Source organism: Phenylobacterium kunshanense, assembly GCF_003254525.1.
GTDB classification, from domain to species: domain Bacteria; phylum Pseudomonadota; class Alphaproteobacteria; order Caulobacterales; family Caulobacteraceae; genus Phenylobacterium; species Phenylobacterium kunshanense.
The window spans coordinates 56399-112946 of the sequence record NZ_QFYS01000008.1; the positions used below are offsets into that span (position 1 = coordinate 56399).

The window sequence follows — 56548 nt, forward strand, 5'->3', positions numbered from 1 at the left end:
CCACAGGCGCGGGGGGAGTCGCAGATGATTGAGGGAGGTTTGTCGGCCCTGATTCTCGGGGTCGCAGGCCACTTGGCGCTTATCAGTGCGACGCCGCCTCAAAGGCAGCGTTGCCCCCTAACGAAACCGATGCCGGTCATCAGAGAGGGAGAATTAAACGGGTTTGGTTTTGGGGCATGCTTTGCCGCGCCCGGTGCACTCTGGGCGGTTTTCGGCAATTTTATGCCTTCTGGAAGATCCTGCGGACAGCCCAAACAGCGCTCAACTGACAGCCGCAGAACCCTTCCAGTTTGTGGGGCGCTCACGTCCGTCCGTCAGTAGCGCTTGCGGCGGGGCCTTAGGCTTGGAGTTGGCCAGGATCGATGCGATCACAACCACGCCCAGGGTGATGATGAAGGCGAGGGGGTGCGCCCCAGCCAACCCGAGCAAGCCCAGGAAGACCAGGAACGCCAGAGTGTCTCGTGGTCGCGTGATGAGGGCAACGAGCAACGCCAGCACCACGCCAACCAAGAGGGCGATCAGCACCGCCCGCAGGACCGCGAGGATGGCACCCAGGATCAGCAGATTGAGAACCATCCGGTTCATTGTTTGTTCTCGGGCGGGATCGGGCGATCGGCCACGGCGAGGCAGTTGAAGCGCAGGACAGCATTCGTGCGGGGATCGTCCGCGACGAAGACCAACATCCCAAAATCATCGGTGAGGACGTAGGCGAGCTCGAACCAGGGTCCGTGGTCCTCCATCCACTCCCACCCAGGCTGCTCGGCTTGGTCCCAGGTTATCGGGAAGCCCACCGCCTTGTGGATGACCTCGGAGGTATCGCCCGGCTGGACGACGACGAACTGAACGATGTCGCTAAGCGGGCGGTCGCGCTCCGTGTCGAGCTGCCAGACCCGAAGACCGATCAGAGCGCGGAGGTGTGGATCGAGGCCAGGATCTGTAAGCGCGGCCGTGACCGCGTCACGGTCGACGAGTGACAGCATGTTGGGTTCCTTTCAGGACAAAGAAAAAGCCCCCGCGACGGTGGTCGCAGGGGCTCGGGTTGGTTGGGTTGAGGGTGCCGCGTTGGACGCCAGTGAACGCGTCGAAAGCGTTGTTTCTGTTGGCTGTGCGGCTTCCCGAAACGGCTGGGCCAGCTACTCCACAACCCGCGTTAGCACGCGGATGTTGGAGGCACGCTGCGATAACGGTACTTCAAATAAGGTACCTGGAATTGCGCGAGCGATTCCGATCCGCAGCTCAAGGAGCCGTCAGTTGGTGAAAGCGTCCGGCCTCAGCCCTGATGAGTTGCAAGAGGCTGAGCGGGTGATCCGCCGAGTCCCGCCTGGTCTCTACACTCTCGCCGATCTCTACGGCCGCGATTGGGACAGGAAGGTGAGCCCAACCAAGTTTGGGCGGGCCTTCAAAGCGGCGGTCATCGAGAAGCGGCTAACCGGGATCACCCTTCACCCGCACAAGACTGCAGCGAACGCGATCCAGTACCTCGTTCACGAGCACTGATCGTGACGCGGAGGTAGCTAGCTCTGGCTACAGCCAGCTGCCGGGCATGTTAGTAGCTGAGCCACTGCAAACGGATCTGAGACCCTCCAAGGCCCGGGCCTGTTTGTCCGCACCTTGCCGAGGGAGCAGGGGACGCCGGGAGAACGCCAACGTCCCCGCACTAACCTATCGGGAGGATCTACTGACCATCCGCTCTGCTGCATCAAGAGCGTGTCGAGCGGCTTCAAGCGCCTGCACAAAGGCCGCCGCTTCTCGACCGCTCAGGTACGGACCAGGGGGCGGAAGGAGATCCGGCGCGGCGGGATCGACATGTCGAAACTTGTACCCCGCCGCGATCTCGCCAATACGACCGCCGTTCACGCCGAACCAGGCAGCGATATCGTGCTGGCGATCTCCCCGACGCAGCATGCCTTTGACTAGGGCCGCGTCTTCGTCATCCAACGAAATGCCACTCGAAGGGGCTCGACTCATCTCTCGCCTCCTCATACCGCAGCCGCGAGCTTGAGCAGCTCGGTTTCGAAGGCGTCGACGACCAGGTCATAGGACCCCTCGTTCTTGCCGATCTTTTGGGGATCGGCGCGGAACGCATCCATGATCACACGGTACTTCTTCACGATCGGCTGGAAGTAGCCGTCCAGGAAGTCGTTGGGATCCTTCTTCCACCGCAGCCGCCCGTCCGGCGCGCGCTCGATTAGGCTCTTCAGTCCGTAGACGAGGGGCATGATCAAACCGTCCGGGTAACTGTAGTTCACAGGGTGGCTCGTGAAGTGGGTTGTGGGCTTCGTCCGCATGTCCTTCGCGGGCTTGACCACCGTGAGGCCGCCGAACCTGCCCGTCCCGTCGTTGTAGGCGTCCGGGAAGGTGCGGTAGATCCGGTCGTAGAGCAGCGGGAGTTGCGCTGCGAGTTCGAGTGCGCTGCCGACCTGAGTGTTGTGCAGCTCGTGGCGGTACTCACCGCCTTGTTGTTTTGACACCGCCGGGCTGCCCATCAGCCGGTCGAACAGCTTCACGCACTCGCCCTTGTTCCGGTAGATGTTCTGCGGAACGGGCGCCTCAATGCGACGGCCGTCCTCGTCGTCCGGTAGATCGACAAGCGACAACGGGATCCAGGCCAGGGCGATCAGATCCCGGACCTTGATGTCGCCGCCGTCGTTCGTCTTCCATTCCACGCGGTTGGCGATGAATGGCGGGAGGAACTTGCGGAACTCCTCGTAGTAGCCCTTCTGGTTGGCCTTCGTTTCCAGCTTCAGCTCGACGTTGTTGTTACGGGCCGCACAAATGTCGAGCAGCGAGCTTGAGAACTCGTCCATCACATCGGGGTCTTCGATGTTCGACGGGACCAGGATCTCGAGCGGAACGAGGAAGTCGAGCAGTCCATCGCCCTCGTCTTCGGAAGTAGCCTTCCTGAGATCCTCGACGAGGTCGCGGTTCTTTTCCCAGGCCGCCTTGAAGTCCGGCCAGCGCGCCGGCCGCAGCTTCTCGTTGCCCGTGGCCAGCCGCAGGATCTGCGTGCCGATGGCCAGCATGTTGTGGCCGCCATCGAGGATGCCCTCGATCTTCAGGTTCTCGAACTTCAGCTCGAAACGATTGCGTTCGAGCTTCTCGTAGTTGGACGAGCCGACCAGAACGCCCTTGGTCTTGAAGGGAAAGGTGTTGGGCGTCTCGACGATGCTCTCGATGATCGCGTCGGTCACCGGCCCGGCTTTTGCCGAGCGCGGGTTCGCCTCAAGGTCAGCGGCGTCGAAAAGGTTGAGCATGTTGCGGGCTTTCACAAAGCCCACGATCCGGCGAACCGGGCCTTCCACCTGTTCGGCGACTTGGCCCTGGTCGAAACGGACGAGGATACGATCGGGGTTCATTACTGGGTCTCCTTAGAGCAAGGAGAACCGTTCCAGATTGATCCCGCTGGCCGGGCGCTTCGCCCGTCATCCGACACGTTCCGGGCCTCCGGCCCGCCTCGTCTTCGGTCGCCGCTATCCAGCAGCAGGATCTCGCCAGAACCGCTCTCGGTTCTTTTCCAGCTCCCATCCGGGAGCGCGCCGAAAATGCAGTTCTAGCCAGGAGGAGTCAACGGCCAAGCTGCCGAAGCCCTAGTCGCTCATACCTTTGAACGCGTCCGGCCAGCCGCCATGGCGGGCGATGACCTCGTCGATCTCGGCCATGACCTTGCCGGTCTCCTCCAGCGCCACGATCATGCGGCGGTAGTGGAGGATATCCTCCTCGGTCAGCAAGCGGCCGGGTTTCAGCTTGTCCTTGGAGCCGCTCTCACTGCGATCCTTCAGCCACTTTTGGGCCGGCTGGTAGCCGCCGATCCAGTGTTCCCAAGCCGCCTGAGGCACAGTGGCGAACCAGTTCTGGTCGTTCAAATAGACCCGGCCTGAGGCATCTCGGCGCACTTCCTTGTTGATGCGGCCTAGGCGCGGCTCGCCACCATTGGAGACGAAGCGCACCTTGGGGCTGACAAACAGGTCAGGCAACGCGTTGGCGTCCAGCATGTGCAGGGCGACCAGTCGCGCTCCAAGCGAAATCAGGCGTCTGAATAACTCACGGCTCTTAGGCTTCGGAATACGCGGGTAGTCTAATCTCAGCTCTGCCTCGAAACGCGACATATAGGTGGCCGAACTGATCACCGCGTATACGTAGGCGATACCATCCTCGCTCGGTATCTCCCCGAACCCTAGTGACTCACCTCTGAAGTTCGCGTCCGACACGACACTCGGCACTCGCGCCGGAAATAGCTTGGCTTCTCCACGAGCTGATTTCAGCACACGCTTGTCCGCTGCTTGCCCTGCGACGAACCCAATCCCTAGTCGTGGAGCGTCGACCCCCCGTGAAGCGAGCAAGCTTATATTTTCGCGGTCGACAACTGCGCGAGCAACAAGTTCACGTGGCCGGTGTACAATATCTTCATCGTAATAGATGAAACACGGTTCAAATATCCGATAAATGTAAGGCTTGATCCGGGCCCTACTCACGCCCTTTTGCTTAAGAGCAACACTAGAGGCCTGAGGACTCCAGAAATCAGACTTAGACACACCCAATCGCGCACATAGCGACCAGGCCTCGTCCGTCGATGACGCAAACTTGGTTAGACGACTGAACAGCTCGTCAGAATCGCTCGACAGGCAAAGCTCGTCCCTGTTGGTTTGAACGCCGGTAGTGCTCTCAACAAAGAGGTCTGGCAGCGCGATCCAACTCTCGTACGCTTCATTCTCCGCAGGCGCATCTATGAGCAAGAACTGAGGAGAACTGGGTGAAATGGCCTTGTGGCCGCTAATATTAATGGCTTCCTTCGACAGGATTTCTACTTTCTCAGAATATTTTCCAACCAGCCTGGAAAAAAGGACTTGCCTGTCCGACACTGGTTTCCAAATAAGAGAAATGGCGACTCCTGTAGTGATATCGAACACGTTCTCATCTCGTCGCGCTTCTGGATCGTAGATGCCTCGATATAGATCCAAAACGCTAATCGATGCACCATCAAGCATTGCGTGGCGCATCTCTCTTTGCGTTGAACCATCCAGGTAGCTGCGGTTAGTGATGAACCCGATAACGCCGGCACCGGCGCGCTCAACCGCATTGTTCGCCATCGCAAAGAATTTTATATAGTCATCGTAGAGATTTACTTTTACCTCGCCCCGCATATCTCCTCGGAATCCCGCAAGAAGTCTGGATATCCAGGGGTTGTCGTTTGACTTCCCAAAATTTGAGTACGGTGGATTGCCGACAATCACCGTAAACTGTGCCTCAGACTTTGCGTCGTTTGCGGCCGTCGCCTCTTGCGCCAGGGCCTCGCTCATAAAGGCCAGTTGCATGTCGAGATCTTGGGCCGGCTCGAGCGCGTTAGTTAGGAACACTCGCGCACGCGCCGGGCGAGCCCGCCCACTAGGTCCCGTCTCTGTCCCGGAGAAGTCATAGCCGGTATCGGCGAGCTTCAGGCCGATCTTCATGTGCGCCACGGCGTAGGGCGCCATCATCAGCTCGTAGCCGTAGAGGCGCGGCAGCAGGCGTTCCGCAACATAGACGTTCCAAAGGCGGCGCTTCTCGGCGGCTGTTTCGGCCTTCCAAGCATCGTCCATCATGCGCCGGTGGATCAGATCAATGACCTCGACCAGAAACGTGCCAGTTCCGGTGGCCGGATCGAGGATCTTGACGAACGGATCCTCAGCCTTCGCGCCCTCAGGAACCTTCGTCCCCGGACGGGCCGCGACGAACTGACCCCAGGTGGTGGTGTCGGCCAGGCCAAGTGGAAGGCCGAACTCCGTCCGCAATAACTCGTCCACCGAGCGGACGATGAAGGAGACCACTGGCCTGGGCGTGTAGAAGACGCCGCGCTGGACCTTCATTGCCTTGTCGTAGGCGGCGAGGAAGCCTTCGTAGAAGTGGATGACCGGGTCGTCGCCCTGCTTGTCCTTGTCGAAGTCGTCGAGCACCGCCTCCATGTTCGCGGTGTTCAAGAGGTCGATGACATCTCCCAAGCCCAACTCGTCGAAGTCGAGTCCCGCTCCCGCTCGGTCGCGCCCGCCGGCGGCCAGGAATGAGTTCAAGAGCTCGGAGAGGAATGGGTTCGTGGGGATCGCTGTCTCCAGCGCCTCCACGGTAATGGACGGCAGAGGCAGCGCCCCGTTCAGGGTCCGCGCCTTCTCCGCGCGCCAGCGCTGTACCTGATCAATGCGCTTCGACAGCAGGCCGTAGGCGATGGTCTGCGCATAGGTATCAGCGAACTTCGGGACGTCGAGGTCCTTGTTGAGTGTCGCCTTGACCGCCTCGAAGAGCTGGCCGAGCGGTTGTCCCGGTCGTTCCTTGGGCAGGATCTCCTGGATCGCCTGGCGGATCTGCTTGGCGCATTCGGCCAGGGCCTCGGCCATCTCCTTTGCTGTGCGTATCCCGTCGCGCGGCCGGTCGATGAAGGCTCCAGCCCACCGCGCCTTCCACGCTTCCTCCAACTGACGTCCATCGGGCCAACGTAGCCGTTCCAACCGCTCGGCGACGGTCGCCATATGGCGCGGCGTGTCTTGCCGATCCCAGGCAAGCACTCGAAGTGTCGGGAGCGCCGCGCTGTTCGGCTCTTGATGGAAGTGCGCCAGTGCCAGCCGACGGTCGTCGGCCTTGCCGAACGCCGAGACGAACAGGAGGTCGTTCTTGTCAAATAGGGCGCGGTCGCCGGGATTCGCTGACTCTCGCTTCCTGCGACTGACGCTCGACAGGATGCGGCGCAGCAGGGTGACGGGTAGCTCCGCCTTGTCAAAATCGACGAAGAACACGCCCCAGGGGTTCTGCTGGCCCAGGATCGGACGGAGCTGAGTGATCTCAACCTGGGCCTCCAGCTTAAGGCCAAGCTCGGCGGCGGTGTAGCTGTAGGTCAGTTGGTCGAAGCCGAGATCCTCGGGGATTTCCCATTCCAGCTCGTCACGCAGGTAGGCGACCAGGCTCGGGAAGTCGTTGATGGCTTTGAGGGAGTCGACGCTGGTCATGGCGATCAGTTCAACTCCATCCAGGCTTTGAGAATGGGCCTGGCACCCACCGGCGCCTGGGCCTGCCGCATGTAGCCGCCCTCAATGTGCTTCTCGATGGCCGCGCGTGCGGCGATCAGGCGGGCGCGATCAAGCTGGATTCTGCGGACAGTGTCCGGGGCCGATCGGATATGGGCAGCGATGGCGGGCGCGCCTTCCAGCACAGGGCCGCCATCGAGCCCGTGGAAGTACCATCGGACCTGGCGGGCCTCGTCCAGGTCCCAGGTTTCGTCACCCTCGGCCGTCCTCCCCCTGCCAGGCAAGGCGTAGCAGAAGAACACCCCTTGCGTGGTCGGCGCGGCACGCCCGCTGAAAACCCGGTTGGGCAAGTCGGCCAACCGCGCTTCGAGATCCGGATGGCCACTCAGGAGCTGGCGCAGCTCCTGGCGAAGCCGCTCCTCCGCAGTTGGTTCGGAATCGATCTCGCGGTTTAGGTCCTTCAGATCCTCGTAGTCGTCCGCTTCCGTCAGGAGGCGACGGCCCTCGATGCCGAAGAGGCGCGAGATCCGCAGAGTCTTGTGGGCCACACGATTGTAGAGACCAAGCAGCAGATCCAGCGCCTTGTTGGGCAGGAAATTCCAGTAGGCGACCTTGCCGCGCAGCTCGGCCATCGCCGGGTGATCGGCGACCATCGCCTTCTCGACCGCTTCGCTCATGCGGCGATCGACGCGCCCGATCCGCTGCATCAGGCGGACAGGGTTCCAGTGCAAGTCGTAGTTGATGAGGCGGGTGGCGTCCTGAAGGTTCAGGCCTTCGGACAAGACATCGGTCGCGATCAGGATGCGGATCTCGGACTTGCCAGCCTTGGCCAGCTCCGGAGAGGAGCCGCCGTTGTAGTAGGGAGCAAAACGGCGGATCACCCCCTCGCGGTCGCGACCCTTGTGGGACCCCGAGTCGATCTCCTCGACGCCTTCTAGGCCGGCCTGGATGAGCTCGCGCTTCAAGTAGCGCGCTGTCCCCTGGTACTCGGTGAAGATCAGAACCTTATGCTGACTGAGCACCGGGTCCTCGGTCAGCATGCGGCACAGGGCCTTGAGTTTGCCGTCCTGGCTTGCGTCGAAGCCCTTAAGCACGTCGAGGAATTTGACGAGTTGCGCGAGATCCTCGCGCGTCTGGGCGATCAGCTCCGCGATCTTGTATTTGGCGCGAGGAAGCTTCTCGACCTGATCGAGGACATCGCCGGTGATCAACGGGTCGGCATCGTCCTCGTCATCATCTTCGCCCGCATGGCGTGCGAGGCCAGCTCGCACCTGCTCGACCTCTTTGGCGTGACGATCCTGCCAGACCTTGAGGTCCGCCAACTCGGCCTCGGTTTCGGCATGCGCCGTCCAGAAGGCTAAGAGCTTGACTAGAAGGCGATGACAGGAAAGCTCGAACGCGGCCGTTGAGCTCTCCAGGCGCTTCAGGAAGCCGATGCGGATTAGGCGAACCACCTGCGCCCGCCGGCCAATTGCGAGTTCGTCCTCCTCGGACTTGTCGATCAGCCATTCGGTCGGGTCGTACAGCGCGAGTCGGAAGAGTTCGTTCTTGTGCCGGAATGACTCCTCGACCAGGTCAAGCAGGCGCTGCTGCAGAGGGGTGAGATCGTAATTCGCGACCTTCGGATTTTCCCTGACAGGGAAGATCGCCGCTCCCTTCGATTCAAGCTGCTGGCTTGCCTTCACGTAAGCGCGGCTGCGCTGAACAACGAGATGGCTTACAAGGGGATCCGCCGCGAAGGCCTCGCGCGCAAGCCCGACCTCGACGTTCTGATCAACATCGTCTTCCGGCAGCGCGTCAGGGTCTGCGCGGTTGGCGTTGCGAATGGTCTTTTCGAGCGTCCTGAAGTGGCCCCGCAGGGAATGGACCCCAAGGCTAGCGAACGCATCGCCTTGTTGAGCGAACAGCTCGATCAAGTGCATCAGGTCATACACCCCGTTGTTCACGGGGGTCGCGGTGAGCAGGTAAAGTTCTTTGCCGCGCGAAATCCGCTGGAGCACCCGGTAGCGGGACTCGCGCTTTCGACCAGTGCCGAGGAGGCCCGGGTTACGGAAATTGTGGGCTTCGTCGATGACGATGGCGTCGCATTGGGATGCAATGGCGTCGAGCGTGCCGTCCATCGCTGCGCGGTTTAGGTCGGTGTGGTTGAGCACGAGGAGATTGCTCCACTGCCCGCCTTTCGCGAGGTCGGGCAGATGCTTCTTGAGGTTCGCTTCCCACACCGACTCCCGGCCTGACTTCGGAACGATCAGCGCGACCTTCTTGCCCTCGTGCACAGCGAGACGCTCCAGCACCATCAGGCCGATGAACGTCTTGCCCAGGCCGACGCCATCGCAAAGGAAGGCGCCGTTGTACTCGCCGGCGATCTTCAGAAGCTGGCCGTAGCCCTCCCGCTGATAGCCATCGAGCATCGGCCAGATCTTCGACTGGGTACGCTCCCAATCGCCGGCCGAGATCTGACGGCGCTTGAAGTATTCGTTCAGAGACTGCGCCCAGACCTCGAAAGGTGTGAACGACTGGATATGCCGTTCGATCACCCGGAGCATATCGAGGGTGACGTCCTCGGCCTCGGCCCAGTGCTCCTCGTACCACTCCTGAAGCACGGTCACCGGACTGCCGGTGATCTGGACGTTCAGCTCGATGTTCTGGGTCAGACCAGGACGCGTGAAGTTTGAGGACCCTACTAGGGCGGCGGCGCCGATCACTTCGCTACGGGCGTGAGTGATGTAGGCCTTCGCGTGGAACTTGGCCTTCCGGTAGACGCGGAACTGGATCTTGCCGGATCGGATGGCCTCAACGATCGCCGGGACGCCGTCGAGGAAGTCGTCCTTCTCTTTTTCGGCCTCGATGCTGTCGTTCAAGCGCTCCAACCGCCCCGACAGAGCGCGCTCGAATACGGCGCGGGTCCGAACCGCAACCTCGTCGCCCATCAAGACCCGGAGGCCGTCGACCTTCTGCCACTGGCCGTCCAACCCCAGCAGCGAGCCGATCTCGAAGTAGGCGGTCGCGACGTCGATCGACTTGGCGTAGTCACACCAGTCGTGGAGGTAGCGGAGCGCCTTCCACTCATCGTCGCTGTTGTCGACGATGAACAGCTCGCCGCCTGTCCTTGAATTCTCACGCTTCGGCATTTCCCCCCGCCGTACTCCCTCGCAGCGATTCTCTAGCACGCGCTGCGACACCCAATGTCATCGCGCACGGGTTGCAAGCCAAGCCCCAGGGCGGTGAACGTATGCCCGTTAAGCTCTGTCCCGGAAGGTGCAAACGATGGCCATGCCGCAAGAGGGCTACAGCTGGGTCGACGTCGAGAGCTATGTCGCAGACCAGACGAGCGGACTGCACGGTAAGATACACATTCGGCCGGTAGCCGGCGGTGCGTTCTTAACCGACTTGCGCGTCGAGTGCTCCAAGCGAATGAGCAGCGACTACCCCGTGGGCACGCGTTTCCGGATCTGGGCGAAGCTCACCGATCGCGAAGGTGGGGGCCAGTTCCTCTACACGTCGTGGCGCTGGAGGTTCGAGGTGCTCTCACGACCAGACGCGCGCGCGGAATAAACCTCTCAGTAGCCGCTTTCCCGCTCGTGACGCTTTCGCCGCGCCTTTGCGGAAGCCACACCCAGCTTACCCCCACACGGCGACCGAGTTTACGCGCCTTCGCGCGCTTCGCCGGGAATTCCCTGGTTAGAAGGGTGTCTGGAAGGGTGGTGCCGCCTAGGTGACTCGAACACCTGACCTACGCATTACGAATGCGCCGCTCTACCGGCTGAGCTAAGGCGGCTCCTGTCCGGGGACGCGGGCTTTTACCCGCGACAGCGCGATTTGCAAAGCGTCAGGGGGTCACGCCCATCTCATCGCGCCAAAATCGCACCAGGGCGTTGGTGAAATTGGTGTGAGACCAGGTCGCCGCGGTCGATCTGGCGGCGTGCCGCATGAGCGCCGCGGCCCCGCCGCCAGCCTCGGCCATGCCGGCGGCGCGGGCGAGGGCGAACGCCGCCGCTTCGCAGTCGTCCTCGTCGACCCAGAGGCCGTTCGTCGGGTTGGTGTATTCCCGCGGCCCGATCCCCGTGAATCCGGCGATCAGGCAGCCGCTGGCCATGGCTTCCAGCGTCGTGATGCTGAACGCCTCCAGGCGCGCGAGGCTGAGGAACAGCGACGCCTCGCCCATGGCGGCGGCCACCTCGTCCTCGGTGGCCGTCTCGAGCACATGCCAGTCCCAGTCGGCGGCGCGGGGGTGGATGCGGGAGAACATCAGGCGGATGATCTGCAATTCCGCCGGCCGCTTGCGCGGCGTGCAGGCGATCACCGGGCGCTTGTCGGCAGGCCTGAACACCCGCTCGTCGGCGAAGGCCGGCACCACCGAGATCATGTCATAGGGAAAGTAGCGGGCGATGAAGTCGGCGACGCCCATGCTGCAGGCCATGAAGGTGCGGTAGTGGCGCGCCACATCCGGCTCCACGGTGGCGAGGCCGTGCCCCGCCAGGGCGTACGGATTCTGGCAGAAGATGACCTTGCGGTTCGGCAGCTCGGCGCACCGTCGCATCGTTTCCGGCGAATCCTCGGGCAACACCAGGATGTCGTCCGGGCCCAAGGGCCGGCTGGCGTCCTCGATCTCGGCCTCGTGCCGGAACCAGCGCGCGACCTCGGACGTGCCCGGCCGGCGCACCGCGGCGTCGTAGCCCAGGGCGCCCAGGGTCTCGACGTGGCGGTAGGTGATCTTTGTCCCGCCGGTGCGCGACCCGGGATAGGGCGTCAGATAGACGATCCGTCCCACGCTCAGGCGCCGCCGGGTCGTCGGGTCCGCCGCGTGCGGGCTCCGCGGGTTTCCGCGGGTTCGGGCTCCGCTTCCGGCTCCTGATAGCCCTCGTCGACCGGATAGAGCTGGGGCTCGGCCAGCATCGGGCCCGCATCGGCGTAGGCCAGCGGCAGGTCCGGCAACTCGCGCATCGTCCGCTCGCGACGCTCCAGCCGCGGGTGGATCAGCTCCCCGGTCTCGGCGAAGGTGATCGCCAGCCGCGCCCAGTCGCTGGCGTGGTAGGCGAAAGGCCGCCCCTCGGGATCCAGGTCCGACCAGTCCGGCTCCGGCGGGGCGTTCAGGCCCTTCGCCAGCCACATGCGGGCCTCGTCGACCGCGCCCGCCGCATAGGCGGCGCGCGCCATCAGGCCGGCGATGCGGGCGGTGACGGGCTCGCCCTCCAGCGCGCGCGCGGCCTCGTGCGCCGCCGCGCCGTCCCCAGCGGTCAGCGCCTGCTCCACGTACAGCACCAGGCTCTCGCGGTGCGCCGGGTTCAGACCCGCGAGCTGCGACAGGCGCTGCGCCCGCTCGCGCGGGGTCTCATCTGTGCGAAGATCCCGCCAGGCGAGCCACAGGGCGGGATGCGGCGAGGCGCGCCAGGCGTTCTCGATGATGCCCGCCGCGCGGCCGACCTTGCCGTCCTCCGCGAGAAGGCGCGCAGCCATGACCACGCCAGGTGCGAAGCCGGGCTGGAGGCGCGCCGCCTCCACCGCATGGTCCAGCGCCAGGCTCCGGGCCTTGGGTTCCGGCGCATGCTCGAGCTGCGCGGCCGACGCGGCCAGCAGGGCCGCCCGCGCGCGTTCGGCCACGATGGGCGGCACGATCTTGCGGTCCAGCGCGCTCTTCACCAGCGCCAGGCCGCCCTCCCAGTCGGCGGCGTCCAGGCGAGACTCCAGGACCGCCCGCCAGGCCCATCGCGCGGTCCGCGCCTCGCCATAGGCCTCCTGGGCGTGACGCAGCGCCGTCTCGCGCGCGCCCTGGGCGAGGGCGAGCTGCATGAGCCCCTTGTGACCGGCCAGGCGCATCTCGGGGAAGCCGAGCATCGCCGTATAGGCCGCCTGAGCCTGGGCCGTGTCGCCGGCCGCCTCCGACGCCTGGGCGGCCAGCACCCGGACCAGGCCCGGCGCATCTACGGCCAGCTCGGCGGCCTTCTTCGACAGGCGGACGGCTTCGGACCCGTCCCCGGCGGCCACGGCCAGGAATCCGCGCGCGAGGACGTCGTTCGCCTGGCGCCGTCGGGACTCGGTCCGGGCCCGCTCCGCCCGGCGCGGCGCGTCGAGGATCCAGAGGATCGTCCGCCAGAGGACCGCCGCCAGCAGGCCGAAGGTGAGCGCGATCAGCACCGCCGCGGCCGCGGTGGCGTCGGCGCGCCAGCCCAGCCATACGACCGTCGCCCGGCCGGGTTCGTCGGCCAGGGCCAGGGCGCCGACGGCCACCGCCGCCAGCAGGATGAGGACGACGCCGGCGCGGATCATGCTGAAGGTCCCCCGGCCTGAAGATCGCGGATGGCGCGGGCGCGCAGGGCCGAGACTTCCCGGTCAATCTGGGCGCGGCGTTCGGCGCCGAGGCGCCACGGCGCCAGCGCTTCCTGGGCCTTGGGCGGCAAGCCCTCCAGGGCCTTTAGGGCGTCGATCACCTCGCCCTCCTCCAAGGCGCGTTCGGCGCGGGCGATCAGGGCGTCGGGGCCCGCGCCTGCCGTCTCGTCCACCCGCCGGATCGTCACGGCCTTGCTCATGGCGTAGGCCAGACGCTGCCCCACGTCGGCGCCCTCGGGAGGCTTGCGCGCCTTGCGCACGGCGAGCGCGGCATAGTCGGGGAAGCTGGCGGCGAGCGCCGTCCGGCTCGGCGCGCCGGTCTCGGCGAGCCGCGTCAGCGCCTCGAGCTCGGGCAGCTCCGGCGCGGTGGCGCGCAGAGCGGCGAGTTCCCGCGGGAACGGCCGCGAGCTGCGGGTGGCGTCGACAAGCTCGGCCAGGGCGAGGGCGGCCGCCGCGGCCTCGCTGGTGCGGGCGCCCTGGCTCTCCAGCACCGCGATCCGGGCCTTCAGGCGCGCCACCTCGTCTTCCGCGGCGGCGGCCGCCGCCGTCTGTGGCGCAGCCTGGGTGGCGGGGGGCGGCGCCGATGGGATCGGCGCTGTCGCAGCAGGGGCCTCGTCCACCGGCCTGCGAATCTCGCCCACGAACCTAGGAACGAACAGGGCCACGCCCACGCCAGCGAGCACGCACAGGATGGCGAAGGCCGTCATCGCCCATCCGCCCAGCGCCGCGCGCGGACGGTAGTGGGCCGGATCCTTCGGCAGGTCGGGCTGGGGCGCACTCGTGGACATCTAGGGCCGCCGGTCGATCAGGTTGAGCAACGCCGCTTCCAGTGGAAAGGGCGGAAAGGCCTTGGCCGCCAGCTTCGTCCGGGCGAGCGGCTGCATCACCGCCTTCGAAAGGCCAAGGGCCCGCAATTCGGGCGCAGGATGCTCCTTCAACAGCTTCGCCAGCACCTGCGCGGCGCGCGGCGAATGCAGGAGCACGGCGTCGCTGGACGCCAGGGAAGCCGTGTCGAGGCCCTCGACCGGGGCGGTTTCGTAGAGGATGAGGCGCCGTGCCTCGACGCCCTGCTTTTCGAGAGCCCCGGCCAGGTCTCCGGCCGGCTCGGCCGCCCCAGGGTGCAGCACGGCGCCGCGCAGTTCGGTGCGCCGCGCCGCGATTCCCTCGGCCAAGGCCTCCACATCCCCGTCCGCCGACAGCACCGACTTGAACCCGGCGGCCCGCGCCGCCTGCGCCGTCGCCGCGCCCACGGCGAACACCTTCAGCCCCCGCTCGCCGGTGGCGTCGGCAAAGGCGCGCACGCCATTGGCCGAGGTGAAGGCCAGCGCGGCGACGCCGGAAAGGTCGACATCGACGTCCGGCAGCACCCGGACGGCCAGAAGCGGCGCCACCACGGCGTCGTGTCCCAGGGCGCGTACGCGCTGGGCGGTGGCGTCCGCGCCCGGCTGGGCGCGGGTGATCCAGATTCTCTGCCTGCGACCCGCCATCCGGCGAAATCCTGCGCCCACGCTGTTGTTCCTAGAGACGCGACGATGGGCTTCGTCGCGGCCTTGATCAACGCCTCTCGTCGCGAGCTTGACCGCAACTAGAGGATGATGGCGTCGCCGGCCTCTTCCTGCACCGCGCGGCCCAGCGACAGGCCGAGGTCGCGGGCCGAGGCCAGCGGATCGGCCAGCTGCGACAGCTCGGATTCGCCGACGTGGCGGAACCGCTCGGTCCCGCCGGGCGACAGCGCCTCGACGATCAGCTTCAGGGACCCACCCTCCAGCCAGGCGTGCGCGCCGATCGGCGTGCGGCACGAGGCCTCCAGCGCCGCCATGGCGCCCCGTTCGGCCGCCACGGCCAGGGTGGTGGTCTCGCAGCGCAGCGCCTGCACCCACGGCAGGTCGCGGTCGGCCTCGCGGGTCTCGATGGCCAGGGCGCCTTGCCCCGGCGCGGGTGGGACCTCGCGCGGATCGATCAGGCTCTTGGGCAGGTGGCCCAGGCCCAGGCGACGCAGACCGGCATAGGCGAGCAGGATCGCGTCCGCCTCTCCGGCCGCCAGCTTGGCCAGCCGCGTGTCGACGTTGCCGCGCAGCATCTGGACGTCCAGGTCTGGCCGCCGGTGCAGCGACTGCGCCTGGCGACGCAGACTCGCGGTGCCCAGCTTTGCGCCCTGCGGCAGGTCCTCCAGCCGCTCGACGTCGCGGCTCAGGAAGGCGTCGCGCGGGTCCTCCCGCTCGGGAATGGCGGCGATGCACAGGCCATCTGGCAGCACGGCCGGCACGTCCTTCATCGAGTGGATCGCGCAGTCGATCTCGCCGGCCAGCAGGGCCTCCTCGATCTCCTTCGTGAACAGGCCCTTGCCGCCGATCTCCAGCAGCCGGCGGTCCTGCACCCGGTCGCCCGTGGTGGTGATGACGATCAGCGGCGCGACGCGCTCCACCTCGGCGGGGTTCTCGGGATCGGCGCCGAGGGCGGCGGCGATGCGGCGCTGCATATGGCCGGCCTGCGCGAGGCTCAGCTTGGAGCCGCGGGCCCCGATCCGGACGGGCTGTTGCGTGGGCACGGTCGGCAGTCTACCTCGGACGCGAAACCAATCAGGGCCTGCTACAGGAGCGGGCCTGCCCCGGCAACCGGATGACCCCAACCTCCACCGCGCCTCAGACCGTCCTGGGACTCGAGACAAGCTGCGACGAGACCGCCGCCGCCGTGGTGCGCCGCCATGCCGACGGCCGCGCCGAGGTGCTGTCATCCGTGGTCGGCAGCCAGATCGCCGCCCATGCCCCGTTCGGCGGCGTCGTGCCCGAGATCGCCGCACGCGCCCACGTCGAAAGCATCGAGGCCATCGCCGAGGCGGCGCTCAAGGAAGCTGGCCTGGGCTATGGCGACCTCACCGGCGTCGCCGCGACGGCCGGCCCCGGCCTGGTCGGCGGGGTGATGGTGGGCCTGTCGTTCGGCAAAGCCGTGGCCCTGGCGCGTGACCTGCCGCTGGTGGCGGTGAACCATCTTGAAGGCCACGCGGTGTCGGCGCGGCTCGGCGCGGACCTGCCCTATCCGTTCCTGCTGCTGCTGGTCTCCGGCGGCCACTGCCAGCTCCTGGAGGTCGCTGGCATCGGCGCCTGCCGCCGGCTGGGCTCCACCATCGACGACGCGGCCGGCGAGGCCTTCGACAAGATCGCCAAGGCCATGGGCCTGCCCTATCCCGGCGGGCCCGAGCTGGAGCGGCTGGCCGAGGGCGGCGACCCGACGGCGTTCGAGCTGCCGCGCATGCTGCTCGGCCGCAAGGACTGCGACTTCTCCTTCTCGGGCCTCAAGACCGCCGCCGCCCGCCTCGCCGAGGGCGTGACCCACGAGGCCGACCGCAGGAACCTCGCCGCCGCCGTTCAGGAGGCGATCGCCGGCCAGCTTGCCGAGAAGTCCGAGCGCGCCATGAAGGCCTACGCCCAGGCGCACGCTGACGCGGGCCTGCGCTTCGTGGTCGCCGGCGGCGTGGCCGCCAACCGAACCGTCCGCGCGCGGCTGGAGGCGGTCGCGCAGAAGAACGGCTTCAGCTTCGCCGCCCCGCCGATGGCCTACTGCACCGACAACGCGGCGATGATCGCCCTCGCCGGCGCCGAGCGGCTGGCGGCCGGCATCTCGGATCCGTTGGACGCGGTGGCCCGGCCGCGCTGGCCGCTGGACGCCGCCGCGGCGGCCGCCGCCCCCACCCACAAGGCCGGCCGCAAGGGAGCCAAGGCATGAATCGCGTCGGAGTCATCGGCGGCGGCGCCTGGGGCACGGCCCTGGCCCAGGTCTGCGCCCGTGCGGGCCGCGATGTGACCCTCTGGGCCCGCGAGCCCGAGGTGGTCGAGGCCGTCAACGCCCGCCACGAGAACGCGACCTTCCTGGCCGGCGTGCCGCTGGAGCCGTCGATCCGCGCCACCGGCGACTACGCAGACCTCGCCGGCTGCGACCTGGTCCTCGCCGTGCCGCCGGCCCAGCACATGCGCTCCACCCTGGCGACGTTCGCGCCCCACGCGCGCGACGGGCTGCCCATCGTCCTCTGCTCCAAGGGCATCGAGCAGGGCTCCCTCAAGCTGATGACCGATGTCCTGGCCGAGACGATCCCCCAGGCGCGGCCCGCCGTCCTCTCGGGCCCGAGCTTCGCCGGCGAGGTCGCCCGCGGCCTGCCCACCGCCGTCACCCTGGCCTGCCCCGACCCGGATCTCGCCGAGGCCCTCGGCGAAGCCATCGCCACCCCGACGTTCCGGCCCTACTTCGCCGGCGACCTGATCGGCGCGGAGGCGGGCGGGGCGGTGAAGAACGTCCTGGCCATCGCCACCGGCATCGTCGAGGGCCGCGAACTCGGCCGCTCGGCGCATGCGGCGCTCATCACGCGCGGCTTCTCCGAGCTCACGCGCCTGGCCGTGGCGCTGGGGGGCGAGGCCGAGACCGTGGCCGGCCTCTGCGGCCTGGGCGACCTGGTGCTCACCTGCTCCAGCCCGCAGTCGCGCAACATGAGCGTCGGCCTGGCGCTCGGCCGCGGCCAGACCCTGGAACAGGCGCTGGCCGGCAAGCTCACCGTGGCCGAGGGCGTGGCCTCCGCCCCCGCCGTCCGCGACCTGGCCCGCAAGCTCGGCGTCGAAGTCCCCATCTGCGAGGCGGTGGCCGCCATCCTCGCCGGCCAGGTCGGTGTCGACGACGCCATCCGCGGCCTGCTCTCCCGTCCGCTCCGAGAGGAACACTGAATGCCCACCTTCGTCCTCCACTGCCTCGACAAGGCGGACTCCCTCGACCTGCGGATGGCCACCCGCGAGCGGCACCTGGCCTACGTCCAGAGCCGCGCCGCCGATGTGAAAATCGCCGGCCCGATGTTCGACGATGCGGGCGGCATGGCCGGCTCGATGTTCATCCTCGACGTCGCCGACAAGGCCGCGGCCCAGGCCTTCCACGACGCCGACCCCTACACCCAGGCGGGCCTCTGGCGGCAGGTCGAGCTGAACCCGGTGAAGATCACGTTTGGCCAGCTCTGAGCCCGGCAATCCGGCCCGCCCGCCGGCCGGGACACGCCTCTGCGCCCTCGCCGAGATCCAGGACCCCGGCGGCAAGTCGTTCCGCTTCCGGCACGACACCCGGATGTTCGCCGGCTTCGTGGTCCGCCAGGGCGATGGCGTGCGCGGCTTCGTGGACTCGTGCCCGCACGCCGGCTGGCCGCTCAGCGCCCTGGACGACCGCTACCTGACCCGCGACGCCCGCCACATCCTCTGCGCGGGCCACGGCGCCCTGTTCACCCTGGACGGCCTCTGCGTCGCCGGCCCTTGCGTGAAGCAGAGCCTCGCCCCCTGGCCGGTCGAGGTGCGGGACGACGAGGTCTGGACCGCCTAGCGGGTCTCGGCCCCAAACGCCGCCACGTCCTCCAGAAGCGACCTGGCCGCGAGCTTCACCAGCTCGCCGCCCTTCTCGGGGGTCGCCAGGCCCGGGTCCGACCCCATGCGGCCGTCGGCATAGCGGGCGCGGAAGTCGTGGGCTTCCCGGATCGGGCCGGTGGGGGCGATCTGCGGCGCGTAGTTGGCGCTCTTGATGGAGTCCGGATAGGCCCACTGGGTGACCGCGATCTCGGACGGGGTGGCGTGGCTGCCGTGGCCCACCGGGAACTGCTGGTTGGCGAGGGCGGTGACGCCCGCCAGGTCCCACCAGTTCTTCAGCTTGCAGGCGAAGCCCCGGTCGCGCCCGGCGTAGCTGGCCTCGGCGTAGAGTTCGGAGAACGCCGCCTCGATGGTCGCCACATTCCCGCCGTGGCCGTTCAGGAAGTAGAGTTTCGTGAAGCCCGCGTGCGCCAGGCTGCGGCACCAGTCGCCGATCGCCAGCATGAAGGTCGAGGGCCTGAGCGCGATCGTCCCCGGGAAATCCAGGTGGTGCTGCGCCATGCCGATGTTGAATGTCGGCCCCACCAGGATGTCGCCATCCTTCTGCGCCTCGTGGGCGATGATCTCCGGGCACAGCCAGTCGGTGCCGAGCAGGCCGGTCGGCCCATGCTGCTCGTTGGAGCCGATCGGAATCACCACCGTCTTGGAACGGGCCAGGAAGCTCTCGATCTCGGCCCAGGTGGAGAGGTGCAGCAGCATATGGGGGTCCCTTGACGGTGCGCGCGCAGGTTGGGTCCCGCGCGTCGGAATCGCTTGTACAGTAAGCCTGAAACGCGCCGTTGCGCGACGGGTCAGAAGCGGGCCTCGGCCACCTGTATGGTCATGTCGCGGGCCTGCATCCCCACCAGCCGCCAGCCATCCTTGCCCTTGCCGAAGGTCAGGAGACAGTCGGAACCGCCCTGGCGCAGGCAGACCTTGCGCTCGCCCAGCGGCTTCAGCATCCGCCGCACCTCGTCGGGCGCCGGCGCCTCGGTGCGGCGGCGGCCCTGGGCGTCCACCAGGCGGATGGCCTCGGGGCTGATCATCCGGTCGAGGGCGAACTCCGACGGCCCGCCCTCCACGTCCAGCGCCTTGGTCTTCGCCATGGCCGTCACCTGCCGGCGGACATCGTCGCGCAGGGCGGCACGGTCGATCTCGGCCTCGAACGCCGCCTGGTCGTCGTTCATCGCGGCGGTGAGCAACCGGGTGGCCGCCTCGGCCGCGCCCTTCGGCGCGCCGCCGCCACAAGCCGAAAGAACGAGGGCCAGGGCGGCGAGGAGGGGCAATTTCCGACGCATCGGCGGAAAATCCCCGCCTGCCTGAGTCGCCGCAAGAGGCTGACGGTGCGGCGAGTTGCGCCGCGCCCCCCGGGCGGATACTGCGAAATGGAAGTCCGGTCCTGCGGGAGGTTTGAGCGTGTCCGACGGCGAGGTGTTTCCGGTTCCCCAGGAATGGGCCGCGAAGGCCCACATGAACGCCGAAGCCTACGAGGCGGCGGTGCGGCAGGTGGAGTCCGACCCCGAGGGCTACTGGACCCGGATCGGCCAGCGTCTGGACTGGATCAAGCCCTTCACCCAGGTGAAGGACGTCTCGTTCGACAAGGCCGACTTCCACATCAACTGGTACGCCGACGGCGTCCTGAACGTCGCCGCCAACTGCCTCGACCGGCACCTGGAGACCCGCGGCGACCAGGTGGCGCTGATCTGGGAAAGCGACGACGGGCACAGCTACGACGCCCTCACCTACCGCCAGCTCCACGCCGACGTCTGCCGCTGGGCCAATGTGCTCAAGGCCAAGGGCGTCCAGAAGGGCGACCGCGTCACCATCTACCTGCCGATGATCCCGGCGGCGGCGGCCTCCATGCTGGCCTGCGCCCGCATCGGCGCGATCCACTCGGTCGTGTTCGGCGGCTTCTCGCCCGACAGCCTCGCCGGCCGCATCCAGGACTGTGACTCCAAGGTCGTGATCACCGCCGACGAGGGCCTGCGCGGCGGCCGCGTCGTGCCGCTGAAGCTCAACGTCGACGAGGCCCTGAAGACCTGCCCGGGCGTGACCAACGTCATCGTCGTCAAGCGCACCGGCGGCGACGTGCCGATGACCGCCGGCCGCGACGAATACTTCTCCGACCTCAAGAAGACCGTCTCCGCCGAGTGCCCCGCCGAGCCGATGGGCGCCGAGGACCCGCTGTTCATCCTGTACACCTCGGGCTCCACGGGTAAGCCCAAGGGCGTGCTCCACACCACCGGCGGCTACCTGGCCTGGGCCTCGTGGACGCACGAGGTGGTGTTCGACTACCGCCCCGGCGAGGTGTTCTGGTGCACCGCCGACGTGGGCTGGGTCACCGGCCACAGCTACGTCGTCTACGGGCCGCTCGCCAACGGGGCGACCAGCCTGATGTTCGAGGGCGTGCCCAACTATCCGACCACCTCCCGCTTCTGGGAGGTCTGCGACAAGCACAAGGTGGAGATCTTCTACACCGCCCCGACGGCGCTGCGGGCCCTGATGCGCGAGGGCGACGAGCCGGTGAAGCGCGCCAGCCGCAAGTCGATCCGCCTGCTGGGCACGGTGGGCGAGCCGATCAACCCCGAGGCCTGGCTCTGGTACCACCGCGTGGTGGGCGAGGAGCGGTGCCCCATCGTCGACACCTGGTGGCAGACCGAGACCGGCGCCTGCCTGATGACCCCGCTGCCGGGCGCCCACGCCCTGAAGCCGGGCTCGTGCGCCAAGCCGTTGCCGGGGGTGAAGCCCCAGCTCGTCGACGCCGAGGGCCTGGTCCTCGACGGCGCCATCAACGGCAACCTCTGCATCACCGACAGCTGGCCGGGCCAGATGCGGACGGTCTACGGCGACCACCAGCGCTTCATCGACACCTACTTCTCCACCTATCCCGGCAAGTACTTCACCGGCGACGGCGCCCGCCGCGACGCCGACGGCTACTACTGGATCACCGGTCGGGTGGACGACGTGATCAACGTCTCGGGCCACCGCCTGGGCACCGCCGAGATCGAGAGCGCCCTCGTCGGCCACCATGCCGTGGCCGAGGCCGCGGTGGTCGGCTACCCGCACGACATCAAGGGCCAAGGGATCTACTGCTACGTCACGCTGAAGGTCGGGGTGGAGGCCACCGAGGCCCTGCTGGCCGACCTGCGCGGCCACGTCCGCCACGAGATCGGCCCCTTCGCCGCCCCTGACGTGATCCAGTTCGCTCCCGGCCTGCCCAAGACCCGCTCGGGCAAGATCATGCGCCGCATCCTGCGCAAGATCGCCGAGGACGACCTCGGCAACCTCGGGGACACCTCCACCCTGGCCGAGCCGGCCGTGGTCGACGACCTGGTGAAGAACCGCGCCGGCCGCGGCGACGACGAGGTCCACATCCAGGGCCACCGCCTGTCGTGCGCTGACCTGGAAGGCGTGCTGCGCGGCCACCACGCCGTGGCCGAGGCCGCGGTCGTCGGCGCCCTGGTGGAGGGCAAGGCCGAGTCTCTCTGGGCCTTCGTCACGCCCGATCCCGACATCATGGCGTCCGACGTCCTGGCCGCCGACCTCAAGGGCTACATGCGCCGCGAGATCGGCGAGCACGGCGTGCCGGCCGTGGTGATCTTCGGCCCGCTGCCCAAGACCCACTCGGGTGAGGTGGTCCGGCCGGTGCTGCACCGTATCGCCCAGACGGGCGAGCCGGGTGACGTCTCGGGCCTGGCCGATCCCGCCGTGGGTCCGGCCCTGGCCAAGCTGCGCGCCGACGCGCTCGCCGGCTGACGTGACCCCTGAGCTCCCGCCGCCGCTGCGCGCGGCGCTCGAGCGGGAGCTCGCCGGGGCCTCGCGCCGCGACCTCGCCCAGCGCAGCGCGGCGACCACCGCCGCCTACCGTTCGGGCCGGACCTCGGCCGCCGCCATCAAGGGCGCGGACGACGCCCTGGCCTATGCCCTGACCCGCCTGCCGGCGACCTACGCCGCCTGCGCCACCGTCTTCGCCGAGGCGCGTCGGATGGCGCCCGACTTCGCGCCCGCCTCGCTGCTGGACGCCGGCTGCGGCCCCGGGACGGGAAGCTGGGCGGCGCGCGAGGCCTTCCCTTCCCTCGACCGGATCACGTGGCTCGACGCCAGCGCGCCGTTCCTCGACCTCGCCTGCCGGCTGGCGGGCGACGACCTGTCGGCCGAGCCCCAGCGCCGCGACCTCACCGCCGGCGGGTTCCCCAAGGCGGATGTGGTGCTCGCCAGCTACGCCCTGGCCGAGATCGCCCCGCCAGCCCAGCCCGGCGTGGTCGCCAGCCTGTGGGAGGCCGCAGAGGGCCTGCTGATCCTGGTGGAGCCCGGCACACCGGCCGGCTTCGAGCGCCTGCGCGCCGCCCGGACAGGGCTGATCGCCGACGGCGCCCGCATCCTCGCCCCCTGCCCGCACGACGGCGCCTGCCCGATCGCCGCGCCCGACTGGTGCCACTTCAGCGTCCGCCTGCCGCGCTCGCGCGACCACCGCCTCGCCAAGGGCGCCGAAGTCCCGTTCGAGGACGAGAAGTTCACCTATCTGGTCGCCGCGAGGCCGCACATCGCCGCCGAGGTCCGCACGCCCCGCGTCCTCGCCCGCCCCCGCGCCGGCAAGCCCGGGATCGACCTGAAGCTCTGCACCGAAGCGGGCCTGGAAGAGCGCTTCGTCGCCAGGCGAGACAAGACCGCCCACGCCAAGGCCCGCCGCCTCGACTGGGGCGACGCGCTCTAACCGACCCCGCGGATCGGGAACGGCACGACCGCCGCCGCGTCCTCTTCCCGGCGCAGACGGCTGCGTTCCTCGACGCGTTTGAAGAAGTCCTGCAGGTACGGCACCAGGAAGTCGATGAACGCCCGCACCCGTGGCGTGTCCTTCAGCTCACGGCGCGTAACGATCCAGGAGCTGGCCCGGCCCTCGGGAATGTCCTCCGAGCAGCGCACGAGCTCGCGGTCGGGATCGGCGACGGTGCAGGGCAGGGCGCCGATGCCCAGACCCGCTTTCACCGCATAGACGAGGCTGCCCATGCTGTTGCTGCGGGTGATCGGCGGCTTGCCGCCCGAGTAGCGCATCATCCAGGTGGCGGCCGCGATCTCGCCGCCCTCCGGGGCCACGTCGATGAGGTCGTGATCCTTCAGCTCGTCCAGCGAGCCTGGCGTCCCGCGGCGAATGGCGTACTCGCGGCTGCAATAGAGCGCCATCGGGTGCTCGGTGATCTTGCGCGCGACCAGGTCCGAGGCCGCCAACTCCACGGCCGTCCGGATCGCCAGATCCGCCTCGCCGCTCGCCAGGTCCAGCGACCGGTCCGTGATGACGAGATCCACCTGCACGTCGGGATGCAGCTTCCGGAACTCGGCCAGCGCCGGGATGATCATGGTGTTGGCCACCAGCTCGTTGGTGGTGAGCCGGAGCGCCCCGGCCACGCCGCGCATCTGGCTGGCCGCATGGTTCTCGAACCGGATCGCCGCCCGCTCGACGTTCTCTGCTTCGGAGATCAGCGCCTCGCCGGCCTCGGTAAGGCGGCTGCCGGTCTGGCCCCGCTCGAACAGCTTGAAGCCCAGCTCGTGCTCCAGGCTTTCGATCCGCCGGGCGACGGTGGTCTGGTTGACGCCCAGCGCCTTTGACGCCGCCAGGGTCGAACCGCCCCGCGCGACGGCCAGGAAGGCCTTCAGGTCGTTCCAGTCGAACATGCCGGCATTCTGCGGTTGTGCAGAGCTGGACTGCAAGAGCGCAGATCACCCAACGTCATGCTTTAACCGTATCTATCGCGCCGCTGCGGAGCTCCCCCGGGCTTCGGACGGCCAAGAATGGTGTGTGCATGAAACTCTACTGTGACCCGATCTCCACGACCTCCCGGCCCATCCTGATGTTCCTCGCCGAACAGGATCTGCCGGTCGAGATCGTGAAGGTCGACCTGCTCGCCGGCGCCCAGCAGACGCCCGAGTACCTGGCGATCAACCCCAATGGCATCGTGCCCTTCCTCGTCGACGGCGACTTCCGCATCGGCGAGAGCGCGGCGATCCTGAAGTACCTGGCGATCCGCGCCCAGGCGACCGCCTATCCCGAAGGCCTGCAGGCCCAGGTGAAGGTGGACGAGGCGATCTCCTGGTTCTCGACTCAGTTCCACGAGGCCTTCTGCGTGATGACCTGCTACCCGGCGATCGGCGTGCCCAAGGGCGCCTCGCCCGAGCTGCTGGCGGCGCTTTCGGCCTACGGCCATGACCATTCGCCCCGCTGGCTCAAGGTGCTGGACCAGCACATGCTGGCCGGCCAGCCCTACGTCTGCGGCGACCAGATCACCCTCGCCGACTACCTGGGCCTCTCCTACGTCCTGCTCGGCGACTTCGTGGCCTACGACTTCGACGGCTACCCGAACATCCAGGCCTGGATCGCCCGCATGAAGGCGCGACCGTCCTTCCTCTCCGCCTACGCCGCCTTCGAGACTTTCGCGGGCTTCATCCGCGGCCAGGCCCAGGCGGCCTGAAGACAGTCCTCCCTCCCACTCCCCGACCGGAGGGAGACCAGGCCGGCGTATCGCCCCACGTGCCGCCGGCCCATCGTCCGCGCCCTTCCCGCGATCTCCCCGACGCGGAAAGGGGGCGGGCACATGACAGCGACTTAAGCTTCCCACGTCCGGGTTGAGTGGTAAGGATCGCCCCTTCCTGCCCTTGCACCGGGATAGTCCATGCTCCGAACCGCCCGCGCCGCCGGCCTCGCGTTCCTCCTGGCCACCACGGCGCTCGCGCCGGCCGCCCTCGCCACCCGGGCCGCCGCGGCCGAGGTTCCGCCGATCCAGTTCAAGCAGCGGACCCTGCCCAACGGGCTGAAGGTGTTCACCTCGCGGGATCCCTCCACGCCGAACGTCGCGGTGCAGGTCTGGTACGACGTCGGCTCCAAGGACGACCCAGAGGGCCGCTCGGGCTTCGCCCACCTCTTCGAGCACCTGATGTTCAAGGCGACGCGGAACATGCCGTCCGAGACGCTGGACCGCATGACCGAGGACGTGGGCGGCTTCAACAACGCCTCCACCGCCGACGACTACACCGACTATTACGAGGTGGTTCCGGCCAATCACCTCGAGCGCCTGATCTGGGCCGAGGCCGAGCGCATGGGCTCGCTGGTCGTCGACGAAGCGGTCTTCAAGTCGGAGCGCGACGTGGTGAAGGAGGAGCTGCGCCAGCGGGTCCTGGCCTCGCCCTACGGCCGTCTCTTCGCCCTCTACCTGCCCCAGGCCAGCTACACGACCCACCCGTACAAGCGGCCAGGGATCGGCTCGATCGAGGAGCTGGACGCGGCGACGATCGACGACGTCCGCGCCTTCCACCAGATCTTCTACCGGCCCGACAACGCGGCGCTGATCGTGGTCGGCAACTTCGACCAGGCCCAGCTCGACGCCTGGATCGACCGCTACTTCGCCCCGCTGAAGAACCCCCAGCGGCCGGTCCCTCGCGTGACCGTCAAGGAGCCGCCGCGCGCCAAGGCCGGTGTCTTCGAGGGCTACGGCCCCAACGTTCCGCTGCCGGCCGTCGTGCTGTCGTGGCAGGGGCCTGCCGCCCGCGATCCCGACGCCCCGGCGCTGAAGGTGCTGGACGCGATCCTGTCTGCCGGCAAGTCGTCGCGGCTCTACAACAGCCTCGTCTATGACAAGCAGATCGCGGTGGAGGCCTATTCCAGCGCCGACCTGCCCGAGGATCCGGGCATGTTCATGGTGGGCGCCATCATGTCCAACGGTCGCGGAATCGCCGAGGGCGAGGCCGCCCTCCTGGCCGAGGTGAAGCGCCTGCGCGACGCCCCGCCGACGGACGCCGAACTGTCCGAGGCTAAGAACGAGCTGCTGGCCGCCGCCCTGAAGGAGCGCGAGACCATCGAGGGCCGGGCCAGCGCCATCGGCTACGCCCTCAGCGTCGATGGCGACCCCAATGCGGTGAACACCGAGCTGGCCAAGCTGCAGGCCGTCACCGCCGCCGACGTCCAGCGTGTGGCCCGGAAGTATCTGGCCGAGGATCGGCGTATGTCGATCCGCTACCGCCCGGAGAGCGAACGGCCGAAGGGCGAGACCCCGCCGGCGCCGCCGACCCCGCCGAAGCAGGTGGCGACCTATGACGGCCCCGTTTTCACCCTGGCCCCCGAGGCCGAGCGCGTGAAGCCGCCGGCGGTGGCCGAGCCGGTGCAACCGGTGCTGCCGACGCCGTCCGAGAGGACCCTGGCCAATGGCCTGCGCGTCATCGTCGCCCGCTCGTCCGACCTGCCGCTGGTCACCGCCGACCTGACTGTGAAGTCGGGCGCCTGGGCCGATCCGCAAGGGCTCGCCGGCGCCTCGGCGATGATGGCGGGCATGCTCACCGAGGGCACGAAGACCCGCTCGGCGCAGCAGATCGCCAGTCAGGTCGAGAGCCTCGGCGCCTCGCTGAGTTCCGGCGGCGGCCTGGAATCCTCGTCGGTCACCTTGACCGCCATGCCCGACAAGCTGCCCGCCGCCCTGGCGATCATGGCCGACGTGACGAAGAACCCCGCCTTCGCCGCGGAGGAGCTGGATCGCCAGCGCGAGCAGGCGCTGGACGGCCTGCGCATCGCCTATCAGCAGCCCGGCAGCCTCGCCGGGCTCGCTGCGGCGCCCGTGGTCTATGCCGGGACGCCGTTCGGCCACGTGGTCCAGGGCACGCCCGGCAGCCTGCCGAAGCTGAAACCGGCCGACCTGGCCGCCCTGCACGCCGCCGCATTCCGGCCCGACAACGCCATCCTGGTGCTGACCGGCGACATCACCGCCGAACAGGGCTTCGCCCTGGCCGAGAAGGCCTTCGGCGATTGGAAGAAGCCGGCGGCGGCGCTCGCTCCCGCGCCGACCATCACGCCGGCGGCCGCGCCCCGCGCCCTGGCCATCGACATCCCGGGCACCGGCCAGGCGGCGGTCAACGTCCTGAAGCCGGCGATCGCCCGGAACGACCCCGAGTACTATCCCGCGGTCGTCGCCGCCAACATCCTGGGCGGCGGCTATTCGGCGCGCCTCAACCAGGAGATCCGCATCAAGCGCGGCCTGTCGTACGGCGCCTCGGCCAGTCTCTCGGCCGCCCGCACCACCGGCTCCTTCCGCGCCGCAGCCCAGACCAAGAACGAGTCCGCCGGCCAGGTGCTGGACCTCATCAGAGCCGAGCTGGAGCGCCTCGCCGCCCAGCCCGCCGGCGCCGACGAACTGAAGGCGCGCAAGTCCAACATCGTCGGCGGCTACGGCCGCGCCCTGGCCACGTCGGAGGGGCTGGCCGACACGCTCGGCAACTACGCCCTCTACGGCATCGCCCTGGACGAGCTCAGCCGCTTCACGGCCAAGGTCGAGGCGGTGGACGTGGGGCAGGTGCAGGCGGCGGCGAAGCGGCTGTTCGATCCGGCGCGGGCCAGCGTCATGGTGGTTGGCGACGCCAAGACGTTCGCCGCCGACCTGAAGGCGAAACTGCCGAACCTCGAAGTCATCCCCGCCGACCAGCTCGACCTGGACAGCCCGACGCTCCGGAAGTGAGGTTCAGCCCGACGCCCGCATCGTCCAGCGGCTGAGATCCCGCTCGCGGGCCATCAGCGACAGGCCCGCGGCGATCGACTCCAGTTCGGCGCCCGTCTCGATGCGCGAGGCGTCGAAGCGGCGGTGGAAGATCCGCCGCACCGCCGGCACCAGGGACGAGCCGCCGGTGAGGAACACCCGGTCGATGCCCTCGGGCGTCAGGCCGGCGTTGGCCAGCGCCGCGTCGACGGCCGTCTCGATCTGTGCGAGCTCGGGCGCGATCCAGCCTTCGAAGTCCGCGCGGGCCACGTCGCGCGCGATGGAGATCGCCCCGGCCTCGAACCGGAACTGCGCGGCGTCCTGCGCCGACAGCGCTTCCTTCAGCCGCGAGACCGCGCGGTAGAGGGCGTAGCCGTAGTTCTCGTCGAGCATCTCGATCAGCCGGGTGATCTTCTCGGGCTCGGCCGCCTCGCGCTCCAGGGCGCGGATCTCGCGCATCTCGCGGCTGGCGCGCAGCAGGGCGAGTTGGTCCCAGCGGGCGAAGGCCGCATAGTACTTGTAGGGAATTGGCAGCGTCTTGCCGAACGAGCGGTAGTCCCCGCCCTTGCCCAGCTCGGGCGAGACCAGGTTGTCGATGATCCGATAGTCGAAGGCGTCGCCCGCCACGCCCACGCCCGCCCGGCCGAGCGGGATCGCCCGCACCTCTCCCGCCTCACGTTCGAAGCGGATGATCGAGAAGTCCGAGGTGCCCCCGCCGAAGTCGCCGACCAGCACCGTCGCGTCGTGGTCCAGCTCGCGGGCGAAGAAGAACGCCGCGCCCACCGGCTCGTAGGCGTAGAGCACCTCCTTCACGCCCATGCGGTGGAAGGCGGTCTCGTAGCGCGAGAGGGCGAGGGCCTCGTTCGGCGATGCGCCGACGAAGCGCACCGGCCGGCCCACGATTACCCGCTCCGGCAGTTCGCCGAGGCTCTCGCCGGCATACTCCCGCACCTTCAAGAGGAAGGTCGAGAGCAGATCCTCGAACCGGTAGCGGCGGCCGAGGATCTGGGTTTCGGTGAAACTCTCCTGGGCGGCGAAACTCTTGAAGCTCTGGATGAACCGGGTCTCGGCCGGGTCTTCCACATAGGCTTCGATCGCCCACGGGCCGGCCGCGATGTGCCGCTCCTGCGGCCGCTCGGGCGGGGCGTAGAACGACAGGCACGAGCGGAAGGCGAACAGCTCGCCGTCCGTCGCCGGGAACTTGACCAGCCGCGCCGGCCCGTCCGCTTCGGCCAGCGACAGGACGGTGTTGGTGGTGCCGAAGTCGATGCCGAGACTGTAGCCGGCCATGGGCCGCACTCCTTTTGCCGGGGAGAGGCGACGGATCGCCCGCTCCCCGTGCGGCGGCGCGACCTAGGCTTGCTGGCTCAGCGCGCCCCGCATCAGTCCTCGACCTCCACGAGCGCCCGCTCGTAGGCGCAGACGGTGGCGTGGTTGAGGATCTTCGAGACCGAGGCGCCCAGCGGGCAGATCTGCACCGGCTTCGACAGGCCCAGCAGGATCGGGCCCAGCACCTCGGCCCCGCCCAGGGACTTCACGAGCTGGGTCGAGATCGCCGCCGAGTGGATCGCCGGCATGATCAGCACATTGGCCGGACCGGTGAGGCGCATGAACGGATAGGCGCCGCGGCTCTCCGGCTCCAGCGCCAGGCCGGGCGGCATCTCCCCCTCGTATTCGAAGTGGATGCCGTCCATCTCGTCCAGCATCGCCACCGCGTCGCGGATGCGGTCGGACCGCTCGCCCATCGGATTGCCGAAGGTGGAGTAGCTCATGAACGCCACGCGGGGCTCGAAGCCCAGGGTCTTCACCGCGCGGGCCGCCTCGATGGCGATCTCCACCAGTTCCTCGGCCTCGGGCATCTCGGTGACGTTTGTGTCGGCCACGAAGATGGTGTGGCCCTTGGCCATCACCACGCTCATCCCGATCACCCGGCCGTCGGGCGCGGGGTCGATGACGTTCAGCACCTCTTCCAGCACCTGGTCGAAGTTGCGCGTCACGCCGGTGACAAGCCCGTCGGCATGCCCCAGCGCCACAAGCGTCGCGCCGAAGGCGTTGCGGTCCTGGTTGATGAGGCGCTGGACGTCGCGGCGCAGGTAGCCTTCGCGCTGCAGGCGTCCATAGAGGAAGTCCACCGACGCCTCGTTCCATTGCGAGAGGCGGGCGTTGAGGATCTCCAGGCCCGCCTCGGCCGGGTCGATCCCCGCGGCGCGCATGTTCTCGTGCACCAGATCCTCGCGGCCGACGAGGATCGCCTTGCCCAGCCCCTGCGTCTGGAAGGCGTAAGCGGCGCGGATGACGCTGGGCTCCTCGCCCTCGGCGAACACGATCTTCTTCTCCGGCGCCGACAGCACCGCGCCCTGCAGCTTCTGCAGGAAGGCCGCGGTGGGATCCAGCCGCTGGGCCAGGGAGGCGCGATAGGCCTCCATGTCCTCGATCGGCTTGCGCGCGACGCCCGTGTCCATCGCCGTCTGGGCGATGAAGGGCGGGATGTAGGACAAGAGCCGCGGGTCGAACGGGGTCGGGATGATGTAGTTCGGGCCGAACTTCATCGGCGCGCCGTGGTAGGCGGCGATCACCTCGTCCGGCACGTCCTCGCGGGCGAGCTGCGCCAGGGCGCGGGCGCAGGCGATCTTCATCTCCATGTTCACGCGCCGCGCCCGCACGTCGAGCGCGCCCCGGAACAGGTAGGGGAAGGCCAGCACGTTGTTGACCTGGTTCGGATAGTCGCTGCGCCCGGTGGCGACGATGGCGTCGGGGCGGACCGCGTGCACCTCTTCCGGCGTGATCTCCGGGTCGGGGTTCGCCATGGCGAAGATGATCGGCTGCGGCGCCATCATCTTCACGTGCTCCTGGGTCAGGGCGCCCTTGGCCGACACGCCGATGAACACGTCCGCGCCCTCGATGGCTTCGGCCAGCGTGCGCTTGTCGGTGTCGACGGCGTGGGCCGACTTCCACTGGTTCATGTCCTCGCCGCGGCCGCGGTAGAGCACGCCCTTGCGGTCGACGGCGATGACGTTCTCATGCCGCACGCCCATGGCCTTGATCAGGCCCAGGGTGGCGATGCCGGCCGCGCCCGGGCCGTTCAGCACCACCTTCACCTCGTCGATCTTCCGGCCGGTGATCTCGCAGGCGTTGATCAGGCCCGCCGCGGTGATGATCGCGGTGCCGTGCTGGTCGTCGTGGAACACGGGGATGTCGAGCAGTTCCTGCAGCTCGGTCTCGATCCGGAAGCAGTCGGGGCTGCGGATGTCTTCCAGATTGATGCCGCCGAAGGTGACGCCGATGTTCTTGACCACCGTGATGATCTCGTCGGGGTCGGTGGCCGTCATCTCGATGTCGATGGCGTCGACGTCGGCGAAGCGCTTGAACAGGACCCCCTTGCCCTCCATCACCGGCTTGGAGGCCAGCGGGCCCAGGTTGCCCAGGCCCAGGATGGCCGTGCCGTTGGAGATCACCGCCACCAGGTTGCCCTTGGACGTGTAGTCGTAGACCGTATCCGGGTCCTTCGCGATGGCCAGGACCGGCACCGCCACGCCCGGCGAGTAGGCGAGGCTGAGGTCGCGCTGGGTGCCCATGGGCTTGGTCGCCGTCACGCCGATCTTCCCGGGCGTGGGATAGCGATGGAAGCTCAGCGCCTCCTCATCGGTGAAGGTGCGTTTCTCGACCTGATCCATGGTGCTCCTGCCCCGCCCCTGGGGCCAATTCCGGAAAGGGGGCCAACCTATAGAGGCGAGGCCGCAGGGACAACGGGCGGAACAAGTCGGGCGCCCCGATGGTTGACGCTCGGGCAGGGCATGGGGGATCCCGAAAAGGAATACGTGCCTATGAGCAAGAAACTCGCCTTCGCCGCCGCTGCGGCCCTGGCCCTCTCGGCCGCTCCGGCCCTGGCGCAGAAGCCGGCCGACGCGCCCGGCGCCAAGCCAGCGACTCCGGCGACCCGGGCCACGCCGGCGGAACCCGGTACGACCGCCGCGACGCCCTCGACGGGCGCCACCCCGGCCACGCCTCCGTCTTCGTCCGCTGACGACGACGCGGCCGCCCCGGGCGCCACGACGGGAACCGCTGCGGACACCAGCGTCAGCATGGGCATGTCGGTGAAGGACAAGAGCGGCGCGACTATCGGTCAGGTGACCGAGGTCAAGACCGGCGCCGACGGCAAGAAGACCGCCACCATCAAGATGGGCGCCGACACCTTCGCGGTGGACACGTCCGCCCTGGCGGTGGCCGACGGCTCGGCGAGCGTGAACGCCACCCAGGACGAGATCCGCAAGATGCTGAAGAAGTAGCGGACCGCGAGGTCAGATGCGGGAAGGGCGGTTCCGGTCGGGACCGCCCTTTTCTCTGGCCGCTATTCCAGGGGCATCCGCCCGACGATCTTCAGCCCATAGCCCGCGGAGGCCGGCAGCACCGTCTGGGAGCTGGTCAGCAGCATCATGTCACGCACGCCGAGATCCAGCAGGATCTGGGCGCCGATGCCGTAGTCGCGCAGGACGTTGTGCGAGTGGTCGGCCTGCGGCTGGCCGTACCGCTCCGACAGCCAGTGCGGATTGGAGTCGCGGATGAACACCGCCACCCCGGCCCCGTCGTAGGCCGAGAGCGCCTTCAGCGCCTTGGGCACATAGTCCTGCCGCGCTTCCACCGCGCCCAGCAGGTCGGTGGCCAGGTCCACCCGATGCATCCGCACCAGGGTCGGCTTGTCGGGGTCGATCCGTCCCTTGGTCAGCACCACGTGCTCGGTCTGGTCCAGCACGTTGCGGTAGATCACCATCCGGAACTTGCCGCCGAAGGCGCTCTCGAACGGCGTCTCCAGCACCCGCTCCACCTGCCGCTCGGTTCGGCGGCGGTAGGCGATCAGGTCGGCGATGGTGCCGATCTTGAGGCCGTGAAGCTGGGCGAAGGCGACCAGGTCCGGAAGCCGGGCCATCGAGCCGTCGTCCTTCATGATCTCGCAGATCACGCCGGCCGGGTTCAGGCCCGCCATGCGGCTGATGTCGACCGCCGCCTCGGTATGGCCGGCGCGCACCAGCACGCCGCCGTCCTTGGCCACCAGCGGGAAGACGTGGCCCGGCGAGACGACGTCGTCCACGCCCTTGGTCGGGTCCACCGCCACCGCGATGGTGTGCGCCCGGTCGTGGGCCGAGATGCCCGTCGTAACCCCCTCGCGCGCCTCGATCGAGACGGTGAAGGCGGTGCCGTGGCCCGACTGGTTGTCCGTGGCCATGGGCGGCAAGCGAAGCTGGCGGGCCCGCTCGGCCGTGATCGACAGGCAGATCAGACCGCGCGCGTGCTTGGCCATGAAGTTGATCTGTTCCGGCGTCGCGAACTGCGCCGGGATGATCACGTCGCCCTCGTTCTCGCGGTCCTCGGCGTCCACCAGGATGTAGGGCCGCCCGTTGCGGGCGTCCTCGATGATGTCCTCGATCGGGCTGATCGCACCCGACACGTTGTCGGGCTCGGAACCGGACGGCGGAACGAGGTAGGGGCGCTTCATTGCGGTATCGCCTTGTCTTGGGCCGCCCTCATCTTGGCGAACTCCACCACCTGCTCGGCGACGGTGGAAAGCTGCCAGGCGTCCTTCTGGTCCCTGCAGGCGCCGGCCTCGTCGAAGAGGCCTGCGCCGGCGTTGAGGGCGGCGCCGAACGGCGTCGGCCAGCCCCTGAGCGCATGTATGATGGCCCTGAGCGCCATCAAGGTCGTGCCGGCGGCCTGCCAGCCGTCGGCGGTGATGATGGTGCCCACCGGCTTGTGCGAGAGATAGGGCGACGCATCGCCGCGCGTCAGCTCCAGCGTATCCAGCGCGTTCTTGATCACCCCGGAAATCGAGCCGTGGTAGCCGGGGCTGGCGACGATCACCCCGTCCGCCGCCCGGACGGCGTCCGCCAGCTCCCGCTGGGCGTCGGTGGTGTCCGCCGGCCGCGGATCGAAGATCGGCAAGCCCCCCAGGAACGCCCCGCCCAGCAGCCGCGTCTCGCAGCCCAGCTCCTCGGCCCGCCTCAGCGCGCACATCAACGCCCGCTCGGAAGACGAACCTTCCCGGATGGTCCCGCCGATCCCGACGATAAGGGGCCGCTTGCTCATGAGGAGACCTCTAGGCCCCCCGCCGCCGGAACGCCAGTTCCCGCAAAGGCAAGGGGGGCGACGGAGGTCCCGCCGCTTTCGTTCCACCTTCAGCCAGGACCCACCGCCGGGTTTGCGGAAAGCGGGCGCCTCCGCCCCCTACCCTTCCGCGAAGACCTTCTTCAGCTCGGTCTTCAGGATCTTCCCGTTCGCGTTGCGCGGCAGGGTCTCGGGCCAGAAGGCGACCTTCACCGGCACCTTGAACGCCGCCAGCCGCTCGCGGACGAACTGGCGCAGCTCGGCCTCGTCGGCCGTGCCGCCGGGCTTCAGGTGCACCACCGCGCCCGGCTCCTCGCCCAGGGTCTTGTGCGGGATGCCGACGATGGCGGCGTCCATCACGTCCGGGTGGTCGTAGAGGACGTTCTCCACCTCCACGCAGTAGATGTTCTCGCCGCCGCGGATCAGCATGTCCTTGGCCCGGTCGATGATGAAGAGGAAGCCCTCCTCGTCGATGCGCGCCAGGTCGCCGGTCCTGAGCCATCCGTCCTGGAAGGTCTCGGCCGTGGCCTCGGGCTTGTTCCAGTAGAGCTTCACCACCTGCGGGCCCTTCACCCACAGCTCTCCGACCGCGTTCGTCGCCAGCACCGTCTTGCCGTCCGCGGGGTCGCGGATCTGCATCTCGCCCACCGGCGCCGCCGGGCCGGCGCTTTCGGGCCGGTTCTCGTAGTCCTTGCCCATGTGGCTGGTGAAGGTGGCGGTGGTCTCGGTCATGCCCCAGCCGTTGCCCGGCTGGCTGCCCGGGAAGGTCTCGGAGATCCGCCGCACCAGCTCGGGCGCCGACGGCGCGCCGCCGTAGGTCACCGCCATCAGCGACGACAGGTCGTACTTGCTCCGGGCGGGGTGCTCGATGAGCTGCCAGGCGATGGTCGGCACGCCCCCCGTGGAGCTCACCTTCTCGTCCTGGATGAGCTTCATGGCCGGCTCGGCGTCCCAGCGGCGCATCAGCACCAGCTTGCCGCCCGAGTTCAGCGTTGGGCCGATGGTCGCCGACAGGCCCGTGGCGTGGAACATCGGCACCACCAGCAGGGTGCAGCGCTGGGGCAGCTTGGTCGCGTCAAGCTCGGGCAGCGGCTCGCCCGCGCGCAGGAAGTTCCGCGCCGCCGAAATGCCGCCTGCCCCGATGTTCGAGGTCATGTTGCGGTGGGTGCCCAGCGCGCCCTTGGGCCGGCCGGTCGTGCCCGAGGTGTAGAGGATGGTGGCGTCGTCCTCCGGCTCCAGCGGCACGTCGGGCAGCGCCAGCTCGGGCAGGCCGCTCCACGAATTCACCGTCCCGATCACGTCCTCCACGCGGTGGACCGTGGCCGGCAGCTCGGGCCCCGCGTGGCGGGTGACGTAGACCTTCTGGAGGTCGGGCAGCTTGCCCAGGAACTCGGCGATGCGGCCCAGGCGCTCGTCGTCGACGATGGCCACCTTGGTCCCGGAATCGGCCAGGCCGTACTCCAGCTCCGCGCCGGTCCACCAGGCGTTCAGCGGGGTGACGATCGCGCCCACCAGCTGCCCGGCCCAGAACGCCACCGGCCATTCCGGCAGGTTGCGCATGATCACGGCGACCCGGTCGCCCTTCTTCACCCCGTCGGCGATGAGCTGGTGGGCCAGCGTCAGGGTCGCGCGGCCGAAGCTGTCGAAGGTGGCGCGGTCGCCCTCGTAGACCAGGAACTCCCGGTCCTTGAACCGCATCCCGTTCAGAAATACGTCGCGCAGGGTGGGCGGGGCGTTCTTCCAGGTGCGCGTGGTCACGCCCCGGATCACCTTTTCCTCGATTTCGAACGGAGCGCCCGGGGCGGTGAGCTTGGCGTGCGCTTCGGCCACGGACATTACGGGCCAGTTTTTTGAAGAGTCGGTCATCTCAGGCGCTTCCCTAGTCGCCGGACGCCACGTCAGCCTACAGGGCGCTCACGACGTCGGTCTTGCTGAAGTCGTCCCCTACGTACAGCAGCGGACAGCCGTGTCTCTGCGCGGCTTCATAGGCGAAACAATCGCCATAGTTCAGGCCCGCCGGATGGAGGCCCTTGCCCCATCGCCGATAGGCGGCGGCGGCGGCGGTCGCGCTGTCGCGGGCCAGGGCGACGACCTGGGGATTCAATCCGGTGAGCAGCGCCTCGACCTCCTCCTCGAGACCGCGACGAGCCGCCACGATGAGGACTTCGGTGAGCGTCCCCGCAGACATGATCAGCTCCCGCTCAGCATGGATCGCATCCATGCAGCGCTCCCAGCCCGGCTCGCCCATGGCGATGGCGAGCAGCGCCGAACTGTCCAGGCAGATCAATCCGGCAGGCCCGTCTCGGTGTCATAGAGGAAGTCTGCCGCGCGCGCCGCGTCGGGGCCGGCCCGCACCTTGGCGCGCCCCTGTTCGGCGATCCGCCGCATGAGCTCACGGCGCGCCTCGGGGTCGAAGGACGCCGCGGTCGGCTTCAGCGTCACCACGTCCTTCCCCCGGCGCGTGAGCGTGATCTCCTCGCCACGCTCGGCGCGCTTCACCAGTTCGGTGAGCTGGGCTTTCGCATCCGAGACGGAGACACGCATCAGGGACTCCAGGCCAGAATATGGTCCATTTACATAGTCCAAGATGGGGCCACGGGCAATCTACGCCTTCTCCGCCTGCCGGCGCGCCGCGTAGTGCTCGCGGATTTCGCCCAGCTCCTTGGCGAAGCGCTTCTGCGCCTCCTCGCGGAGCTTCGGGATGTGGTAGCTGGGGAACAGGTCGTTGTCGGGCTGGTAGTCCTTCAGGATCTGCTTGGCGAGCGTGACCTTGTGGACCTCGGTCGGGCCGTCGGCGATGCCCATGACCAGGCTGGAATTGACCATGTGCATGAAGGGCATCTCGTTCGAGACGCCCAGCGCCCCGTGCAGGTGCGCCGCCTTGGTCGCCACGTCGTGGTAGACCTTGGGCATCGCCACCTTGATGGCCGCGATGTCCTTGCGGACCTTCTGGTAGTCCTTGTGCTTGTCGATCAGCCAGGCGGTCCGCAGCACCAGCAGACGGAAGCTCTCCACCGCGATCCAGGAGTCGGCGATCTGCTCCTGCACCATCTGCAGGTCGGCGAGCCGCCCCTCGCGGGTCGTGCGGCTGACCGCGCGCCTGCACATCAGGTCCAGGGCGTGGCGGCAGGCGCCGACGGTGCGCATGGCGTGGTGCACCCGCCCGCCGCCCAGCCGCACCTGGGCGATGACGAAGGCCGCGCCCCGGTCGCCCAGCAGGGCGTCGTACGGCAGGCGGACGTTGTTATAGCGGACGTAGGCCTCGTTGCCGCCGCCGATCTCGCCGCCCGCGCCGACCGCCACGTTGCGGACGATCTCGACCCCGGGCGTGTCGGTGGGGACCAGGAAGATGGAAGTGCGCCGGTAGGGGTCCTTCGCGTCCGGGTCGGTGATCGCGTAGAGCACCAGGACCTTGGCGTACTTGGCGTTGGTCGAGAACCACTTCTCGCCGTTGATGACCCACTCGTTCCCGTCCAGCACCGCCCGGGTCTGGAAGGTCAGCGGGTCGGACCCGCCGGTCGGCTCGCTCATCGAGAAGGCCGAGCGGATGTCGCCGTTCAGCAGCGGCCAGAGATACTGCTCCTTCTGCTTCTCGGTCCCGTAGTGGGCGATGATCTCGGCGTTGCCGCTGTCGGGCGCCTGGCAGCCGAAGATCGTGGGCGCGAGGCCGTTGCGGCCCAGCTTCTCGTTCATCAGGCCCAGCTTGAGCTGGCCGAAGCCCTGGCCGCCCAGCTCCGGGCCCAGGTGGCAGGCCCACAGGCCCTGGTCCTTCACCTGCTGCTGGAGCGGCTTGATGAACTTCTGCCGACCCTCGGAGGAATAGACCGCCAGCCCGAGGTGCGACAGCGGCTCCACCTCCTCGCGCATGAAGTCCTCGATCCAATCCAGCTTCTTCTGGAACTCAGGATCGGTCTCGAAGTCCCAGGCCATGGCGGATCTCCCCGGCGGCGCAATTTTCGTATTTTGGGTATGTTACGCCGCCTGAACCCGAGCGCAAGGCCTTCGCGAGGGGTATTCAGAACGCCCCGCCGCGCCCCTGCCCCGCCGCGAACCGCGCCGCGCCGTCGCGGGATGACCCGGACCGCAGCGTCTCCATGCCGACCTTGATCTCGAAAGCCTGCGCCTCGTCCCAGTCCAGCGACCACTGCGCGATGGCCGACAGCCGGTCGTTGCGCATGCAGAGCTGCGGGAAGGCGGCGATCTGTCGGGCGAGGTCCAGCGCCGCGTCCAGCGCCGTGCCGCTGGGCGCCACGCGGTTGGCGAGGCCGATCTCCAGCGCCTCCTGCGCACCGACGGGCCGGCCGGTGAGGATCAGGTCCATGGCCCGCGAGTGCCCGATCAGCCGTGGCAGGCGGACGGTGCCGAGGTCGATCAGCGGCACGCCGAACCGCCGGCAGAAGACCCCGAAGGTGGCGTCATCAGCCGCGACGCGGAGGTCGGCCCAGCAGGCCACCTCCAGCCCGCCCGCCACCGCCGGCCCCTCGACCGCGGCGATCACCGGCTTGCCCAGCGCCAGGCGCGTGCAGCCCATGGGGCCGAAGTCGCCGGTCGCCTTCACCGGATTGCCGCCTCCCTCGCTGATCGCCTTCAGGTCCGCGCCAGCGCAGAAGTAGCCGCCGCGTCCGGTCAGCACCGCCACGTCCAGCCCTTCGTCGGCGTCGAAGGCCTTGAAGGCGTCGTAGAGCGCCTGGGCCGTGGCCGCGTCGACGGCGTTGCGCCGCTCGGGCCGCTCGATCGTGACGATCGCGATCCGGCCGTCGCGTTCGAAGCTCACTGTGGACATGGCCTCATCCTCCCGATGGGCATGCTCGCCCTTGCGACAGCGCGGAAGGCAAGGACAAATGCCCCGCCGCATCATCCGAGGACCGACCATGAGCAAGGCCGAACGACTGGGCTTTTCCCCCGAGCGCCTGAAGCGCATCGACGCCTTCCTGGAGGAGAAGTACGTCGGCCCCGGCCGCCTGCCCTGCGCCCAGTTCGTGCTCGCCCGCGGCGGCGAGGTGGTCCACCAGACGCTGCTCGGCCAGCAGGATCCGGAGCGCGGCGTCCCCCTCGCCGAGGACACCGTCTTCCGCATCTACTCCATGACCAAGCCCGTCACCTCCGTGGCGCTGATGCAGCTGGTCGAGGAGGGCAAGATCGCCCTGGACGACCCAGTCCATCGCTACATTCCGGCGTGGAAGGACCTGGGCGTCTTCTCCGCCGGGGTGAACCCTGTATTCGCCACCACGCCCCCCGAACGGCCGATGCAGGTGGTCGACCTCCTGCGGCACACGTCGGGCCTGACCTACGGCTTCCAGAACCGAACGAACGTCGACGCCGCCTATCGCAAGCTCAAGCTCGAGGCGATGCACGGGGAGCACGACCTCGAGAGCATGATCGACATGCTTTCGCGCGTGCCGCTGGAGTTCTCGCCAGGCGAGGCCTGGAACTACTCGGTCGCCACCGACGTGGTCGGGTATCTGGTTCAGACGGTGGCGGGGAAGCCGCTGGACGTCGCCCTCCGGGAGCGGATCTTCGAGCCGCTGGGCATGGTGGACACGGGGTTCTTCGTCCGCGACGACCAGCGAAACCGCTTCGCCGCCTGCTATGACGCGGTCCTGGGCGGCAAGATGAAGCTGCAGGACGACCCGCAGAAGAGCCCCTATCTCGCGCCGCCCAAGCTGCTGTCGGGCGGCGGCGGCCTGGTCGGCACGGCGGCCGACTACATGCGCTTCGCCAACATGCTGCTGAACCGCGGCGAGTTGGACGGCGCGCGGATCCTCGCGCCCAAGACCGTCGACCTGATGGCGTCCAACCACCTTCCTGGCGGCGCGGACCTCACCGAGATGTCCCGCTCACTGTTCTCGGAGAGCACCAACGCCGGCGTCGGCTTCGGCCTGGGCTTCGCCGTCGTCTTCGACCCGCCGCAGACCCTGATCCCCTGCAGCCTGGGCGAATTCTACTGGGGCGGCGCGGCGTCCACCGCTTTCTGGGTCGATCCGCTGGAGGACATCACCGCGGTGTTCATGACCCAGCTCCTGCCGTCGTCCACCTACCCGATCCGGCGCGAGCTCAGGACCCTGGTCTATTCGGCGCTGATGGAGACGAACGGCTGAGCTCGGCGTCTTCGCCGGCTTCCTCCGCCGCCTCGGCCAGGGCTTCGGCTTCCTCGATCATGGGCTGGCCGAAGCCGGTGTCGGGCTCGTCGGTGACGGCCGGCGTGGTCGGCAGGATGCGCCCCTTCCGCCAGCCGCCCCAGAGGTAGTAGGCGCCGGACAGCAGCATGGTCATGCCGCTGCCGATCGGGAAGCTGATCCAGATGGCGTCGGCGCCCAGGTGGGGCTGCAGCAGGTTGGCGAGCGGAATCCGCACGCCCCACAGCGCCACGATCATCGCCAGCAGCGGCGGCCAGACCGCCCCGGTCGCCCGCACGACGCCCGAGAAGATGAAGGCGATGCCGAAGGGGATGAAGCCCCACAGCACGATCGAATTGATGTGGATGGCGATCGGCAGCGACGGGCTGTCGCCCGGCAGGAAGGCCCGCAGCACCCAGGGGTCGGCCAGATAGATCGCCACCACCGGCAGGGTGGTGAACAGCAGGGCGTAGAGCGCGCCCGAGCGCGCCACCTTCTCCACCCGGTCCATGTGGCCGGCGCCGACGTTCTGCGCGGACATGGACGACACCGCCGCGCCCAGGGCCATGGCGGGCATCTGCACATAGGTCCAGAGCTGGGCCGCGGCGCCGTAGGCGGCCGAGGTGTGGACGCCGTAGCCGTTCACGAGGCCCATCATCGTCACTGCCGCCAGCGAGGTGACGATCATCTGGAAGCCCATGGGCATGCCGCGGAAGACCAGCCCGCGGATGATCGTGAAGTCCGGCTTCAGCAGATGGAACTCGCCGGGCCTGAGCACCAGGATCGAGTCCTTCCGGTAGAGGTGGACGATCATCGCCGCGAGGGTGACCGTCTGCGACAGCAGGGTCGCCGTCGCCGAGCCCGCGATCCCAAGCTTCGGGAACGGTCCGTAGCCGGTGATCAGCAGGGGGTTCAGCACCACGTCCAGCCCGACCGCCAGCAGCGAGAACAGGAACGGCGTCCGGCTGTCGCCGGTCCCGCGTTGGGCCATCATCACGTAGCTGAAGAAGTACATGAACGGCATGGCAGAGAAGATCACGCGCAGGTAGGCGATCGCGTCCGCCCGCGCCTCGGCCGGCGTGCCCATGGCGTCCAGCACGTGCGGCGTCAGCAGGACGCCCGCCACGCCGACGCTCAGCGAGACGACGATGAAGAAGGCGGTGGAGGTTCCCACCACTCGCCTGGCCTGGGCCTCGTTCCGCGCGCCCAGGGCGTGGCCGATCATGATGTTCGAGGCCATCGACAGGCCGAACACCGCCCCCAGCATCAGGAACATGATCTGGTTGGCGTTGGACGTGGCGGTCAGCGCCGACTCGCCCAGTACGTGGCTGACCCAGATGGCGTTGGCCGAGCCATTCAGCGACTGCAGGATGTTGGTCCCCAGCACCGGCAGGGCGAACAGGATCAGTGTCCTGCCGATCGGCCCCTTGGTCAGATCCGGCATCCGGCGTCCGGGCGGCCCGCCCCTCGCCACGCTGCTCGCCGCTGTCACTGCCGATCCCCCTGCGCCGTACCGTTCTTACGAGCGCGCGGGTGCAGGCTTCAAGCACGCCGCGTCTTGAGGCCGCTCCGATTGCCGCTAAACACGGGGCATGACCGTCAAGATCCTGCAGTTCGGAACCACCGGCCAGCTCGGCGTCGAGCTCCTGCGGCAGGCGCCCGCCCACGACGTCGCGATCACGGCGCTCGGCCGCGGCGACTGCGACCTCGCCGATCCCGCCGCCGCGGCCCGGAAGGTGGAGGAGCTGCGGCCCGACGTCGTGGTCATCGCCGCCGCCTACACCGCGGTCGATCTGGCCGAGAGCGAACAGGACGCCGCCCACGCCGTGAACGCAGCGACGCCCGGCGCCATCGCAGCGGCGGCGGCCAAGGTCGGGGCAGCGTTGATCAACGTCTCCACCGACTATGTCTTCGACGGCGAGGGCGGCGCGCCCTACGCCGAGGACGCGGCGACGAACCCGCTCAACACCTACGGCCGCACCAAGCTGGAAGGCGAGAAGGCCGTCGCGGCGGCCAATCCCCGGTCGCTGAGCATCCGGACGTCGTGGGTGGTCTCGCCGCACGGCAAGAACTTCGTGAAGACCATGCTGCGGGTCGCCGCGGCCGGAAACCCGCTGAAGGTGGTGGACGACCAGTCAGGACGCCCCACCTCCGCGGCCGACCTGGCCGGGTTCATCCTGGGGCTCGCCGAGACGCTGGCGGCGGCCCCGGCCGGAGATCGGCGTTTCGGCATCGTCCACTTCGCCAATGACGGCGAGGTGACCTGGCGCGACTTCGCCGTCGAGATCTTCCGGCAGGCTCTTGGCGACGCCGCACCCGAGGTCGGCGCGCAGAAGACCGCGGACTATGTGACGCCGGCCAAGCGCCCTCTGCGGGCGACCATGGACCTCACACGGCTGAATCGCGACTTCGGCGTCTCCCCGCGGGCCTGGCAGACCGCGCTCAAGGACATCATCGCCGAGCTGAAGGCTGCCGACTGACGCCTCAGGTGTCGTGGTCCGGGTGCTGGTTGGAGTGGATTCCTTCCAGATAGCCCGGCGGGGCCACCAGCACTTCCAACCCTGAAAAGTCGCGCACCCAGGCCGGTCCAGCCTGCGGCTGCAGTTGCACCGTCGGCGTGATCTCAACCGCGCGGTCGAAGGTGAAGATCGCGATATCCAGCGTCTTCTCGCTCTCGAAGGTCAGCGGCGTGCCGCACTTGGGGCAGAACCCGCGGCGGATCTTGTTCGAGCTCTGGAAGTGGGACGGCGGCTCGCGGGTCCAGATCGTCTCTTCGCGCTTTACCGTGACGAAGGCGCCGAACGGTCCGCCCATGGCCTTCTGGCACATGCGGCAGTGGCAGATGCTGGGCCGCCCCAACTCGCCGTCCACGCGGAACCGCACAGCGCCGCACTGACACCCGCCCGTCCAGCTCATGCCGCCACCGTCTCCAACACCTCGGCCAGCAGGCGCCGGCCGTCGTGGCCGCTCACCCGCACGGTGGCCAGCTCGCCCACCGGCGCCTCGCCCGTAAAGGCGATCTCGGTGAAATCGTCGGCGCGCGCCACGCCCGGCCGCTCCACCAGGGCGCTGAGGGTGCGGCCCGTCTGGCGGGCCAGATGCCGCGCGAGCCCCGCTTCGCCTGCCGCGCGCAGTTGCGCGGCGCGGGCCTTGACCACATCGCGCTTCACCGGCGGCATCCGCGCCGCGGGCGTGCCGGGACGCGGGCTGAACGGGAAGACGTGCAGGAACGCCAGGTCCGCCTCTTCCACGAGCCGCAGGGTGTTCTCGAACATCTCGTCGGTCTCGGTCGGGAAGCCGGCGATCAGGTCGGCGCCAAAGGCCACGTCCGGCCGCGCCGCCCTGACCTCGCGCACCAGCTTCAGCGCGTCGGCGCGGCTGTGGCGGCGCTTCATCCGCTTCAGGATCATGTCGTCGCCGGCCTGCAGGCTGAGGTGCAGATACGGCATCAGCCGCGGCTCCTCGGCGAGGCATCGCATCAGGTCGGGGTCGATCTCGGCCGCATCGATGGACGATAGGCGCAGGCGCGGCAGTTCGGGGACCAGCTTGAGGATCCGCGCCACGAGCTGGCCAAGGGTCGGCTGTCCCGGGAGATCGGCGCCCCAGCTCGTCACGTCGACGCCCGTCAGCACCACCTCGCGATAGCCTTCGGCGGCCAGCCGGCGCACCTGCTCCACAACCTCACCCGCCGCCGCCGACCGCGAATTCCCGCGCCCGTACGGGATGATACAGAAGGTGCAGCGGTGGTCGCAGCCGTTCTGAACCTCCACATAGGCCCGCGCGCGGTCCTTCAGGCCGTCGATCAGGTGACCGGCGGTCTCGCGCACGCTCATGATGTCGTTCACGCGGACGCGGGCGGGCCCGCCCCCCGCCACCGAAGCGACCGACTTGTAGGCGCCCGCCTCGCTCTTCTCCGCGTTGCCGAGCACGAGATCCACCTCGGCCATGCCGGCGAAGGCGGCGGGGTCGATCTGAGCCGCGCAGCCGGTGACGATCAGCTTCGCGCCCGGCCGCTCGCGGCGCGCCTTGCGGATCGCCTGCCGCGCCTGGCGGACAGCCTCGTTGGTGACCGCGCAGGTGTTGAACACGATGGCGTCCGACAGGCCGTCCTCCGACGCACGCCGCCGGATGACCTCGCTCTCATAGGCGTTCAGCCGGCAACCGAAGGTGACGATGCGGACATCGCCGTCGTCGGTGTCGGTGGGCGTCAGGGTCTCAGGGCTCTCGGCCGACACGGGACTTGTCCTTGGACCAGACGATCTTGCGCACCACCGCGCAGACGTCGCGGTCGGCCACCGCGCCGAAGGTGCGGGAGTCGGCGGCGTTGTCGCGGTTATCGCCCATCATATACCACGCCCCCGCCGGAACGGTGACGGGCGCCACGTTGTCCAGATCGGCGTCGGTTCCGAGGTCGTAGATCGTGTGCCGGGCCCCATTCGGCAACACCTCCTCCAGCTCGGTCGCCCGGACGGCCAGATCGGGGGTGGTCTCAGACCCCATCGCCCAGCGGCGCACAGGCTTTCCGTCGACGACCAGGAGACTCTCGCGCATGGCCACGCTCTGGCCCGGCCCGGCGACGATCCGGTGGACCAGCGGCTCGGCGGTTCCCGGCCGGCGGAAGACCACCACGTCCCCCGGTTTCGCGCCGGCGCCGCCGCAGTTCGCTCGGGCGCCGTCGACGATGATGATGTCGCCTTGCCGAAGCGTGGGCTCCATCGAGCCCGAGCTCATCACATAGGTGGGATGCGGTCCGTAGGCGCTGTAGAGCAGGTTCGCCACGAACAGCACCGCCCAGGGCAGGATATAGAGCAACGCCAGGCGGCTGGGCCGACCGCCCCGCGCCGGCGCGGACTTGGCGATCGCCGCGGCGTGGAGGCCCAGGAAGGCGCCCAGCGCGAGCGCGCCGTACAGCACTCCATCCTGCCCGAAGACATAGACGCCCGGCGGGTTGGCCAGCGTCCAGTAGTTGGCCGCCACCGTCCCGGCCAGGAGCAGCACGACGGTCGCAACCGCGGTCTTCCAGGCTCCAGCGTAGGCGTAGCCGATCGGCGGGAAGATCGCGTTCAGGATCAGGGCGATCCACCAGCGGCGAGGCCGCGGGGCGTTCACGTCGCTCAAGGCAGCTCGCCCGCGAAGTCCACCGCCGCCGGCCCGGTCATGATCACATGGCCGTCCTGGCGCCATTCGATGAAGAGCTCGCCGCCATCCAGCTCCAGCGTCGCATGGCGACCGGTGAGGTCGCGCCGCGCCGCCGCCACCAGCGCCGCACAGGCGCCGGTGCCGCAGGCCTTGGTGAGACCGGCTCCCCGCTCCCAGACCTTCAGGCGGATGCGGTCCCGACCCTTTACCTGGGCGAAGCCGACGTTGACGTGCTCGGGGAACAGCTTGTGCGTCTCGACCACTGGACCTGCCTCGGTCACGGGCGCCTGCTCGGCGTCGGGGACGAAGAACACGACATGCGGATTGCCCATGGAGACGCAGCCGGGCGGCGCCATCAGGTCGGCATGGTGATAGAGCGCCACGTCCAGCGCCCGGGTGTCGTGCTCCTCGGCCAGCGGGATCTCGTTCCAGGCCAGGCCGGGCTCGCCCATGTCGACGCTTACCAGCCGTTCGCCCGCGCGGGTGGCGACGAGGCGGCCAGCCTTGGTTTCCAGCACCACCTCGTCCTTGCCGGTCGACTGCATCAGCAGCCAGCCGACGCAGCGCGTGCCGTTGCCGCAGGCGCCGACTTCCTCGCCGTCGGCGTTCCAGAAGCGCACGCGCGCATCGACGCCGTCGTCGCCCTTGTCCAGGGCGATGAGCTGGTCGCAGCCGACCCCGCTCTCGCGGTTGGCGATCGCGCGCACCTCCTCCGCCGTGGGATCGAAGGGGCCGGATCGGGTCTCGACCACGACGAAGTCGTTGCTGAGGCCATTCATCTTGAGAAACGGGCGAGCCATGGGCCGGCTCATATAGTGGAAACGGGGCTCGGCCGCACCCCGCGCAAAAGGCGAGCCTCCGCCGACGCGGAGGCTCGAGGCTACGGACCCAATCCTGGGGGAGGCGGTCCGGGTCTCTAGGACTGGAGTCAGGCGCGCTCGATGGCGGCCGCCGTGTCGTCGATCATGCCGACGATGCGATCGAGCTGCTCCGGCGTCATCGGCCGGGCCATGCGGTTCTTCACCGCCAGCCCCAGGTTCATCATGGCGCGGGCGACGCGCGGACGGCCGGGGCCGGCGTGGCGGGACGCCTCGTCCATCCGTTCCAGCAGGGCTTCGACCGTCGGCCGGGCCCGATCCAGCTCGGCGCGACCGGCGTCGGTGATCTCGAAGTTCTTGCGGCCGGCCTCGCTGTCGGCCTGACGGATCATCCCCTCGTCCTCGAGCATCGCCAGCGTCGGATAGAGGACGCCCGGCGATGGCCGATACGCGCCGCCCGTGCGTTCCTCCAGGGCCTTGATGAGCTCGTAACCGTGCATGGACTGCTGCTCCAGCAGCGCCAGGAGGACGATCCGCAGGTCGCCGTGGCCGAAGAACCGGCCATGCCGGCCGCCCCGGCGTTCATGTCCGTCGTGGCGCCCCATGCGCCCGCCCCAGCCATGCCGGCTCCGGTGAAAACGTCCCTCGTGGAAGTGTCTGTACATTCAAATTCGACCTATTTTCGATATGTCTAATTATCAGATATATCGAACCCGCGCGGGCCGCAAGTGAATTTTCGATACAGTCTAAACGATCAGGAACGACAGCCTCAGACGTCCTTCAGGACGTCGGCCAGCAGGCGGCCCTCGGCCCTGCGGTTGGAGCCCGCACGCCAGGCCACGACGATCTCCCGCGTGGGATGGTCGGCCTCAATGGGGCGGACGGCCACGTTCGCCGCCTTGGCGAGGCCGGCGCTGACCGCCATTTCGGGCAGGAAGGTCACGCCCAGGCCCGACCCCACCATCTGCACCAGTGTCGGCAGGCTGGTGGCCGCGAAGGGCTCCTCGCCTTGGGCCGCACGTGGCGGATTGAGGCGGCACGCCGACAGGGCATGCTCGCGCAGGCAGTGGCCGTCCTCCAGCAGGATCATGTTCTCAGCTTCCAGATCCTCCGGCGAGGTGGACGCCTGACGCGCCAGAGGGTGATCGGCCGGCACCGCCGCCAGCAGTTCGTCATCCGCGACGTGGGCCCATTCCAGCCCCGCGACGTCGAACGGCAACGCGATCAGCGCCGCGTCCAGGCGGCCGGCCTTCAGTTCGGCGATCAACCGGTGGGTCTGATCCTCGCGCAGGAACAGGCGCAGCTTTGGGAACCGCTGCTTCAGCAGCGGCAGGGCGCCGGGCAGGAGGAACGGGGCGATCGTCGGAATCACGCCAAGCCGGAAACGTCCGGTCAGCGGCTGGCCGGCGTTCTTAGCCGCCTCGACCAACTCCTCCGCCTCGTTGAGGATCACCGTCGCGCGGCGCAGGGCCTCTTCGCCGACGGGTGTCAGGATCACGCCTGTGCGGGCGCGGTCGACCACCGGCGCGCCCAGCGTGCGCTCCAGCTCCTGGATGCCGGCCGAAAGCGTGGGTTGGGTCACGTGCGCCGCCTCGGCCGCCTTGCCGAAGGCGCCGTTCTCGGCGAGCAGCTTCAGGTATTGGAGTTGGCGGATGGTTGGCAGCATGCAGGCGCTCCGGGAGTCGGCCGGAACATAGGCTTGCTCTATCCCATTTTCAAAAACTATCGATTGGATACGATATTCGAGCGCGCCTATCTTTCCGGGGTGGCCGATCCCAATCCCGGCCACTGCCGAGGCGCCGCGGTCGCACACACCCGCGACACCCCGGCCAACGCCCGGCGGCGCTCACCGCTTCTCCCCCAAACGAGCGCCGCCGGGCTCTTCGGCCTCGCTATTCATCGGGACGCAGCTCCAGGATCGCACCATCGCGGGCGGTTCGCGCGACCCAGGGCTGGACCCGCCGCTCAAAGGTCACGCGATAGACCCGCCTGGTCTCGTCGCCTTCAGGACGCTCGGCGAGCAGCTCCACCCCCTTGATGGGCCCCACAGCCGCAAGGAGCGCGTTCCCGAAGTCCTGCAGGAACCCGATCGCGCCCGCACCCTTGGCCCCAAACCGCGCAGAATCCACCCGCCCCGACGCGGCGTCCTGCAGGGTGGCGCGAAACACGGCCGTGAGCTCCGGTCGGGTATCACGGATGCCCGGCGTCCTCTCGGTGGAGGGAAGACTGAGGTCGGCGATCGATTTCGACAGGAGGGGATAGAACCGCCGCTGGTTGACGAGACTGATGACCGTCAGGCTTCGCTCGGGCAGGTGGACGATATCCGCCAGCGCCGGCCCGCCGGTGTGCCCCACCACTGGCTCGCCCCGATAGGTTCCCACTGTCCACCCGATGCCAAAGGGAGCAGTGGCGCCGTCGTTGAGACGCGCGGGCGTCATGAGCTCCCGCAGGCTGCCGGCGGAAAGGTATCCTCCGCTGTCGAGGGCGGTGAACAGGGTTGCGATGTCTCGAACCGAGGCGAAGAGGCCCCCGGCCGAGTAGGTGAAGACGGGGTACAGGTACGACTCGTCCCTCTGGACGCCGTCCCGCCAGGCATAGACGGAGGCGCGGCCTGGGATCACCTCAGCGGTACGCACCCGGCCGTCCTCCCGGACAAAGGCGAAGCCCGTGCGGGTCAGCTTCAGCGGCTCGATGACTTCCCGCTTCAGCAGCTCGGCATAGGTGAGGCCGGACACCCTCTCCATGACCGCCGTCAGCACGACGAAGTCGGTCAGGCCGTAGCGACTTTCGGCGCCGGGCGTATAGGCGAGCGGCCGGCCCTTCGCCGCCTCGAGCACCTGCTGCGGCGTGGCGCTGCTGGGCATGCCCAGCCCCTCGGGGAGGCCGGACGTATGGCTGGCGAGATGCCTCACCGTGATCGGTCGCCAGCCGTCGGGAACCGCGCCCAGATAGCGATCTATCGGCGCGTCCAGTTGGATCAGCCCCTTGTCGACGAGCCGCATCAGCACGATCCCGCCAAACACCTTGGAGACTGAAGCGATCTGGAATGGGGTGTCGGCGGTCACCGGCCCCGGCCATTCCAGATTGGCCACGCCATAGGACGAGGTCCGCACGGTGCGACCGTCCTTGATCACCGCCACCGCCGCTCCCGGAATGTGGCTGGCCGCCATGTAGCGGCGGACCACGTCGTCCACTTCGTCGGCGCGCGCGACAGCGGCAGGAATACACACGGCGAAGAGGACGGCGAGGGCAAGACGAAGCATCGCCAATTGCTGGCGGACGGGCGAGCCTGTCGCCAGTTAATCCGACGCAATGCGACGAACGCGTGCAGATCGGCGATAAACCCGGCGGCTCACGGCCCCGGGGGCGCTTCCAGCACCGCCGCCAGGCGCGCCACGCCCGCGTCCATCGCCTTCGCCGGGAACCCCGTGAACCCCAGCATCAGGCCCGGCCGGGCCGCCGCGTCATGGAAGAGCGGGCTGATCGCACGGGCGACCAGCCCTCGAGCCCGCGCCTTCGCCTCGACCTCCACGTCCGAGCGGCCATCACGAAGGTAGGCGATCAGGTGCATGCCCTGGTCCGGCACGTCAGGCTCCAGGATGTGCCCGAGCCGCCGATCCAGGGCCTCGGCCAGGGCGTCTCGCTGGGCCTTGTAGGCGAGGCGGCGGCGGCGAATGTGGGCCGCGAACTGGCCGCTCTCCATGAAGTCGAGCGTGATCGCCTGGGTGATCGTCGGCGGCTGCCGGTCGGCGAGGCGGCGGAGTTCGGCGAACGGTTCGGCCAGAACCCTGGGGGCCACGAGGTATCCGAGCCGTAGCCCCGGAAAGAGCGCCTTGTTGAGCGTGCCGACGTAGATCACCCGCTCGCCGCCATCCAGGCCCTGCAGCGAGGCGAGCGGCGCGCCGGCATAGCGGAACTCCGAGGCGTAGTCGTCCTCCAGGATCCAGGCCTCCGCCTGGCGCGCCCAGGCGATCAGCTCCAGCCGCCGCCCCATCGAAAGGGCCACGCCCAGCGGATACTGGTGAGAGGGCGTCACGAACGCCGCCCTGGCGTCCGGCGCCCGCGCGACGCCCGCCTGGACGACGAGGCCCGCACGATCCACCGGGACGGCGACGGCGTCGGCCCCGGCCGCGGTCAGGGCGCTCCAGGTCGAAGCGTAGCCGGGATCCTCCAGCCAGACCCGGTCGCCCGGCTTCAGAAGCAGGCGCACGGCGAGGTCGACGGCATGCTGGGCGCCCGTGGTGATCACCACCTGATCGGGTTCGCAGTTCACGCCCCGCGCCGCCCGCAGGTAGTCGGCGACAGCGGCGCGCAGGCGCGGTTCGCCGGCGGGGTCGGAATAGCCGAAGTGCTCGGGCGAAAGGTTGCGCAGCGCCCGCCGCGTGGAGGCGGCCCAGGCGTCCAGCGCCCGAGCATCCATCAGGGTCCGCCCGTTGGAGAACGTCTGGGCCTGCTCCGACAGCGGCGGGACGACGCGTTGCACCCGCTCGCCAGCGGAAGATGGACGCAGCGGCGGCTCGACGGCCGGCCTGACGTCCAGGACGCCGGAGAGGTCCCGCGAGACATAGGTGCCCGAACCCTGGCGCCCCTCTGCATAGCCCTCGGCGAGGAGCTGGTCGTAGGCCGCCACCACCGAGGCCCGAGCCACGCCCAGCCGCCGGGCGAAATCGCGGCTCGACGGCAGCCGGCCGCCGGGCTTCAGGGCGCCGGCATGGATGGCGGCGCGCACCTGGTCATAGACCTGGCGGATGACCGGGCGCCCCGGCTCGGGCGCGGTCCAGGGATAGATGTCCGCCCAGCTCAAGTGGTCTGCCCCATCACCCATCATTGGACCTGTAGAGCAGACCACATAGCGCGTAGCTCCGCGGCTGGAAAGGAGACACCCATGCCCTCGCCCCGCCCGCAGCCCCCCTCGACCCTGGCCGACGCCCGCCGCGTCGCCCTCGTGTCAGTGCTGGCCTACATGGTTGCTATCGCGCTGGTGGTCGCGAGCCTGCCGATGTTCCTCGACACCGCCGAGCCGCTGCAGACGGTCGCAAGGGTCCCCGCCGTCTTTGCGCCGGAGCCGCCGCGGTGAGCCCGGCCGACGGAATGGCGGCGTTTACGCCCACCGCACGGTCCCAGGTGCGTCGGCGGCCCCAGCGCGCGGCCTATGACGAGGCGGCCGTCTATGGCGTGCTCGACGCCGGGGTCATGGCGCACGTCGGCTATGTGATCGACGGCCAGCCCTATGTCACGCCTACCGCCTACTGGCGCGAGGGCCGGCGCCTCTACTGGCACGGCGCGGCCGCCAGCCGGATGCTGGAAACGGTCGCCCAGGGCCTCCCGGTCTGCGTGACCGTAAGCTTCCTGGACGGCTTCGTCGTCGGCCGGTCCGGTATCACCCATTCCGTGAACTATCGCTCGGTCATGGCGTTTGGCCGCGCCCGGCTGGTCGAGGACATCGCCGAGGTCCGCGCCGCCATGGACGCCTTCGTCGACCGCCTCTACGCGGGGCGGCCGGTCAAGCTGCGCCCGACAACCGACGACGAGCTGCGCCGCCTGAAGCTCGTCGAAATGGAGATCGAGGAGGCGTCGGCGAAGATCAAGGACACCGGCGTCGGCGACCTTCCGGCCGACGAAGGCTGGGGCGCGTGGTTTGGGGTGTTCCCGGTCGAGACTCGCATCGGCGCCCCTCTGCCCGACCCTCGGAATCTGACGCCCAGGACCGACGACCTGTCGCCCTACGCAGAAGGCGCCCGGCTGGACGACGCCCTGGCGACGGCGGCGGCCCGGACCTATGGCGCGCCGGTCTCCACGTAGCGCTTGAGCCGCGTCCAGCCGCCGTTCAGCACCTGATCGACCACCGGCGCGGCCTTGAGCGCGAAGTCGCGCGCGCCCCCGACATTGTAGGTGATCGTCAGCTCGGTCCCGCCGTCCTTCGGCTTCATCTGGAAGAACAGCGCCGCGCTGACGCCCTCGTCCTGCAGGGGCCCCAGCGCCGCATCGGCCCGGATCATGCCCTGTTCGGGCCAGGCCAGCACCACCGCGCCGTGCCGCACGCTGCCGCCGCCCGGAATGGTCTCGCACCAGCACGCCCCCGCCTGCAGCGGCATAGAGAGGTTCTCGGACTTGCCGGAATAGGTGTGCTCGGGATCCCACCAGCGGCCGATCTCGCCGATCGCCTGGTAGACCTTTGCCGGCGGCGCCTTGATCTGTTGCACCGACTTGATCCGGAAGCCCTGTGGGCCCGTCTCCACCACCTCAGCGCGGGCCCCGCCCGCCAGCAGCAGGACGGCGAGCGCCGTCGGGATCACCGCCTTCATGCCGTCCCCCTTCGTCAGGCCGGTTCGAAGTTTAGCGGACCTCCCCAGAAAGTCTCCACCAGGCTGTTCTGGGCCCCGGGCTCGCCGGTCGTGAGAAAGCGGCGGCCGCCGCCCGTCCCCGGATCGAACTCGGGGTGCCGCGCGAGGTATCGCTCCAGGGCGTCTGCGGTGGCGTCCGGCTGCCGGATCAGCGGCGTGCCCGGTGGCAACGCCGCCTGGAACAGATCGGCCACGATCTCATAGTGCGTGCAGCCCAGGATCGCCCGGTCGGGATGGCGGCCGATCCGCGTCGCCAGCGCCTTCACGTGGCCCTGGATGACCGTGGCGATCTCCGCGCGCGGCGCGTTCTGCTCGATCATCCGCGCGAGCTCGGGACACGGCTCCGAGAAGACGGCCACGTCCTGTCGGCGCTTGTCGATCTCGATCTCGTAGACCCGGCTCTTCGCGGTAGCGGGCGTGGAGAAGACGCCAAGGATGTCCAGCTTCTCCACCTTGTCGCCGCGCCGTTCGGCCTCATGCTCCCAGGGCAGGCCCGTGGCGGCCTCGATGGTCGGCACGACGATGCCGAGCACGTTCAGCGACCGCCCCACTTCCCGCCGATAGCCGGGCAGCCAGGTCTGCTGCAATCGCCTCAGGGCCACGCTCGCCGCCGTGTTGCAGGCGAGGACGACCACGTCGCAGCCCTCGTCGAACAGGCGCACGCAGCCGGCCTTCGTCAGCTCGACGATCTCCTCGCCGCTGCGTCCGCCGTACGGGGCGTTGGCCTGGTCGGCCAGATAGACGAAGTCGGCCTTGGGGAACCGATCCACGAGCCGGTGGTGCACGGTCAGGCCGCCCACGCCGGAATCGAACACGCCGATGCTCATGTGCTGGTGTTAGCGGCCGCCGCGGAACGTGTCGACGTCACGGGCGCGCCTGCACGGAAACGGCGCCGTGGGGCGGTCAGCGCCAGTCGCGGCCCGCAGACACGGTGCTGGCCTTGCGGACCAGGCCGCTCACGGGCCCGGCGGCGACTTCACAGGCGCCCAGAAGCGCATCGGCGTCGCGGCCGACGATGCGGCAGGTGACGTCCTGGCCGAAGCTTGCCGCCATCAGAGTCTCGCGCGCGGGCGGTGCGGTCGACGCCTTCGCCAGGTCGTCGGCCAAGCGCACGGGGACCCACATCGAAGGGTCGGCGCCGAGCGCCACGCACAGGGTCTCGCCATCCAGCACATGCAGCACCGGACCCCGGATCATCGTCGCTTCCGCCGGCGCCTCGCCTCTGCAGACGGCGGCCTGCGCACCGCCCGCCAGGGCCGAGGTCGCCAGGAGCGCGCCGATGAGGAGTGGAAGTCGCATAGAGGTTCAACGCCGTTCGTGTGGCGTTGTTCAGAGCAAGTTCCGCGCCACGCCGGATATACGGCGCGGAGGGGCTTCAGGAGGCGAACAGGTCCGCCTGCGCCGCCGCCTTGGCGCCCTCGATCGCCAGCAGCTTCAGCTTCGTGTTGACCCCGCCCCGGGCCGAGAAACCGCCCGCCTTGCCGCCAGCCGCCGTCACCCGATGGCAGGGGACGACGATCGGCCAGGGGTTCTTGCCCAGGGCCTGGCCCACTTCGCGTGCGAGCATCTTGTCGCCGAGGCGCAGGGCGATCTCGCCGTAGGTCACGGTCTCGCCGGGCGGAATGCCGCGGGCGATCTCATAGACCCGGACGTGGAAATCTGGCGTCCGGGACAGGTCGAGCGGCGCGTCCGACAGGTCGGCCTTCTCGCCCCGCATCAGCGCCTGGATTCCAGCGAGGGTGGCGCGCAGCCCCGCCGGCGCGGTCGCTTCAACCGCCTCGGGAAAGCGGCGCAGGAAACCCCGCCGCGCGGTCTCGACGTCGGGCTCGGGGAGGTGGACGGCCACGAGGCCGGCGTCGCCCCAGGCAAGGCCGGCCGTTCCGATGGCTGTGTCGAAGAGCGCGTACTGGATCATTTCCGCAAGATAGCGCGGGTCGCCGAAAGTCGCTGGCGGCTTTCGGACATCCATGCCGCCTCCTTTAGACGATCCAGCCCTCCGACGGCGCGCCCGCCTGGGCGCCCGAGACTTCAAGCTGATACGTGCCCTCAGACTCCGCCCCCGACCGCACGACGACGTAGTAGGCGCCGCCCGCGACGATGCCCGACAGTTGCAGGCTGGCGTCCCGCCCGACGCCGCCGTCCTCGTCCGAGGCGACCAGCCGGCCATTGGCGTCATAGACCTCGAGGCGCGGATCGCTCAGCGTGCCGCCGCCTGAATCCTGCCCGCGCACGTCGATCCGGAGGGAGCCGCCGGGCCCCGCAGTCACCTGGAACCAGTCGCGATCGGCGCTCGGCCGCCCCGAGGTCGTGAAGTTCTTCAGCGTGCCGGTCGCCAGGCCACCGGTCACGCCATGTCCGACCTGTTCCCGGCCGAACAGTTCGTCGCCTCGAAGGCCCTGGTCCGCGCCCGTCGTGAGCCAGTGGTTGATGGCCGTGTCGAACGTGACGCCGGCGTTCACGAGGTCCGGGTACGAGAGCACATAGGCCACCTTGTCGAAGCCGGCCGGCTCGCGGAACTCATAGGCCCCCGACCGGATCCAGTGCTGGAAGAGCGCGTTGGCGTCCGTTCCAAACAGCCGCGCCAGGTCGTCGTTCGACGCGCCATAGAGCAGGGGATCGAAGCCGTTCACCGCTCGGCCCTCACCCGCGCCGGCGACGGCGTAGTGGCGGGTCAGGGCGGCCTCGTCGGCCCCGAAGGCGCGCAGGAGGTCCGCATGGGCCGCGCCATACTGCAAGGCGTCGAAGCTGGTCGCTGAGCGGCCGGCCGCGAACCCGGTCGTGATCCAGTGTCGGGCCAGCGCCTGGGCGTCGACGCCGAACTGGGCCAGCAGGTCCGGATTCGAGGCCGCATAGCGCAGCGGATCGAAGGTATCGAGGGCTCGCCCCTCCGGCCGGCCGGTGTTCATCCAATGCTGGCGAGCCCGATCCACGTCCGTGCCGATGGAGGCGATCAGGTCGGTGTTCGAGGCGATGTAGCGCAGGCCGTTGAACGCCTGGTTCGTGAACTCGGCCCAGGAGAGGGACTGCCCGCCGATGACGACCCGCTCGAAGCCGTGGACCTCGCTGGTCCCATAAGGTCCGATCAGACGCGCGTCCTGGCCGTTGAGGCCGGCGACGAAATAGTCGCGCACCGAACCCACGAGGATCAGCGTGTCGGTCCCCGCTCCGCCGTCGAGGTAGTCCGACCCGGAATAGGGATCGATGGTGTCGTCCCCCGCGCCGCCTACCAGCAGGTTCGACAGGTAGTTGCCGGTCAAGGTGTCGTTGAACGCCGAGCCGTACAGCGCCTCGACGTCGATCAGGGTGTCGTTCCCGGCTCCGCCGGTTGCGCGCAGGGCGCTGATGTCGGCGTTCACCGCGGCCGGCGCGTCGGCATAGGTGACGAAGTCCACGTTCAGGCCCCCGACGATGCGGTCATCGCCCGCGCCGCCCGACAGGCTGTCGCCGCCCATGCCGCCATCCAGCGTGTCGGCGCCGCCCCCGCCGAACAGGACATCGTCGTTGGCGAGACCCGTAAGCCGGTCGCCCAGGGCCCCGCCGGTCAGCCGGTCGATCCCGGGCCCGCCCTGGAAGTTCAGCTCGAAGGCGGTCAGCGCGACCTTCACCCCGGTCCCGCTCGCATCGCCCCCGATGCCGCTCTCATCCCGCCACATGGCGGCGAGCACGCCGTCCGGACTGACGGTGAGGCGCAGGTCGTCCTGGACGCCCGCGGTCGTCGTCCCGAGGCGGAATGCGGCGCCGTCTAGCTGGCCGGCGCTGGTCAGCACCTGGGCCATCACATCGCCGCCGGCGCTCCAACCGACGACCAGGCGGCCGTCCGGAAGTTCGACCATCTGCACGTCGC

52 protein-coding genes, 1 tRNA gene and 1 pseudogene (1 of these 54 only partly in view) are annotated in these 56548 nt (G+C 68.9%); 17 read left to right on the forward strand and 37 right to left on the reverse strand.

Going from position 1 to position 56548, the window contains the following annotated elements; genetic code table 11:
• Nucleotides 1-261: 261 nt before the first annotated feature.
• On the reverse strand, nt 262-585 hold the full coding sequence (locus tag DJ019_RS16420; RefSeq protein ID WP_111277154.1) for a hypothetical protein: 324 nt from the start codon (nt 583-585) through the stop codon (nt 262-264).
• Nucleotides 582-980, reverse strand: a complete 399-nt coding sequence (locus DJ019_RS16425) for a hypothetical protein (RefSeq protein WP_111277155.1) — start codon at nt 978-980, stop codon at nt 582-584. Before DJ019_RS16425 ends, DJ019_RS16420 begins: the two co-directional genes overlap by 4 nt.
• A gap of 271 nt (nt 981-1251) precedes the next feature.
• On the opposite strand from DJ019_RS16425, the gene DJ019_RS21245 reads away from it, so the two are divergent.
• Both DJ019_RS21245 and DJ019_RS21250 read left to right on the forward strand, forming a co-directional pair.
• Nucleotides 1252-1497, forward strand: coding sequence for a hypothetical protein (locus tag DJ019_RS21245; RefSeq protein ID WP_111277156.1), 246 nt, complete (start codon nt 1252-1254; stop codon nt 1495-1497).
• A 210-nt stretch (nt 1498-1707) separates the two neighbouring features.
• On the forward strand, nt 1708-1917 hold the full coding sequence (locus DJ019_RS21250) for a hypothetical protein (protein WP_205854189.1): 210 nt from the start codon (nt 1708-1710) through the stop codon (nt 1915-1917).
• Between the two features lie 62 nt (nt 1918-1979).
• Here DJ019_RS21250 and DJ019_RS16440 read toward each other — a convergent pair whose 3' ends face one another.
• The 3 genes from DJ019_RS16440 to DJ019_RS16450 form a co-directional block, all read right to left on the reverse strand.
• Entirely contained in the window at nt 1980-3356 is a 1377-nt protein-coding gene (locus DJ019_RS16440; protein ID WP_111277158.1) for a hypothetical protein, read from the reverse strand.
• A gap of 231 nt (nt 3357-3587) precedes the next feature.
• Nucleotides 3588-6971, reverse strand: coding sequence for a type ISP restriction/modification enzyme (locus DJ019_RS16445; RefSeq protein ID WP_111277159.1), 3384 nt, complete (start codon nt 6969-6971; stop codon nt 3588-3590).
• Between the two features lie 5 nt (nt 6972-6976).
• The gene (locus tag DJ019_RS16450; protein WP_111277160.1) at nt 6977-10120 is read right to left on the reverse strand and encodes a helicase-related protein; all 3144 of its coding nucleotides are present in this window, start codon (nt 10118-10120) and stop codon (nt 6977-6979) included.
• 136 nt (nt 10121-10256) lie between these two features.
• Between DJ019_RS16450 and DJ019_RS21255 the strand changes: the two genes are divergently transcribed.
• Nucleotides 10257-10544, forward strand: coding sequence for a hypothetical protein (locus tag DJ019_RS21255; RefSeq protein WP_111277161.1), 288 nt, complete (start codon nt 10257-10259; stop codon nt 10542-10544).
• A 147-nt stretch (nt 10545-10691) separates the two neighbouring features.
• Here the strand turns inward: DJ019_RS21255 and DJ019_RS16460 are convergent.
• The 6 genes from DJ019_RS16460 to hemC form a co-directional block, all read right to left on the reverse strand.
• Nucleotides 10692-10767, reverse strand: a tRNA-Thr gene (locus DJ019_RS16460).
• Between the two features lie 51 nt (nt 10768-10818).
• A complete protein-coding gene (locus DJ019_RS16465) occupies nt 10819-11760 on the reverse strand; it encodes a glycosyltransferase (RefSeq protein ID WP_111277162.1) in 942 nt (313 codons plus the stop codon).
• A 2-nt stretch (nt 11761-11762) separates the two neighbouring features.
• Nucleotides 11763-13256, reverse strand: coding sequence for a heme biosynthesis protein HemY (locus DJ019_RS16470; RefSeq protein WP_111277163.1), 1494 nt, complete (start codon nt 13254-13256; stop codon nt 11763-11765).
• Nucleotides 13253-14104 (reverse strand): COG4223 family protein, encoded by an 852-nt coding sequence (locus tag DJ019_RS16475; protein WP_111277164.1) that lies wholly within the window; start codon nt 14102-14104, stop codon nt 13253-13255. Before DJ019_RS16475 ends, DJ019_RS16470 begins: the two co-directional genes overlap by 4 nt.
• Nucleotides 14105-14803 (reverse strand): uroporphyrinogen-III synthase, encoded by a 699-nt coding sequence (locus tag DJ019_RS16480; protein WP_111277165.1) that lies wholly within the window; start codon nt 14801-14803, stop codon nt 14105-14107.
• A 98-nt stretch (nt 14804-14901) separates the two neighbouring features.
• Nucleotides 14902-15864 carry a hydroxymethylbilane synthase gene (gene hemC, locus DJ019_RS16485; RefSeq protein ID WP_111277166.1) on the reverse strand — a complete coding sequence of 321 codons (963 nt, stop codon included), beginning with the start codon at nt 15862-15864 and terminating at the stop codon, nt 14902-14904.
• 71 nt (nt 15865-15935) lie between these two features.
• Here hemC and tsaD point away from each other — a divergent pair, with 71 nt between their 5' ends.
• Genes tsaD through DJ019_RS16505 form a run of 4 tightly spaced genes read left to right on the forward strand, consistent with a single transcriptional unit; the run spans nt 15936 to nt 18662 of the window.
• Complete coding sequence (gene tsaD / locus DJ019_RS16490) at nt 15936-17039, forward strand: tRNA (adenosine(37)-N6)-threonylcarbamoyltransferase complex transferase subunit TsaD (RefSeq protein ID WP_111277167.1); 1104 nt, start codon at nt 15936-15938, stop codon at nt 17037-17039.
• Nucleotides 17036-18025: an NAD(P)H-dependent glycerol-3-phosphate dehydrogenase gene (locus DJ019_RS16495; protein WP_111277168.1), complete on the forward strand. Its 990-nt coding sequence runs from the start codon at nt 17036-17038 to the stop codon at nt 18023-18025. Before tsaD ends, DJ019_RS16495 begins: the two co-directional genes overlap by 4 nt.
• Nucleotides 18026-18310 carry a YciI family protein gene (locus DJ019_RS16500; protein ID WP_111277169.1) on the forward strand — a complete coding sequence of 95 codons (285 nt, stop codon included), beginning with the start codon at nt 18026-18028 and terminating at the stop codon, nt 18308-18310.
• Nucleotides 18297-18662: a Rieske (2Fe-2S) protein gene (locus DJ019_RS16505; protein ID WP_111277170.1), complete on the forward strand. Its 366-nt coding sequence runs from the start codon at nt 18297-18299 to the stop codon at nt 18660-18662. The genes DJ019_RS16500 and DJ019_RS16505 overlap by 14 nt, the downstream gene beginning before the upstream one ends.
• Here the strand turns inward: DJ019_RS16505 and DJ019_RS16510 are convergent.
• Nucleotides 18659-19402, reverse strand: a complete 744-nt coding sequence (locus DJ019_RS16510; RefSeq protein ID WP_111277171.1) for a creatininase family protein — start codon at nt 19400-19402, stop codon at nt 18659-18661. The genes DJ019_RS16505 and DJ019_RS16510 overlap by 4 nt on opposite strands.
• Nucleotides 19403-19494: 92 nt before the next feature.
• Nucleotides 19495-19980 (reverse strand): hypothetical protein, encoded by a 486-nt coding sequence (locus DJ019_RS16515; RefSeq protein WP_133255322.1) that lies wholly within the window; start codon nt 19978-19980, stop codon nt 19495-19497.
• A gap of 172 nt (nt 19981-20152) precedes the next feature.
• On the opposite strand from DJ019_RS16515, the pseudogene acs reads away from it, so the two are divergent.
• The 3 genes and pseudogenes from acs to DJ019_RS16525 all read left to right on the forward strand — a co-directional run.
• Nucleotides 20153-22033, forward strand: a pseudogene (acs, locus tag DJ019_RS16520) (acetate--CoA ligase); the annotation flags it as partial.
• A 60-nt stretch (nt 22034-22093) separates the two neighbouring features.
• The gene (locus tag DJ019_RS21435; RefSeq protein WP_276310030.1) at nt 22094-22438 is read left to right on the forward strand and encodes an AMP-binding enzyme; all 345 of its coding nucleotides are present in this window, start codon (nt 22094-22096) and stop codon (nt 22436-22438) included.
• Nucleotide 22439: 1 nt separating this feature from the next.
• A complete protein-coding gene (locus tag DJ019_RS16525; RefSeq protein WP_111277269.1) occupies nt 22440-23396 on the forward strand; it encodes a small ribosomal subunit Rsm22 family protein in 957 nt (318 codons plus the stop codon).
• On the opposite strand, the gene DJ019_RS16530 is transcribed toward DJ019_RS16525, so the two are convergent.
• A complete protein-coding gene (locus DJ019_RS16530; protein WP_111277173.1) occupies nt 23393-24352 on the reverse strand; it encodes a LysR family transcriptional regulator in 960 nt (319 codons plus the stop codon). The genes DJ019_RS16525 and DJ019_RS16530 overlap by 4 nt on opposite strands.
• Before the next feature lie 128 nt (nt 24353-24480).
• Here DJ019_RS16530 and DJ019_RS16535 point away from each other — a divergent pair, with 128 nt between their 5' ends.
• Complete coding sequence (locus DJ019_RS16535; RefSeq protein WP_111277174.1) at nt 24481-25146, forward strand: glutathione S-transferase family protein; 666 nt, start codon at nt 24481-24483, stop codon at nt 25144-25146.
• A gap of 201 nt (nt 25147-25347) precedes the next feature.
• The gene (locus DJ019_RS16540; RefSeq protein WP_111277175.1) at nt 25348-28173 is read left to right on the forward strand and encodes a M16 family metallopeptidase; all 2826 of its coding nucleotides are present in this window, start codon (nt 25348-25350) and stop codon (nt 28171-28173) included.
• A gap of 3 nt (nt 28174-28176) precedes the next feature.
• On the opposite strand, the gene DJ019_RS16545 is transcribed toward DJ019_RS16540, so the two are convergent.
• Together DJ019_RS16545 and DJ019_RS16550 are read right to left on the reverse strand one after the other, a co-directional pair.
• Nucleotides 28177-29481, reverse strand: a complete 1305-nt coding sequence (locus DJ019_RS16545; protein WP_111277176.1) for an Hsp70 family protein — start codon at nt 29479-29481, stop codon at nt 28177-28179.
• 92 nt (nt 29482-29573) lie between these two features.
• On the reverse strand, nt 29574-31865 hold the full coding sequence (locus DJ019_RS16550; RefSeq protein WP_111277177.1) for an NADP-dependent malic enzyme: 2292 nt from the start codon (nt 31863-31865) through the stop codon (nt 29574-29576).
• Nucleotides 31866-32015: 150 nt separating this feature from the next.
• On the opposite strand from DJ019_RS16550, the gene DJ019_RS16555 reads away from it, so the two are divergent.
• The gene (locus tag DJ019_RS16555) at nt 32016-32477 is read left to right on the forward strand and encodes a hypothetical protein (protein WP_111277178.1); all 462 of its coding nucleotides are present in this window, start codon (nt 32016-32018) and stop codon (nt 32475-32477) included.
• Between the two features lie 62 nt (nt 32478-32539).
• On the opposite strand, the gene ribB is transcribed toward DJ019_RS16555, so the two are convergent.
• The 7 genes from ribB to DJ019_RS16590 form a co-directional block, all read right to left on the reverse strand.
• Nucleotides 32540-33682 (reverse strand): 3,4-dihydroxy-2-butanone-4-phosphate synthase, encoded by a 1143-nt coding sequence (gene ribB, locus DJ019_RS16560; RefSeq protein WP_111277179.1) that lies wholly within the window; start codon nt 33680-33682, stop codon nt 32540-32542.
• Nucleotides 33679-34269: an NADPH-dependent FMN reductase gene (locus tag DJ019_RS16565; protein WP_111277180.1), complete on the reverse strand. Its 591-nt coding sequence runs from the start codon at nt 34267-34269 to the stop codon at nt 33679-33681. The genes ribB and DJ019_RS16565 overlap by 4 nt, the downstream gene beginning before the upstream one ends.
• 138 nt (nt 34270-34407) lie before the next feature.
• Nucleotides 34408-36123: a class I adenylate-forming enzyme family protein gene (locus DJ019_RS16570; RefSeq protein WP_240606519.1), complete on the reverse strand. Its 1716-nt coding sequence runs from the start codon at nt 36121-36123 to the stop codon at nt 34408-34410.
• Nucleotides 36124-36190: 67 nt separating this feature from the next.
• Nucleotides 36191-36574, reverse strand: a complete 384-nt coding sequence (locus tag DJ019_RS16575) for a type II toxin-antitoxin system VapC family toxin (protein WP_111277182.1) — start codon at nt 36572-36574, stop codon at nt 36191-36193.
• On the reverse strand, nt 36571-36831 hold the full coding sequence (locus DJ019_RS16580; RefSeq protein ID WP_111277183.1) for a type II toxin-antitoxin system Phd/YefM family antitoxin: 261 nt from the start codon (nt 36829-36831) through the stop codon (nt 36571-36573). The genes DJ019_RS16575 and DJ019_RS16580 overlap by 4 nt, the downstream gene beginning before the upstream one ends.
• A 60-nt stretch (nt 36832-36891) precedes the next feature.
• A complete protein-coding gene (locus tag DJ019_RS16585) occupies nt 36892-38217 on the reverse strand; it encodes an acyl-CoA dehydrogenase family protein (protein ID WP_111277184.1) in 1326 nt (441 codons plus the stop codon).
• Nucleotides 38218-38302: 85 nt separating this feature from the next.
• Nucleotides 38303-39070, reverse strand: coding sequence for a crotonase/enoyl-CoA hydratase family protein (locus DJ019_RS16590; protein ID WP_111277185.1), 768 nt, complete (start codon nt 39068-39070; stop codon nt 38303-38305).
• Nucleotides 39071-39158: 88 nt separating this feature from the next.
• Between DJ019_RS16590 and DJ019_RS16595 the strand changes: the two genes are divergently transcribed.
• Entirely contained in the window at nt 39159-40385 is a 1227-nt protein-coding gene (locus DJ019_RS16595; RefSeq protein ID WP_111277270.1) for a serine hydrolase domain-containing protein, read from the forward strand.
• Here DJ019_RS16595 and DJ019_RS16600 read toward each other — a convergent pair.
• Nucleotides 40342-41847 carry an MATE family efflux transporter gene (locus DJ019_RS16600; RefSeq protein ID WP_111277186.1) on the reverse strand — a complete coding sequence of 502 codons (1506 nt, stop codon included), beginning with the start codon at nt 41845-41847 and terminating at the stop codon, nt 40342-40344. The genes DJ019_RS16595 and DJ019_RS16600 overlap by 44 nt on opposite strands.
• 148 nt (nt 41848-41995) lie before the next feature.
• Here DJ019_RS16600 and rfbD point away from each other — a divergent pair, with 148 nt between their 5' ends.
• Nucleotides 41996-42883 (forward strand): dTDP-4-dehydrorhamnose reductase, encoded by an 888-nt coding sequence (gene rfbD / locus DJ019_RS16605; protein WP_111277187.1) that lies wholly within the window; start codon nt 41996-41998, stop codon nt 42881-42883.
• Nucleotides 42884-42887: 4 nt separating this feature from the next.
• On the opposite strand, the gene DJ019_RS16610 is transcribed toward rfbD, so the two are convergent.
• From DJ019_RS16610 to pdxR, 8 genes are all read right to left on the reverse strand, one after another.
• On the reverse strand, nt 42888-43319 hold the full coding sequence (locus DJ019_RS16610) for a GFA family protein (RefSeq protein ID WP_111277188.1): 432 nt from the start codon (nt 43317-43319) through the stop codon (nt 42888-42890).
• The gene (gene mtaB, locus DJ019_RS16615) at nt 43316-44638 is read right to left on the reverse strand and encodes a tRNA (N(6)-L-threonylcarbamoyladenosine(37)-C(2))-methylthiotransferase MtaB (RefSeq protein WP_111277189.1); all 1323 of its coding nucleotides are present in this window, start codon (nt 44636-44638) and stop codon (nt 43316-43318) included. The genes DJ019_RS16610 and mtaB overlap by 4 nt, the downstream gene beginning before the upstream one ends.
• Nucleotides 44619-45512: a signal peptidase I gene (gene lepB, locus DJ019_RS16620; protein ID WP_240606525.1), complete on the reverse strand. Its 894-nt coding sequence runs from the start codon at nt 45510-45512 to the stop codon at nt 44619-44621. Before lepB ends, mtaB begins: the two co-directional genes overlap by 20 nt.
• A 5-nt stretch (nt 45513-45517) precedes the next feature.
• A complete protein-coding gene (gene dapF, locus DJ019_RS16625; protein WP_165844048.1) occupies nt 45518-46342 on the reverse strand; it encodes a diaminopimelate epimerase in 825 nt (274 codons plus the stop codon).
• A gap of 128 nt (nt 46343-46470) precedes the next feature.
• Entirely contained in the window at nt 46471-46965 is a 495-nt protein-coding gene (locus DJ019_RS16630) for a PadR family transcriptional regulator (protein ID WP_240606520.1), read from the reverse strand.
• Nucleotides 46966-47129: 164 nt separating this feature from the next.
• Nucleotides 47130-48026 carry a hydrogen peroxide-inducible genes activator gene (locus tag DJ019_RS16635; RefSeq protein ID WP_111277193.1) on the reverse strand — a complete coding sequence of 299 codons (897 nt, stop codon included), beginning with the start codon at nt 48024-48026 and terminating at the stop codon, nt 47130-47132.
• A 226-nt stretch (nt 48027-48252) separates the two neighbouring features.
• A complete protein-coding gene (locus DJ019_RS16640; RefSeq protein ID WP_111277194.1) occupies nt 48253-49623 on the reverse strand; it encodes a serine hydrolase domain-containing protein in 1371 nt (456 codons plus the stop codon).
• Between the two features lie 89 nt (nt 49624-49712).
• The gene (pdxR, locus tag DJ019_RS16645) at nt 49713-51164 is read right to left on the reverse strand and encodes a MocR-like pyridoxine biosynthesis transcription factor PdxR (protein ID WP_205854190.1); all 1452 of its coding nucleotides are present in this window, start codon (nt 51162-51164) and stop codon (nt 49713-49715) included.
• A gap of 81 nt (nt 51165-51245) precedes the next feature.
• Here pdxR and DJ019_RS16650 point away from each other — a divergent pair, with 81 nt between their 5' ends.
• Both DJ019_RS16650 and DJ019_RS16655 read left to right on the forward strand, forming a co-directional pair.
• Nucleotides 51246-51437 (forward strand): hypothetical protein, encoded by a 192-nt coding sequence (locus DJ019_RS16650; protein WP_111277195.1) that lies wholly within the window; start codon nt 51246-51248, stop codon nt 51435-51437.
• Nucleotides 51434-52162: a pyridoxamine 5'-phosphate oxidase family protein gene (locus tag DJ019_RS16655; RefSeq protein WP_205854191.1), complete on the forward strand. Its 729-nt coding sequence runs from the start codon at nt 51434-51436 to the stop codon at nt 52160-52162. Before DJ019_RS16650 ends, DJ019_RS16655 begins: the two co-directional genes overlap by 4 nt.
• Here DJ019_RS16655 and DJ019_RS16660 read toward each other — a convergent pair.
• From DJ019_RS16660 to DJ019_RS16680, 5 genes are all read right to left on the reverse strand, one after another.
• A complete protein-coding gene (locus tag DJ019_RS16660) occupies nt 52138-52665 on the reverse strand; it encodes an SRPBCC family protein (RefSeq protein WP_111277197.1) in 528 nt (175 codons plus the stop codon). The genes DJ019_RS16655 and DJ019_RS16660 overlap by 25 nt on opposite strands.
• Before the next feature lie 14 nt (nt 52666-52679).
• On the reverse strand, nt 52680-53531 hold the full coding sequence (locus DJ019_RS16665) for a glutamate racemase (RefSeq protein ID WP_111277198.1): 852 nt from the start codon (nt 53529-53531) through the stop codon (nt 52680-52682).
• 76 nt (nt 53532-53607) lie between these two features.
• Nucleotides 53608-54003 carry a hypothetical protein gene (locus DJ019_RS16670; RefSeq protein ID WP_111277199.1) on the reverse strand — a complete coding sequence of 132 codons (396 nt, stop codon included), beginning with the start codon at nt 54001-54003 and terminating at the stop codon, nt 53608-53610.
• 76 nt (nt 54004-54079) lie between these two features.
• Nucleotides 54080-54673, reverse strand: a complete 594-nt coding sequence (locus DJ019_RS16675; protein ID WP_338066106.1) for a methylated-DNA--[protein]-cysteine S-methyltransferase — start codon at nt 54671-54673, stop codon at nt 54080-54082.
• Nucleotides 54674-54683: 10 nt separating this feature from the next.
• Nucleotides 54684-56548: the 3' portion of a calcium-binding protein gene (locus DJ019_RS16680; RefSeq protein ID WP_111277200.1), read on the reverse strand. The gene runs 913 nt beyond the window's last position; only the last 1865 of its 2778 coding nucleotides appear in the window; the start codon falls outside the window, past its right edge; it ends in the stop codon at nt 54684-54686.

Coding starts and splice junctions, on each gene's coding strand:
- DJ019_RS16530 (WP_111277173.1), bottom strand. CDS start 24,352: ATGTTCGACTGGAACGACCTGAAGGCCTTCCTGGCCGTCGCGCGGGGC.
- DJ019_RS21255 (WP_111277161.1), top strand. CDS start 10,257: ATGGCCATGCCGCAAGAGGGCTACAGCTGGGTCGACGTCGAGAGCTAT.
- DJ019_RS16585 (WP_111277184.1), bottom strand. CDS start 38,217: ATGGCCTGGGACTTCGAGACCGATCCTGAGTTCCAGAAGAAGCTGGAT.
- DJ019_RS16545 (WP_111277176.1), bottom strand. CDS start 29,481: ATGGCCGGCTACAGTCTCGGCATCGACTTCGGCACCACCAACACCGTC.
- DJ019_RS16570 (WP_240606519.1), bottom strand. CDS start 36,123: ATGTCCGTGGCCGAAGCGCACGCCAAGCTCACCGCCCCGGGCGCTCCG.
- DJ019_RS16630 (WP_240606520.1), bottom strand. CDS start 46,965: ATGGGGCGCCACGACGGACATGAACGCCGGGGCGGCCGGCATGGCCGG.
- DJ019_RS16425 (WP_111277155.1), bottom strand. CDS start 980: ATGCTGTCACTCGTCGACCGTGACGCGGTCACGGCCGCGCTTACAGAT.
- DJ019_RS16670 (WP_111277199.1), bottom strand. CDS start 54,003: ATGCGACTTCCACTCCTCATCGGCGCGCTCCTGGCGACCTCGGCCCTG.
- DJ019_RS16420 (WP_111277154.1), bottom strand. CDS start 585: ATGAACCGGATGGTTCTCAATCTGCTGATCCTGGGTGCCATCCTCGCG.
- DJ019_RS16635 (WP_111277193.1), bottom strand. CDS start 48,026: ATGCTGCCAACCATCCGCCAACTCCAATACCTGAAGCTGCTCGCCGAG.
- DJ019_RS16440 (WP_111277158.1), bottom strand. CDS start 3,356: ATGAACCCCGATCGTATCCTCGTCCGTTTCGACCAGGGCCAAGTCGCC.
- DJ019_RS16450 (WP_111277160.1), bottom strand. CDS start 10,120: ATGCCGAAGCGTGAGAATTCAAGGACAGGCGGCGAGCTGTTCATCGTC.
- DJ019_RS16480 (WP_111277165.1), bottom strand. CDS start 14,803: ATGGCGGGTCGCAGGCAGAGAATCTGGATCACCCGCGCCCAGCCGGGC.
- DJ019_RS16550 (WP_111277177.1), bottom strand. CDS start 31,865: ATGGATCAGGTCGAGAAACGCACCTTCACCGATGAGGAGGCGCTGAGC.
- DJ019_RS16675 (WP_338066106.1), bottom strand. CDS start 54,673: ATGGATGTCCGAAAGCCGCCAGCGACTTTCGGCGACCCGCGCTATCTT.
- DJ019_RS16600 (WP_111277186.1), bottom strand. CDS start 41,847: ATGCCGGATCTGACCAAGGGGCCGATCGGCAGGACACTGATCCTGTTC.
- tsaD (WP_111277167.1), top strand. CDS start 15,936: ATGACCCCAACCTCCACCGCGCCTCAGACCGTCCTGGGACTCGAGACA.
- DJ019_RS16445 (WP_111277159.1), bottom strand. CDS start 6,971: ATGACCAGCGTCGACTCCCTCAAAGCCATCAACGACTTCCCGAGCCTG.
- DJ019_RS16650 (WP_111277195.1), top strand. CDS start 51,246: ATGCCCTCGCCCCGCCCGCAGCCCCCCTCGACCCTGGCCGACGCCCGC.
- DJ019_RS16660 (WP_111277197.1), bottom strand. CDS start 52,665: ATGAAGGCGGTGATCCCGACGGCGCTCGCCGTCCTGCTGCTGGCGGGC.
- DJ019_RS16610 (WP_111277188.1), bottom strand. CDS start 43,319: ATGAGCTGGACGGGCGGGTGTCAGTGCGGCGCTGTGCGGTTCCGCGTG.
- DJ019_RS16595 (WP_111277270.1), top strand. CDS start 39,159: ATGAGCAAGGCCGAACGACTGGGCTTTTCCCCCGAGCGCCTGAAGCGC.
- dapF (WP_165844048.1), bottom strand. CDS start 46,342: ATGGCTCGCCCGTTTCTCAAGATGAATGGCCTCAGCAACGACTTCGTC.
- DJ019_RS16515 (WP_133255322.1), bottom strand. CDS start 19,980: ATGCGTCGGAAATTGCCCCTCCTCGCCGCCCTGGCCCTCGTTCTTTCG.
- DJ019_RS16590 (WP_111277185.1), bottom strand. CDS start 39,070: ATGTCCACAGTGAGCTTCGAACGCGACGGCCGGATCGCGATCGTCACG.
- ribB (WP_111277179.1), bottom strand. CDS start 33,682: ATGAAGCGCCCCTACCTCGTTCCGCCGTCCGGTTCCGAGCCCGACAAC.
- DJ019_RS16500 (WP_111277169.1), top strand. CDS start 18,026: ATGCCCACCTTCGTCCTCCACTGCCTCGACAAGGCGGACTCCCTCGAC.
- DJ019_RS16510 (WP_111277171.1), bottom strand. CDS start 19,402: ATGCTGCTGCACCTCTCCACCTGGGCCGAGATCGAGAGCTTCCTGGCC.
- DJ019_RS16470 (WP_111277163.1), bottom strand. CDS start 13,256: ATGATCCGCGCCGGCGTCGTCCTCATCCTGCTGGCGGCGGTGGCCGTC.
- rfbD (WP_111277187.1), top strand. CDS start 41,996: ATGACCGTCAAGATCCTGCAGTTCGGAACCACCGGCCAGCTCGGCGTC.
- DJ019_RS16665 (WP_111277198.1), bottom strand. CDS start 53,531: ATGAGCATCGGCGTGTTCGATTCCGGCGTGGGCGGCCTGACCGTGCAC.
- DJ019_RS16540 (WP_111277175.1), top strand. CDS start 25,348: ATGCTCCGAACCGCCCGCGCCGCCGGCCTCGCGTTCCTCCTGGCCACC.
- DJ019_RS16535 (WP_111277174.1), top strand. CDS start 24,481: ATGAAACTCTACTGTGACCCGATCTCCACGACCTCCCGGCCCATCCTG.
- DJ019_RS16580 (WP_111277183.1), bottom strand. CDS start 36,831: ATGCGTGTCTCCGTCTCGGATGCGAAAGCCCAGCTCACCGAACTGGTG.
- DJ019_RS16555 (WP_111277178.1), top strand. CDS start 32,016: ATGAGCAAGAAACTCGCCTTCGCCGCCGCTGCGGCCCTGGCCCTCTCG.
- DJ019_RS16640 (WP_111277194.1), bottom strand. CDS start 49,623: ATGCTTCGTCTTGCCCTCGCCGTCCTCTTCGCCGTGTGTATTCCTGCC.
- DJ019_RS16475 (WP_111277164.1), bottom strand. CDS start 14,104: ATGTCCACGAGTGCGCCCCAGCCCGACCTGCCGAAGGATCCGGCCCAC.
- DJ019_RS16495 (WP_111277168.1), top strand. CDS start 17,036: ATGAATCGCGTCGGAGTCATCGGCGGCGGCGCCTGGGGCACGGCCCTG.
- DJ019_RS16565 (WP_111277180.1), bottom strand. CDS start 34,269: ATGAGCAAGCGGCCCCTTATCGTCGGGATCGGCGGGACCATCCGGGAA.